At 60.6% G+C, this 55,905-nt stretch carries 60 protein-coding genes and 1 tRNA gene (2 of these 61 cut by a window edge); 26 read left to right on the plus strand and 35 right to left on the minus strand.

The window, feature by feature from the left end; all coding sequences use genetic code 11:
- From AC1DV6_RS03980 to AC1DV6_RS04035, 12 genes are all read right to left on the minus strand, one after another.
- On the minus strand, positions 1-339 hold the 5' portion of the coding sequence (locus AC1DV6_RS03980) for a cytochrome c-type biogenesis protein (protein WP_477975346.1). 129 nt of this gene lie to the left of the window's left edge; 339 of the gene's 468 nt are visible here — the first part of the coding sequence; its start codon is at positions 337-339; the stop codon falls past the left edge of the window.
- A complete protein-coding gene (locus AC1DV6_RS03985; RefSeq protein ID WP_477975348.1) occupies positions 336-860 on the minus strand; it encodes a DsbE family thiol:disulfide interchange protein in 525 nt (174 codons plus the stop codon). The genes AC1DV6_RS03980 and AC1DV6_RS03985 overlap by 4 nt, the downstream gene beginning before the upstream one ends.
- Positions 857-2,821, minus strand: a complete 1,965-nt coding sequence (locus AC1DV6_RS03990; protein WP_477975350.1) for a heme lyase CcmF/NrfE family subunit — start codon at positions 2,819-2,821, stop codon at positions 857-859. The genes AC1DV6_RS03985 and AC1DV6_RS03990 overlap by 4 nt, the downstream gene beginning before the upstream one ends.
- Positions 2,822-2,831: 10 nt before the next feature.
- On the minus strand, positions 2,832-3,269 hold the full coding sequence (ccmE, locus tag AC1DV6_RS03995) for a cytochrome c maturation protein CcmE (RefSeq protein WP_477975352.1): 438 nt from the start codon (positions 3,267-3,269) through the stop codon (positions 2,832-2,834).
- Positions 3,266-3,445 carry a heme exporter protein CcmD gene (gene ccmD, locus AC1DV6_RS04000; protein ID WP_477975354.1) on the minus strand — a complete coding sequence of 60 codons (180 nt, stop codon included), beginning with the start codon at positions 3,443-3,445 and terminating at the stop codon, positions 3,266-3,268. The genes ccmE and ccmD overlap by 4 nt, the downstream gene beginning before the upstream one ends.
- Entirely contained in the window at positions 3,432-4,163 is a 732-nt protein-coding gene (ccmC, locus tag AC1DV6_RS04005) for a heme ABC transporter permease CcmC (RefSeq protein WP_477975356.1), read from the minus strand. The genes ccmD and ccmC overlap by 14 nt, the downstream gene beginning before the upstream one ends.
- Positions 4,160-4,843 (minus strand): heme exporter protein CcmB, encoded by a 684-nt coding sequence (ccmB, locus tag AC1DV6_RS04010; RefSeq protein WP_477975358.1) that lies wholly within the window; start codon positions 4,841-4,843, stop codon positions 4,160-4,162. The genes ccmC and ccmB overlap by 4 nt, the downstream gene beginning before the upstream one ends.
- The gene (gene ccmA, locus AC1DV6_RS04015; protein WP_477975360.1) at positions 4,840-5,460 is read right to left on the minus strand and encodes a cytochrome c biogenesis heme-transporting ATPase CcmA; all 621 of its coding nucleotides are present in this window, start codon (positions 5,458-5,460) and stop codon (positions 4,840-4,842) included. Before ccmA ends, ccmB begins: the two co-directional genes overlap by 4 nt.
- A gap of 82 nt (positions 5,461-5,542) precedes the next feature.
- On the minus strand, positions 5,543-6,337 hold the full coding sequence (locus AC1DV6_RS04020) for an SDR family oxidoreductase (RefSeq protein ID WP_477975361.1): 795 nt from the start codon (positions 6,335-6,337) through the stop codon (positions 5,543-5,545).
- A 45-nt stretch (positions 6,338-6,382) separates the two neighbouring features.
- Positions 6,383-7,654: an alanine racemase gene (locus AC1DV6_RS04025; protein WP_477975362.1), complete on the minus strand. Its 1,272-nt coding sequence runs from the start codon at positions 7,652-7,654 to the stop codon at positions 6,383-6,385.
- Positions 7,655-7,659: 5 nt separating this feature from the next.
- Positions 7,660-9,090 (minus strand): D-arabinono-1,4-lactone oxidase, encoded by a 1,431-nt coding sequence (locus tag AC1DV6_RS04030; protein WP_477975363.1) that lies wholly within the window; start codon positions 9,088-9,090, stop codon positions 7,660-7,662.
- Positions 9,087-9,428, minus strand: a complete 342-nt coding sequence (locus AC1DV6_RS04035; protein WP_477975364.1) for a c-type cytochrome — start codon at positions 9,426-9,428, stop codon at positions 9,087-9,089. Before AC1DV6_RS04035 ends, AC1DV6_RS04030 begins: the two co-directional genes overlap by 4 nt.
- 100 nt (positions 9,429-9,528) lie before the next feature.
- Between AC1DV6_RS04035 and AC1DV6_RS04040 the strand changes: the two genes are divergently transcribed.
- Positions 9,529-10,554 (plus strand): AraC family transcriptional regulator, encoded by a 1,026-nt coding sequence (locus AC1DV6_RS04040; protein ID WP_477975366.1) that lies wholly within the window; start codon positions 9,529-9,531, stop codon positions 10,552-10,554.
- Positions 10,555-10,805: 251 nt separating this feature from the next.
- Here the strand turns inward: AC1DV6_RS04040 and AC1DV6_RS04045 are convergent, their stop codons facing one another.
- Both AC1DV6_RS04045 and AC1DV6_RS04050 read right to left on the minus strand, forming a co-directional pair.
- Positions 10,806-11,726, minus strand: a complete 921-nt coding sequence (locus tag AC1DV6_RS04045; RefSeq protein ID WP_477975368.1) for a DMT family transporter — start codon at positions 11,724-11,726, stop codon at positions 10,806-10,808.
- Between the two features lie 6 nt (positions 11,727-11,732).
- The gene (locus AC1DV6_RS04050) at positions 11,733-12,635 is read right to left on the minus strand and encodes a DUF808 domain-containing protein (RefSeq protein ID WP_477975370.1); all 903 of its coding nucleotides are present in this window, start codon (positions 12,633-12,635) and stop codon (positions 11,733-11,735) included.
- 123 nt (positions 12,636-12,758) lie between these two features.
- Here AC1DV6_RS04050 and AC1DV6_RS04055 point away from each other — a divergent pair, with 123 nt between their 5' ends.
- Positions 12,759-13,322 carry a 3'-5' exonuclease gene (locus AC1DV6_RS04055; protein ID WP_477975372.1) on the plus strand — a complete coding sequence of 188 codons (564 nt, stop codon included), beginning with the start codon at positions 12,759-12,761 and terminating at the stop codon, positions 13,320-13,322.
- Positions 13,319-13,789 carry an SRPBCC family protein gene (locus AC1DV6_RS04060; protein ID WP_477975373.1) on the plus strand — a complete coding sequence of 157 codons (471 nt, stop codon included), beginning with the start codon at positions 13,319-13,321 and terminating at the stop codon, positions 13,787-13,789. Before AC1DV6_RS04055 ends, AC1DV6_RS04060 begins: the two co-directional genes overlap by 4 nt.
- Positions 13,790-13,831: 42 nt before the next feature.
- Here the strand turns inward: AC1DV6_RS04060 and AC1DV6_RS04065 are convergent, their stop codons facing one another.
- Positions 13,832-14,797: a glutaminase gene (locus AC1DV6_RS04065; RefSeq protein WP_477975375.1), complete on the minus strand. Its 966-nt coding sequence runs from the start codon at positions 14,795-14,797 to the stop codon at positions 13,832-13,834.
- A 63-nt stretch (positions 14,798-14,860) separates the two neighbouring features.
- Positions 14,861-15,877: an NADPH-dependent aldehyde reductase Ahr gene (gene ahr, locus AC1DV6_RS04070; RefSeq protein WP_477975377.1), complete on the minus strand. Its 1,017-nt coding sequence runs from the start codon at positions 15,875-15,877 to the stop codon at positions 14,861-14,863.
- A 169-nt stretch (positions 15,878-16,046) separates the two neighbouring features.
- Between ahr and AC1DV6_RS04075 the strand changes: the two genes are divergently transcribed.
- The 4 genes from AC1DV6_RS04075 (at position 16,047) to AC1DV6_RS04090 (ending at position 19,501) form a co-directional block, all read left to right on the plus strand.
- Positions 16,047-17,165: a beta-ketoacyl-ACP synthase III gene (locus tag AC1DV6_RS04075; protein WP_477975379.1), complete on the plus strand. Its 1,119-nt coding sequence runs from the start codon at positions 16,047-16,049 to the stop codon at positions 17,163-17,165.
- Positions 17,162-18,235, plus strand: coding sequence for a selenide, water dikinase SelD (gene selD, locus AC1DV6_RS04080; protein WP_477975381.1), 1,074 nt, complete (start codon positions 17,162-17,164; stop codon positions 18,233-18,235). The genes AC1DV6_RS04075 and selD overlap by 4 nt, the downstream gene beginning before the upstream one ends.
- Positions 18,232-19,278 carry a tRNA 2-selenouridine(34) synthase MnmH gene (gene mnmH / locus AC1DV6_RS04085; RefSeq protein ID WP_477975383.1) on the plus strand — a complete coding sequence of 349 codons (1,047 nt, stop codon included), beginning with the start codon at positions 18,232-18,234 and terminating at the stop codon, positions 19,276-19,278. The genes selD and mnmH overlap by 4 nt, the downstream gene beginning before the upstream one ends.
- A gap of 61 nt (positions 19,279-19,339) precedes the next feature.
- Positions 19,340-19,501, plus strand: coding sequence for a hypothetical protein (locus AC1DV6_RS04090; RefSeq protein ID WP_477975385.1), 162 nt, complete (start codon positions 19,340-19,342; stop codon positions 19,499-19,501).
- 333 nt (positions 19,502-19,834) lie between these two features.
- Here AC1DV6_RS04090 and AC1DV6_RS04095 read toward each other — a convergent pair whose 3' ends face one another.
- Entirely contained in the window at positions 19,835-20,032 is a 198-nt protein-coding gene (locus AC1DV6_RS04095) for a hypothetical protein (RefSeq protein WP_477975387.1), read from the minus strand.
- Between the two features lie 480 nt (positions 20,033-20,512).
- Between AC1DV6_RS04095 and rsgA the strand changes: the two genes are divergently transcribed.
- A complete protein-coding gene (rsgA, locus tag AC1DV6_RS04100) occupies positions 20,513-21,619 on the plus strand; it encodes a ribosome small subunit-dependent GTPase A (RefSeq protein WP_477975389.1) in 1,107 nt (368 codons plus the stop codon).
- Positions 21,620-21,636: 17 nt separating this feature from the next.
- On the opposite strand, the gene AC1DV6_RS04105 is transcribed toward rsgA, so the two are convergent.
- From AC1DV6_RS04105 to AC1DV6_RS04120, 4 genes are all read right to left on the minus strand, one after another.
- A complete protein-coding gene (locus tag AC1DV6_RS04105) occupies positions 21,637-22,656 on the minus strand; it encodes a pirin family protein (RefSeq protein WP_477975390.1) in 1,020 nt (339 codons plus the stop codon).
- 67 nt (positions 22,657-22,723) lie between these two features.
- Complete coding sequence (locus AC1DV6_RS04110) at positions 22,724-25,279, minus strand: PAS domain-containing hybrid sensor histidine kinase/response regulator (protein WP_477975392.1); 2,556 nt, start codon at positions 25,277-25,279, stop codon at positions 22,724-22,726.
- Positions 25,280-25,416: 137 nt separating this feature from the next.
- Positions 25,417-26,271 (minus strand): NAD-dependent protein deacetylase, encoded by an 855-nt coding sequence (locus tag AC1DV6_RS04115; RefSeq protein WP_477975394.1) that lies wholly within the window; start codon positions 26,269-26,271, stop codon positions 25,417-25,419.
- A gap of 68 nt (positions 26,272-26,339) precedes the next feature.
- The gene (locus tag AC1DV6_RS04120; RefSeq protein ID WP_477975396.1) at positions 26,340-26,663 is read right to left on the minus strand and encodes a histone protein; all 324 of its coding nucleotides are present in this window, start codon (positions 26,661-26,663) and stop codon (positions 26,340-26,342) included.
- A gap of 137 nt (positions 26,664-26,800) precedes the next feature.
- Here AC1DV6_RS04120 and AC1DV6_RS04125 point away from each other — a divergent pair, with 137 nt between their 5' ends.
- A complete protein-coding gene (locus AC1DV6_RS04125) occupies positions 26,801-27,046 on the plus strand; it encodes a hypothetical protein (RefSeq protein ID WP_477975398.1) in 246 nt (81 codons plus the stop codon).
- Here AC1DV6_RS04125 and AC1DV6_RS04130 read toward each other — a convergent pair.
- Positions 27,043-27,267: a DUF3820 family protein gene (locus tag AC1DV6_RS04130; protein WP_477975400.1), complete on the minus strand. Its 225-nt coding sequence runs from the start codon at positions 27,265-27,267 to the stop codon at positions 27,043-27,045. The two genes, AC1DV6_RS04125 and AC1DV6_RS04130, sit on opposite strands and share 4 nt — an antisense overlap.
- Before the next feature lie 114 nt (positions 27,268-27,381).
- On the opposite strand from AC1DV6_RS04130, the gene AC1DV6_RS04135 reads away from it, so the two are divergent.
- The gene (locus AC1DV6_RS04135; protein ID WP_477975402.1) at positions 27,382-28,035 is read left to right on the plus strand and encodes a peroxiredoxin; all 654 of its coding nucleotides are present in this window, start codon (positions 27,382-27,384) and stop codon (positions 28,033-28,035) included.
- A 43-nt stretch (positions 28,036-28,078) separates the two neighbouring features.
- Here the strand turns inward: AC1DV6_RS04135 and AC1DV6_RS04140 are convergent, their stop codons facing one another.
- From AC1DV6_RS04140 to AC1DV6_RS04160, 5 genes are all read right to left on the minus strand, one after another.
- Positions 28,079-28,798, minus strand: coding sequence for a helix-turn-helix transcriptional regulator (locus AC1DV6_RS04140; protein WP_477975404.1), 720 nt, complete (start codon positions 28,796-28,798; stop codon positions 28,079-28,081).
- A gap of 64 nt (positions 28,799-28,862) precedes the next feature.
- Positions 28,863-29,333 (minus strand): EVE domain-containing protein, encoded by a 471-nt coding sequence (locus AC1DV6_RS04145; RefSeq protein WP_477975406.1) that lies wholly within the window; start codon positions 29,331-29,333, stop codon positions 28,863-28,865.
- A complete protein-coding gene (locus AC1DV6_RS04150) occupies positions 29,320-29,697 on the minus strand; it encodes a VOC family protein (protein WP_477975408.1) in 378 nt (125 codons plus the stop codon). The genes AC1DV6_RS04145 and AC1DV6_RS04150 overlap by 14 nt, the downstream gene beginning before the upstream one ends.
- 79 nt (positions 29,698-29,776) lie before the next feature.
- Positions 29,777-31,270: a glycoside hydrolase family 13 protein gene (locus tag AC1DV6_RS04155; protein ID WP_477975410.1), complete on the minus strand. Its 1,494-nt coding sequence runs from the start codon at positions 31,268-31,270 to the stop codon at positions 29,777-29,779.
- 106 nt (positions 31,271-31,376) lie between these two features.
- Positions 31,377-31,904 (minus strand): N-acetyltransferase family protein, encoded by a 528-nt coding sequence (locus AC1DV6_RS04160; RefSeq protein ID WP_477975412.1) that lies wholly within the window; start codon positions 31,902-31,904, stop codon positions 31,377-31,379.
- 137 nt (positions 31,905-32,041) lie between these two features.
- Between AC1DV6_RS04160 and AC1DV6_RS04165 the strand changes: the two genes are divergently transcribed.
- The 11 genes from AC1DV6_RS04165 to AC1DV6_RS04215 all read left to right on the plus strand — a co-directional run bounded on the left by AC1DV6_RS04165 (position 32,042) and on the right by AC1DV6_RS04215 (position 44,836).
- Entirely contained in the window at positions 32,042-33,730 is a 1,689-nt protein-coding gene (locus AC1DV6_RS04165) for an AMP-binding protein (RefSeq protein ID WP_477975413.1), read from the plus strand.
- Entirely contained in the window at positions 33,648-35,606 is a 1,959-nt protein-coding gene (locus AC1DV6_RS04170; RefSeq protein WP_477975415.1) for a c-type cytochrome, read from the plus strand. Before AC1DV6_RS04165 ends, AC1DV6_RS04170 begins: the two co-directional genes overlap by 83 nt.
- A gap of 174 nt (positions 35,607-35,780) precedes the next feature.
- A complete protein-coding gene (locus AC1DV6_RS04175; protein ID WP_477975970.1) occupies positions 35,781-37,871 on the plus strand; it encodes an ATP-binding protein in 2,091 nt (696 codons plus the stop codon).
- Entirely contained in the window at positions 37,849-38,523 is a 675-nt protein-coding gene (locus tag AC1DV6_RS04180; protein ID WP_477975417.1) for an RluA family pseudouridine synthase, read from the plus strand. Before AC1DV6_RS04175 ends, AC1DV6_RS04180 begins: the two co-directional genes overlap by 23 nt.
- A 23-nt stretch (positions 38,524-38,546) precedes the next feature.
- Positions 38,547-39,401: a 3',5'-nucleoside bisphosphate phosphatase gene (locus AC1DV6_RS04185; RefSeq protein WP_477975419.1), complete on the plus strand. Its 855-nt coding sequence runs from the start codon at positions 38,547-38,549 to the stop codon at positions 39,399-39,401.
- Positions 39,402-39,403: 2 nt separating this feature from the next.
- Entirely contained in the window at positions 39,404-40,027 is a 624-nt protein-coding gene (locus AC1DV6_RS04190; protein WP_477975421.1) for an L-threonylcarbamoyladenylate synthase, read from the plus strand.
- A gap of 31 nt (positions 40,028-40,058) precedes the next feature.
- Positions 40,059-40,733, plus strand: a complete 675-nt coding sequence (locus tag AC1DV6_RS04195) for a site-2 protease family protein (protein WP_477975423.1) — start codon at positions 40,059-40,061, stop codon at positions 40,731-40,733.
- Between the two features lie 11 nt (positions 40,734-40,744).
- Positions 40,745-42,037 carry a tryptophan--tRNA ligase gene (locus AC1DV6_RS04200; RefSeq protein WP_477975424.1) on the plus strand — a complete coding sequence of 431 codons (1,293 nt, stop codon included), beginning with the start codon at positions 40,745-40,747 and terminating at the stop codon, positions 42,035-42,037.
- A gap of 113 nt (positions 42,038-42,150) precedes the next feature.
- Entirely contained in the window at positions 42,151-42,624 is a 474-nt protein-coding gene (locus tag AC1DV6_RS04205) for a cache domain-containing protein (RefSeq protein ID WP_477975426.1), read from the plus strand.
- Between the two features lie 29 nt (positions 42,625-42,653).
- On the plus strand, positions 42,654-44,207 hold the full coding sequence (locus tag AC1DV6_RS04210; RefSeq protein WP_477975428.1) for a methyl-accepting chemotaxis protein: 1,554 nt from the start codon (positions 42,654-42,656) through the stop codon (positions 44,205-44,207).
- Complete coding sequence (locus AC1DV6_RS04215; RefSeq protein WP_477975430.1) at positions 44,204-44,836, plus strand: FABP family protein; 633 nt, start codon at positions 44,204-44,206, stop codon at positions 44,834-44,836. Before AC1DV6_RS04210 ends, AC1DV6_RS04215 begins: the two co-directional genes overlap by 4 nt.
- Positions 44,837-44,848: 12 nt before the next feature.
- On the opposite strand, the gene AC1DV6_RS04220 is transcribed toward AC1DV6_RS04215, so the two are convergent.
- From AC1DV6_RS04220 to AC1DV6_RS04245, 6 genes are all read right to left on the minus strand, one after another.
- Positions 44,849-45,535 (minus strand): glycine zipper 2TM domain-containing protein, encoded by a 687-nt coding sequence (locus AC1DV6_RS04220; RefSeq protein WP_477975432.1) that lies wholly within the window; start codon positions 45,533-45,535, stop codon positions 44,849-44,851.
- Between the two features lie 165 nt (positions 45,536-45,700).
- Positions 45,701-46,981 (minus strand): amino acid deaminase, encoded by a 1,281-nt coding sequence (locus tag AC1DV6_RS04225; protein ID WP_477975434.1) that lies wholly within the window; start codon positions 46,979-46,981, stop codon positions 45,701-45,703.
- 67 nt (positions 46,982-47,048) lie between these two features.
- Positions 47,049-47,136: transfer RNA gene (locus AC1DV6_RS04230), tRNA-Ser, on the minus strand.
- Between the two features lie 36 nt (positions 47,137-47,172).
- The gene (serS, locus tag AC1DV6_RS04235) at positions 47,173-48,489 is read right to left on the minus strand and encodes a serine--tRNA ligase (protein ID WP_477975436.1); all 1,317 of its coding nucleotides are present in this window, start codon (positions 48,487-48,489) and stop codon (positions 47,173-47,175) included.
- Between the two features lie 65 nt (positions 48,490-48,554).
- Positions 48,555-49,505, minus strand: coding sequence for a 4-hydroxy-3-methylbut-2-enyl diphosphate reductase (ispH, locus tag AC1DV6_RS04240; RefSeq protein ID WP_477975438.1), 951 nt, complete (start codon positions 49,503-49,505; stop codon positions 48,555-48,557).
- A 2-nt stretch (positions 49,506-49,507) separates the two neighbouring features.
- Positions 49,508-49,975: an FKBP-type peptidyl-prolyl cis-trans isomerase gene (locus AC1DV6_RS04245; protein WP_477975439.1), complete on the minus strand. Its 468-nt coding sequence runs from the start codon at positions 49,973-49,975 to the stop codon at positions 49,508-49,510.
- 65 nt (positions 49,976-50,040) lie between these two features.
- On the opposite strand from AC1DV6_RS04245, the gene radC reads away from it, so the two are divergent.
- The 5 genes from radC (at position 50,041) to modC (ending at position 54,925) form a co-directional block, all read left to right on the plus strand.
- On the plus strand, positions 50,041-50,748 hold the full coding sequence (gene radC, locus AC1DV6_RS04250) for a RadC family protein (RefSeq protein ID WP_477975440.1): 708 nt from the start codon (positions 50,041-50,043) through the stop codon (positions 50,746-50,748).
- Complete coding sequence (locus tag AC1DV6_RS04255; protein ID WP_477975441.1) at positions 50,745-51,413, plus strand: Smr/MutS family protein; 669 nt, start codon at positions 50,745-50,747, stop codon at positions 51,411-51,413. The genes radC and AC1DV6_RS04255 overlap by 4 nt, the downstream gene beginning before the upstream one ends.
- Before the next feature lie 123 nt (positions 51,414-51,536).
- A complete protein-coding gene (locus tag AC1DV6_RS04260) occupies positions 51,537-53,129 on the plus strand; it encodes a sensor histidine kinase (protein WP_477975443.1) in 1,593 nt (530 codons plus the stop codon).
- A gap of 33 nt (positions 53,130-53,162) precedes the next feature.
- On the plus strand, positions 53,163-53,840 hold the full coding sequence (modB, locus tag AC1DV6_RS04265) for a molybdate ABC transporter permease subunit (RefSeq protein WP_477975444.1): 678 nt from the start codon (positions 53,163-53,165) through the stop codon (positions 53,838-53,840).
- A complete protein-coding gene (modC, locus tag AC1DV6_RS04270) occupies positions 53,837-54,925 on the plus strand; it encodes a molybdenum ABC transporter ATP-binding protein (RefSeq protein ID WP_477975446.1) in 1,089 nt (362 codons plus the stop codon). The genes modB and modC overlap by 4 nt, the downstream gene beginning before the upstream one ends.
- A gap of 6 nt (positions 54,926-54,931) precedes the next feature.
- Here the strand turns inward: modC and AC1DV6_RS04275 are convergent, their stop codons facing one another.
- Both AC1DV6_RS04275 and AC1DV6_RS04280 read right to left on the minus strand, forming a co-directional pair.
- A complete protein-coding gene (locus AC1DV6_RS04275; protein WP_477975448.1) occupies positions 54,932-55,333 on the minus strand; it encodes a group II truncated hemoglobin in 402 nt (133 codons plus the stop codon).
- A gap of 70 nt (positions 55,334-55,403) precedes the next feature.
- A protein-coding gene (locus AC1DV6_RS04280; RefSeq protein WP_477975450.1) for an ABC transporter permease crosses the window boundary here: on the minus strand, positions 55,404-55,905 show its 3' end. The gene runs 2,102 nt beyond the window's last position; only the last 502 of its 2,604 coding nucleotides appear in the window; its start codon lies off the right edge, out of view; it ends in the stop codon at positions 55,404-55,406.

Below are 55,905 nucleotides of genomic sequence, written 5' to 3' on the forward strand. Positions count from 1 at the left end.
CAACAGCAGGAAGGGGCCAAACCACAGCAGCCAGGTCACAGGCTTGACCGGCGGACGGTAGCGCACGAAGTCGCCATAGCGGTTGACCATGAACTCCATGATCTCGGCGTCAGATTTGTTCTCGCGAATCAGCGTGCGGATTTCGCGGCGCAAGTCCATCGCCAGATCGGCGCGCGAACCGGCCAGCGATTCGTTCTGGCACACCAAACAGCGCAGCTCTTCGGAAATCGCGATCAAGCGCTTTTCCACCACTGGGTCTTCGGCGAGCGGAGCCGCTTCGTTGGCGAATGCAGACACCGACGTCAACATCGCGAACAGGCAAGCAATCCAGAGTTTCATTTCTGCAGCTCCCGCACCAGCGGCGCTATCTTCTCGTTCCAGGCCTGCTCGGTGATCGGGCCGATCTGCTTGTAGCGGATCACACCCGCCTTGTCGATCACAAAGGTCTCGGGCACGCCGTAGACACCGAACTCGATACCGATGCGGCCATCGCGGTCCACGATGGTCAGGTCATAGGGATTGCCAAAACGGCTCAGCCAGCGCTGACCCTCATCGTCCTTGTCCTTGTAATCCAGCCCAACGATAGGCACCAACTTGGCTTTGGCATATTCCATCAGCAAGGGATGCTCTACACGACAGGCCACGCACCACGACGCCCAGGTGTTGAGCAGCCACACCTTGCCCAGCATGTCCTTGCTGGAAAACTTCTGGTCGGGCGCATCGAGCCGCACCGTCTGAAACTGCGGCGCGGGTTTGTTGATCAGCGGCGACGGGATTTCGCGCGGATCGCGCATCAGGCCAATGCCCAAAAACACCGCCAACACGATAAATAGCGCCAGTGGAATCAGTGTCTTCTTCATGCCGACACGCTCCCTACAGGCAGTACCGCCGCTGCAGCTTTCTTCCTGCGGTAGCGTTTGTCCAGCGCCGCCATCGCGCCGCCCAATGCCATCAGCAAACAACCGCCCCAAATCCATGTCACAAATGGCTTGTAGTACACGCGCACAGCCCAGGCCGGACTGTCCCCGCCCTCTAGTTTCTCGCCCAGAGAAACGTAGACATCACGTAGCGGATTGCTATCAATTGCGGCTTCAGTCATCGGCATGGTCGACGAGAAATACGTGCGCTTCTCGGGATGCAAAGTTTTCAGAACCTTACCGTCCTTGATCAGCTCCACATCGCCCACATCGGCTTTGTAGTTGGGGCCGGGCGCCGTGCGAATGCCGGTCAACTTGAAGGTGTAGCCACCCACAGCGACGGTATCGCCCAGTGCCATGCGCACGTCTTTCTCCGTCTCATAACCCTTGACCATCGTGATACCCAGCACCGACACCGCAATACCGATGTGCGCCGCGTGCATGCCCCAGAACGAGACAGGAGTGGAGCGGAAGTTTGCTGTGTCACGCAGTTGCCGCCAGATCTGTACGGCAGACGACAACACAATCCAGAACACCAGCGACAACCCGATAGACACCCACAGCGACCAATCACCCATCAACAACGGCAGGCTGCAACCCAGCAGCACGGAAATGATGGCGATGGGGCGCAATTTCTTCATCAGGTCCTGCGCGGAATCACCCTTCCAGCGCGACCACGAACCCAACACCATGAACACCAGCACCGGCACCATGATGGGTCCGAACACCGCGTTGAAATACGGTGGACCTACCGACAGCTTGCCCATATTCAGCGCGTCGATGATCAACGGATACAAAGTACCCAATAGCACTGCGGCTGCAGCCACGGTCAGCAGCACGTTGTTGACCAGCAGAAAGGTCTCGCGCGACACCAGCGTGAACGCGCCACCGGCGCGCACCTTGCTGGCCCGCAGTGCGAACAACGTCAGAGAGCCGCCCACCACCACGCACAGGAACACCAGAATGAACACGCCACGGCGCGGATCGGCCGCGAATGCGTGAACGGAGGTCAGCACACCGGAGCGCACCAGGAACGTCCCCAACAAACTCAGCGAAAACGCCGTGATCGCCAGCACGATGGTCCAGTTGCGGAACAGGCCGCGCTTCTCGGTGACCGCCAACGAATGGATCAGCGCGGTGCCCACCAGCCAAGGCAGGAAGGATGCATTTTCGACCGGGTCCCAAAACCACCAACCGCCCCAGCCCAGCTCGTAATAGGCCCACCAGGAACCCAGCGCAATGCCCAACGTCAAAAAGATCCAGGCCGCTGTGGCCCAAGGCCGCGACCAGCGCGCCCACGCGGCGTCGAGCCGGCCATTGAGCAATGCTGCAATCGCAAACGCAAACGGCACTGCAAAGCCGACATAGCCCATGTACAACATCGGCGGATGGATCACCAGCCCCGGGTCTTGCAGCAGCGGGTTCAGGTCCTGGCCATCGGCAGGAATGTCAGCGAGGCGGTCAAACGGATTGGACGTGGTCAGCATGAACAGCAAAAAGCCCGCAGCCACCAGCCCCAGAATGCCCAGCACGCGCGACACCATCGCATCCGGCAACTGGCGCGAGAACACCGATACCGCCAGCATCCAGCTCGCCAGCATCATTTGCCACAGCAACAATGAACCTTCGTGCCCACCCCAGACGCCGGAGATGCGGTAGATGCCGGGCAGCTTGGAATTGGAATGCGCAGCGACGTAGGCCACCGAGAAATCGCTGGTGTAGAACGCATAGGTCAGGCAGCCAAAGGCCAGTGCCGAAGTCAGCCACAGCGCCTGCGCACCGGGGCGGGCAATCGCCATCCAGTCGTTGCGGGCCAGCTGGCCGCCAACGACACTCAATACGCCCATCGCCAGCGAAATCGTCAGCGCCAGGATCAGTGAGAAATGGCCAAGTTCAGGAATCATGCGATCCGCCTTACTTCAAAGTCTTGATGGTTTTCTGCGCCTCATCGACCGCATGCTGCGCTTCCGGGGGCATGTAATTTTCGTCGTGCTTGGCCAGCACTTCACTGGCGACAAACAGGCCGTCATCGCCCAGCTTGCCCTGTGCGACCACGCCTTTGCCTTCGCGGAACAGGTCCGGCAGGATGCCGGTGTAGCGCACCGACACTTCCTTGGCGGTATCGGTCACGACGAACGCCACCGTCATGTTGTCCCGCTGCACGGTGCCGGTCTTGACCATGCCACCCACGCGAAAGGTGCGGCCCTTGGGCGCTTCGCCCGATGCGATCTGGCTGGGCGTAAAGAAGAACACCAGATTGCTCTGGAAGGCGTTGAGCACCAGCGCAGCGGCAATGCCCAATACGGCAATGCCGCCGACGATGATGGCGGCGCGTTTGTGGCGTGGCTTCATGATCCGCTACCTTCCTGTGCCCATTCGTTCTTCAGCATCTCCATGGTTTGCAAACGCTGGCGACGGATCATCCACATCTCACCCACGAGGGCGATAGCGGTGACACCAAAACTGCCCCACACATAGAAGCCGTAGCCGCCCATGTGGACGAACTCGGAAACACTATTCCACTGCATGTTTAACCCAATCTGCATGGCGCTCGCGCACCAGAATGATGGAACGCACCCGTGCCAGCGTGACGGCGATGGAATACATCCAGAACGCCAGCGCCATCAGCAGCATGCCCAAGAGCATGGTCGACGCCATGCTGGGCGAGCGGGTCAGCGATACCGAAGAACCTTGGTGCAGCGTGTTCCACCACTTCACCGAGAAATAAATGATGGGCACATTGATCACGCCTACCAGCGCAAGCACGGCTCCGGCTTTGTCAGCGCGGCGGGGCTCGTCAATCGCGGCCTGCAAAGCGATGAAGCCGATATACAGGAATAGCAAAATCAGCTCCGACGTCAGGCGCGCGTCCCACACCCAATAGGCGCCCCACATCGGCTTGCCCCATAGCGCGCCGGTCCACAGCGACAGCGCAGCGAACAGCGCGCCAGTGGGCGCCAGCGCCGTGGCCATCATGCCGGAGAGGCGGGTGTTGAAAATCAGACCCAGCCCGGCCCACGTCGCCATCACAACATAGATGAACATGGACATCCACGACACGGCCACGTGCACGAAGATGATGCGGTAGCCCTCGCCTTGTTGCGCATCGGTAGGCGCAACAAAGAAACCGATATACAGGCCCACCGCCGCCAGCACGGCGGCGAGCACAGCAAACACCGGCCACAGCTTGCCAGCCAACGGATAAAAGTTTTGCGGTGACGCAAACGCAAACAAATTATTTTTCATTCCATCGAAATCCTCAGCGCCGCAGCGATTGCCAAAGGGGCAAACACAGCAGACACCAACATCAAAGCACCCAGCAGCGACAGATGGGCCGCAATGCCCAACCCTGCGGCGTCAGCCTCTACAGCACCGGCGCCAAATATCAGCACCGGGATGAAGAGCGGCAAAACCAGCAAGGATAGCAACACCCCCGCCCCGCGCACCCCCAGCGTCAACGCCGCGCCCACACCGCCAATCAGGCTCAGCGTGGGCGTGCCCAGCAGCAAGCTCAGCATCAACACACCCAGTGCATGTGCATCCAGCCCGAACTGCAAGCCCAGCACTGGCGAAATCACCACCAGCGGCAGGCCGGTCAGCACAAAGTGCGCAAACACCTTGGCGGTTGCCAACAGCGACAGCGGCATCGGCGACAACGCAAGTTGCTCCAGCGTGCCATCGGCATAGTCCGCCGCAAACATGCGCGGCAACGACAGCATGGCGGCCAACAACGCACCGACCCACAACACGCCCGGCGCCATGCGCAACAGCAGCGCCGACTCGGGCCCCACACCCAGCGGGAACAGGCTGGCGACGATCACAAAAAACACCAGCGGCGTTAGCACTTCGCCCTTTTGGCGCATGCCCATCGCCAGCTCGCGCTGCACCACAGCACGCCATGCCGAAAACCAATTACCCTCGGTCATGCGCCGAGTTCCAGCACTTGCGGCTTCACTGCGCCCCCACCTGCCACAATTTCCACATCCTGGTGGCTGGTCAAAATCACCATGCCGCCGCTTTGCAGATGCTGGCCCACCACCGTGGTCAGCGACTGTATGGCCTGCTGGTCCAACGCCACAAAAGGCTCGTCCAGAATCCACAGACTAGCCGGGGTCATCAAAAGCCGGGACAAGGCCACACGGCGCTTCTGCCCCTGCGACAGATGCCGCACCAGGCGATGCTGGCAGGCGTGCACGCCCAGTTGACCCAATGCAGCCGTCGTCTTTTGCGCATCCGGCGTCTGGCCGGACAGCGCGGCATAAAACTGCAGGTTCTCGTCCACCGTCAGCGCTTCTTGCAGCGCGTTCTGGTGGCCGAGGTAAAACAGATTGCTGCGGTAGCTTTCGTCCACCTGGGCACCGTTCCAGCGAATATCGCCGCCGTCCTGGCTGGAGAGGCCGCACAGGATGCGCATGAGGCTGGTTTTACCGGCGCCATTGCCGCCTTTGAGGTGCAGCAAACCACCCGCAGCCACCTCAAATCCCACGCCGGAAAAGAGCTGACGGCCCCCGCGGACACAGGTCAGGTTGGAAACTTGGAGCATGGGGATGGAAATTCCGGGAAATTGCGCAGCAAAACCTCTATTGTGCCTGCCCTCCCGAAGCGGCCTCTCCCCTATGACACCGCTAGAAAGTCCCTGGGTAGGCCCCGCCGTCCACCAGCACGTTTTGCCCGGTGATGTAGTCCGCCTGCTGGCTGCACAAAAACGCACAAACCGCGCCAAACTCATCGGCGTTGCCAAAGCGCTGCGCTGGAATGCCTTTGCGGCGCGCTTCAGCGACCGCCTCCACGCTCTGCCCGCTCTTAGTCGCATTCGCCTGAAAGTTGCCACGCAGGCGATCCGTGTCGAAAGAGCCGGGCAACAGGTTGTTGATGGTCACGCCCTTGGCCGCAATGCTGCTGCGCGATACGCCTGCGACAAAGCCGGTCAGCCCAGTGCGCGCGCCGTTGGACAGGCCCAGGATGTCGATGGGCGACTTCACTGCGCTACTGGTGATGTTGACAATGCGGCCAAAGCCGCGCGCGGCCATGCCGTCTACCGTGGCCTTGATCAGTTCGATGGGGGTCAGCATGTTCGCGTCCAGCGCGGCCAACCAGGCGTTGCGGTCCCAGTCGCGGAAGTTGCCGGGTGGCGGGCCGCCGGCGTTGGTGACGACAATGTCAAAGTCGGCGCGCTTCGCAAACACGGCGGCGCGGCCGGCTTCGGTGGTGATGTCTTGTGCACAAAAATCGACGGTAGCGCCCGTGGAATGTGCGTAAGCAGCTATTAATTCAGTAGCAGATTTTTGCAGAGCTTCGGCACCACGGGCGACGATCAGCACGTTGACGCCCTCCTGCACCAGCGCCTTGGCGCAGCCCAGGCCCAGCCCCTTGCTTGCGCCACACACCAGCGCCCATTTGCCTTTGAGTCCCAAATCCATGCGAATGCTCCCGTCGTATGCACAAAGCCGAGAGACTACACCGCCTTAGATACCCACAGGCAATACCGGCCAACGCGCTTCGATCTTGTCGCCGCGCACAGCAACCAGATCGCCAAACTGCAGCAACACTGCCTCGCTTTGCTTGGGACGCAGGAAGATGAAGTCGTCCACCTTCAAACTCACGGACCGGGGGGCGGTGTAGCCCTGCTGGTTGGTGCTGGTGTAGGCAAAGTGGGGGGCCACTCCCGGGGGGGCTTCGCAGTCGGCCAGCCAGTGACCGCCATAGCCGAAGTAAATGTCCTCCAGATTCGGATTCCAGCCGCTCATCAGGGTACTCAGCCAATCGAGCGCGGGAATCCGGTTCTTCTGGTGCTTGAGCACCGGTGACGCAATGAAGGCGCTGGCTTCAAACGCGTCCAGGTCTGGTATATCGAATTGGCTTGGCTTCATCAGGACAGAACCTGCCGTCAGGTCGTTCACCGACGCGTCGCCCTCGTAGCTTCGGAATGTCGGACTGCCCGCGGCGTTCAACGTGAGCTTCCCCGCAGCCAAGGGGGCAAAGCGGGTTTTGACCAGGTCCACACAGGCCGCATAGCGGGCGCGGACTTTGGCCTTTTCCCCTTCAATCAAAGGCCCGGGCAGCGCCGGGACATGGGCGTCATAGCCCATGAAGCCGGCAAACTCCAGGTGTTGAGGGTTGTCGGAAATCGTCTGTAGTGCCGAGGCCAGCGCCGCCGGATCACCGAAGCCACCGCGGCGCAGTCCGACGTCGATTTCGCAGTTGATCCGCATCTTGAGATTTTTGGCTTTCGCAAGCGCAAGGTACTGCGCCAGCCGGGCATCGGTATCGATCAGCCATTGCAACTGCTTTGAGGGATCGAACGCGCCTTTGTGCCCTTCATAAAACGTATTCACCGCATCCACCGGCATGGGCTTGCCCAACAGAATGTCGGAATCCGGGCGCAGCGTGGCCATGGCCTGCACAAACGGCCGGTGAAAGTTCATCAGCGATTGGGTGCCGGCGCGCCGGGCCACATAGTCCACCAGTGCCGGGCTGGGAATGGATTTGACCGCGATGCGGTAGGCCCGTCCCGGTACGGTGGCCACCGACTTTGCAACGCGGTCAATGTTGCGGTCCAGCCGGTCCATATCAATGACCAGCACCGGGCGGTCAATGCCGTGTTTGCGCAGCGTCTGGTTCAGCCGCGCAAAGTATTCGGGGTACGGCCCGCCTTTGTCGCCGGGTTTGCCAACGCCCGCGGCAACCGCGGCGGCAGCGCCACCGATCAACAAATTTCTGCGTGTGGTTTTTTGCATGGGGATCAAGCGCCAAAGAGTGTGTGGAGATGGGTGTTGAGCATGCGGCCCTGCGGGTCCAGCGTGCGGCGCAGTTCCTGGAAATCTTTCCAGTGGCGCGGGTACAGCGCGGCAAGGCGCTTGGCATCCAGCGTGTGGATTTTTCCCCAATGCGGTCGGCCTTCGTATTTCCAGAAGATCGGTTCGATCTCGGCGAAATACGGGCGGTAGTCGGTGTCACCGTATTGGTGAACCGAGATCGAGCAACCATCGCGCCCTTCGAACATCGAGAGCCAAATGTCATCGCCCTTGACGTAGCGGTACTCCAGCGGAAAGCAGATCGGAATCTTGCGGTCGCGAATCGTTTTCAGAATCTCGCGCACGCACGCCGGGCCTGCTTCGGCCGGCACGGTGTATTCCATTTCGCGAAAGCGCACGGTGCGCACATGCGGAAATACCTCGTACGACTTGCCGGTCTTGATGGTGCTGCCCGCGTCGCCCATCGCCAATTGCAAAATCTTGTCGTAGGCCACCTGCCCGCCCGGTATCCACGATGTGGCGTTGAACACCTGGCGCAGCGTCAGGACTGCCTGCGTATCGTCTTCACCGGCATCCTTGTCGCCCGGCTTCGAAGGATTGGTAGCGACTGTGACGCACAGGTCCGAATTGGTCAGTGGCATGAATTCAAAGTGCAGATGCTTAGCGCACAGCGCGTCGATATCCGCCAGCACGTCTTCGGTCTTCGCCACCTCGTTCACTTCGGTCAATGCAAACGACGGTTGGTTCTGCAAACGCAAGCGGGTCACGATGCCCAAGGCGCCGATGCTGGTGCGCGCCGCGTGGAACACTTCCGCGTTCTTTGTCGCGCTGCACTCCAGCAGTTCGCCCGACGGCGTGGCCAGTGTCAGCCCCGTGACATACGAGGACATCGAGCCAAAGCTCTTGCCCGTCGCGTGTACCGAGTTGGCAATCGCGCCACCCATAGCCGGGTAATCCATGTCTGGCATGTTCGGCAGCGCTTGGCCCACGCTGTCCAGCAGCGGGCCGACCTGGTGCATGCGCGTGCCGGCCCAGATTTCGGCCTGTTGCGTCGCGGGGTCGTGGCTGATCAGGCCGCTCAGCAGATCGGTCGCGATCAGGGTGTCGTTGGTAGGCACGACTGCGCTGAACGAGTGGCTGGCGCCGACGGCGCGCACCACGCCTTGTGCGTTCTTCAAAGCGTCGGCCAGTTCCGCTTCGGTTTGTGGCGCTAGACGCACCTTGGGCGTGCAGGTCTGGTTGCCAGCCCAATTGATCCACGGCAGCGGCTGGCCCGGCACAAAGGCAACGGGAGACTGCGGCTCGGTATTCCAGGGGCTGCAACCGGCCAGCGCGCCAACAGCGCCCGCAGTGGCGGCTTGCAACAGGCTGCGGCGCCCGGGCTGCACCAACTTTTTGTTCGTCAATGCTTTTTTCATTTGGCCGCCTTCTCTGGCAGACCCGCCACCATGCGTGTCAGCACGCGCAAATCCTCTTCGGTGCAGGCGCTGCAATAGCCCAGCGGCGGCATGCCGCGCAGGCCCTGCACGACGTTCTTCAGCAGCTCGTCTTCGCCCTTCTTGACGCGGTCTTTCCAGTCTTCGGCCTTGCCCATCAGCGGCACGTCGATGTTGGGACGCGCGTGGCATTGCAGGCAGTTGTTGGCCAGCAGATTGGTCTGGCGCGTGGTGACGCTATTGAGTTGGGCGATGGTAGCCAGCGGCACCAGCGCGAGCGCCCACAGCAAACCCACGGCGGTGCGGGAAGACAGAGCCATGCGAGAAGTCTCCAAATTGTTGTTTGGTGTCAGTGTGCGGCCAGTCGCCCCCAATCGCCAAGGTTCAAAGCGGTAAATTGGGGGACAATTCCGGAAACCCATGAATTCCCAACGCACCCTCCCCTCCACCGTTTGGCCCGTTCCGATTCAGCTCATCTGGCTGATCGTCGAAGAGTTGCAATCGCAGGGGATTGGCGCTGACAAGCTGCTGCACGGAAGCAGCCTGACCGCCGCCACACTGGGCGACGCCGAGCGTGTATTGCCCTATGACGAAACCGTGGCCCTGATAGCCCGTGCGCAAACGCTCAGCCGCGTGCCCGATCTGGGCATCCGTGTCGGCAGGCGCCAAACACCTTCCGGCTGGGGCATTCTGGGCTACGCGATCAACTGCTGCGCCACGGCAGGCGATGCGCTTCAAATGGGCGTGAAATACCACCGCGTATCGCCCAGCCTGAACCGGCTGACGCTGCAACACACCGGCGATCTGGCCTACTGGACTTTGCATCCGCCGATCAATCTGGGCGAAGCCCTTCCATTCGCCGTAGAGCAGGAATTCGTCGCCTTCTGCCGTGCAGGCCCGCTCTTGACCGGGCGCCCGGTGCCGCTCAAAGAGGCGCACTTCAGCTACCCGGCGCCCGCGTATCTCGATGCCTACAAGCAAGCCTTCAAATGCAAACTGATGTTCAACGCGCCGCTAAACCAACTCGTGCTGGATGCCGAGTGTCTGGACTACCCCATCCTGCAAGCCAACCCCTTGAGCGTGGCGACGGCCACCCGCCTGTGCGAGCAATTTCTGGCGGCGCACCCGGCCACCAATCCGCTCACCATGCAAATCCGCAAGCGCTTGCTGGAACAGCCTGATCGCTATCCGAGTGCCGAAGAGTTGGCCGCAGAGCTGCACATCACTTCGCGCACTCTGCGCAACCGCCTGCGCCAATCCGGCCAGTCGTATCAGCAGATTCTTGACGGTGTGCGCGAACAACTGGCGCGCGGCTATCTGCAGGAAGCACCGCTAAAAGTGGACGACATCGCCGCACGACTGAAGTTCAGCGATGCACGCAGCTTTCGTAGAGCGTTCAAGAAGTGGACGGGGCAGACACCAGACGCTTTTAGGGCGAACGGCTGATTCGAGGCTTGGTTTCCTGCCGAAGCGGGGAATGCCTGGGGGCCTCATGGTGTGCCTAAGGCCACACAAATCGGCTCCCATGCACTCCCCACCCCGGCGAGTAGAAACGTAGTGGCGCGGGCAGCGAATAGCTAAATCTCAACCGGAGAAGGGGAACTGTGCGGAGCCGATTTGTGTGGCCTTAGGCACACCATGAGGCCCCGCACAGTTTCCCTTTTCCGGTGGCGCAAACCAAGGTTGTTAAATATGCATCACCGCTGCCGTGTACAGACAAACACACCAGCAAGCACGAACACCGTTCCCGCCACAACCCACGGCGTAAACGGCTCACCCAATATCACCACACCCATCGTGATCGTGGACATAGGCCCCACCATGCCAACCTGCGCAGCCAGCCCCGAGCCCAGCCGCTCAATCGCCATCATCACCAGCAGCACAGGCACAACCGTGCAGGCCGTCGCATTGAGCAGCGAGAGCCACAAGACTTCCGGCGCCACAGCGAACGCGGCATTCAGAGGCCGCAACACCGCGAACTGGGCGATGCACAAAATGCAGGCCACCGTTGTCGCTAGCCCCACCAATCGGAGTGAACCCAGCCGCTGCACCAGCTCACCGCTGTAGCTCAGGTAGACCGCGTAGCTCACCGCGCTGCCAAACACTAAGAGCGTGCCCAAAGCCACATCGCTGCCATCCAGATGCACCTCGTGGCCAAACACCAGCAGCACGCCGGCATAGCTCACTGCCATGCCCAGCCATTGCCGCGGGCCAACCTTGCGGCCGTACAGCACCATGCCCATCAGCAGCACCAGCGTGGGGTTCAGATACAGCACCAGCCGCTCCAACGAGGCGCTGACATATTGCAGGCCGGCGAAGTCCAGAAAGCTGGCCAGGTAATAGCCGGTAAAGCCCAGTCCCAAAACGCCCAGCCAGTCCTTGCGCGTGAGTTTCGGCGCGGCTGGTCCGCCAGAGCGGTTGGTCCACCAGACGATGGCCATAAAGAACGGCAGCGCGAACAGCATGCGCAGCATCAACAGTGTCACTGCGTCCACGCCATAGCGGTAGCCCAGCTTGACGATGATGGCTTTGCCGCTGAATGCAATGGCGCCGACCATCGCCAGCGCCAAACCGACTGCTATGGATTTGGGAGCTGCTTGCGCCTGTATTGCGGGCATCGCAGCCTATTTCTTCTTGAATTTCGCCCAGATCTTCTGGGCCAACGTGACAAGTACAAGCGACAAACCACCCGCCACCACACCCACGATCAGGTCGGGCAACAGTGGCACTGGGATCGCTTCCACCGCATGGTGCAGCACGGGCAGACCGTGGATCAAGATGCCGCCGCCGACCAGAAACATCGCCGCAGTTCCCACAATGGTCAGCAGCTTCATCAACACGGGCGCGGCACGCAGCAGCATGCGGCCAAAGGCGCGTACGCTGTCGCCCAGCGAACCCGCGCGCTGCGTGCGGCTCAGGTACAGGCCGGCGTCGTCGATTTTCACAATGCCGGCCACAAAGCCATAGACGCCCACGGTCATCACGAAGGCAATGCCCGACAGCACGTAGAGCTGCGTGGTCCACGGGCTGGTCTGCACGGTACCCAGCGTGATCGCGATGATTTCGGCCGACAGCACAAAATCGGTGCGGATCGCGCCCTTGATCTTGTCTTTCTCCAGCGCCACCAGATCCACCTCCGGGTGCGTCAGCGCGTGCATCAGCTCGGCCTCGTGGGCCGCGGCGTCTTCGCCGCGGTGCAGGTATTTATGGGCAATCTTCTCAAAGCCCTCCAGGCACAGGTAAGCACCGCCCAACATCAGCAGCGGTGTCACCATCCAGGGCAGGAACACGCTCAGCAGCAATGCCAGCGGCACCAGAATCAACTTGTTGATAAACGAGCCTTTGCAGACCGCCCAGACTACTGGCAGCTCCCGCTCAGCGCGCACGCCAGCCACCTGCTGGGCGTTTAACGCCAGATCGTCGCCTAGCACCCCGGCGGTCTTCTTGGCGGCGACTTTGGTCAGGACGGCCACATCGTCGAGCACGGTGGCAATGTCATCAAGGAGAACGAGCAGACTGGAGGCCATGGACTTTGGAATAAATCGTTAATTGAAGGGCACATTGTCGCAGCGCATGCGTAGATACCCTTGGGTGCAATTTTGAAACCCCATCGCACAATGGTGGCCCAGCTATTGCTAAGCCTTCAGTCCATGCAATCCCACCCCACCCCGCTCACCGCCGCGCCCACGGTCATGGACATCGAAGCCTCCGGCTTTGGTCGCGACAGCTACCCCATCGAAATCGGCTTTGTGCTGCCCGACGGACACTCTTACTGCACGCTGATACGTCCCGAGCCGCAGTGGAAGCACTGGGACGAAGGAGCGGAGTCGCTGCACCACATTCCCCGCGCCATCATCGTCGAGCGCGGTCTGGCTGCCGAGATCGTCGCGCGCCAGCTCAACGCCAAGCTGGAGGGCCAAACTGTCTACTCCGATGGCTGGGCCAATGACTACACCTGGCTGAGCACCCTGTTTGACGCCGCCAACATGACCCCTTCGTTCAAACTGGACAATCTGCGCGCCCTGCTGGACGAAGACGAGGCCGACCAGTGGCATATGGTCAAGCAGCAGGTCAGCAGCGAGCGCGGCTCGCAGCGCCACCGCGCCAGCTCCGACGCCCGCCTGCTGCAGCTCACACTGTTGCGCCTGCGCAAGCTGGCACACCTTGCGCCTGCCGAGCCCCCGATTCCCGCTGCGCGCCAAGAAGCCAAGTGAGCACTACCGTCGCGGTCGAGATCGGCTACGAATTTGAGGTCAAGGCCCCGGCCAAAGACGTATTCACCGTCCTGTCCGACGTACCCACCTCCGCGAGCCATTACCCGCAGGTCGACAAGCTGGTGGACCTGGGCAGTGGCGTGTACCGCTGGGAAATGCAAAAGTTTGGCGCTGGCCAGTTCACGCTGCAAGCGGTCTATGCGTCCAAATATGTAGCCAACAAAGCCAAGGGCACCGTGGTGTGGACGCCAGTCAAGGGCGAAGGCAACGCGCAAGTGGCGGGCAGCTGGAAGATCACCAACAACAAAACCTCCACACATATCGTGTTGCAGGTGCAGGTATCCGTAGATCTGCCGATTCCGCCGGTAATGAAGATGGTGGTGCAGCCGCTTTTGGAGGCCGAATTTGAGCGGCTGACCGAGATCTATATCGACAACCTGATTGCGCGGTTTGGTGGTGAGGTTTGACGTGCTGTGTCTTGTGCCTACGCCAATAGGCTGGGCTTTGCGCTAGCAGGGGTTGGCGGCTGTAAACACGGACCAACCGGTTGCATCGACCAGTCGCTCCAGAGCGATAGTTCCCAACTCAGAGTTGCCGCGCTTGTTCAGCCCGGGGGACCACACCGCGATGGATGCCTTGCCGGGAACGATGGCGAGAATGCCTCCGCCGACACCGGATTTTCCGGGGATGCCGACGCGAAACGCGATTTCGCCCGACGCGTCGTAGTGGCCGCAGGTCAGCATCAGCGCGTTGATGCGGCGGGCCAGCATTGCGCCAATGATCGGCTCGGCAGAGTCGGGCGAGCGGCCATCGAACATCAGGTAGCGCCCCGCCAGCGCCAATTGGCGACAGGTCAGGGCCAGCGCACATTGGTGGAAATACAGCGTGAGCGCATCGTTCACCCGCGCAGACATGTTGCCAAAGCTCTTCATGTAGTTGGCCAAGGCAATGTTTCGGAACCCGGTGACGGCTTCGGACTGGGCGACTTCGAGATCGATGTGAATGCGATCGTCATGGGCCAGGCCGCGCACAAAACCCAACAAGCCACCAATCGCAGACTGCAGCTCGGCGTCGCCCAGAACCAGGTCGGAGACGACGATGGCGCCGGCGTTGATGAAAGGGTTACGGGGAATGCCCTGTTCGCTTTCGAGCTGGACGATGGAATTGAAAGAGGAGCCTGACGGTTCGCGGCCCACGCGCTGCCACAGCTCATCGCCATGCTTCTGCAGCGCCATCGTCAGCGTGAAAACCTTGGAGACGCTTTGAATCGAAAACGGCATCTCGGCGTCGCCGGCGCTGTGCACCGTTCCATCTGCCAGCACCACAGCCATGCCGAATCGGCTCAAGGGCACGTTCGCAAGCCCGGGAATATAGGTCGCGACGGCTCCGCGCTCGGTGCGTTGCGCCATCTCATCGACGATGGAGCCAAGAATGGCAGCGATATCGGGCGAGTGGATGGACGGGGTGGTAGGCATGGCTGGCTCCGCTACTGAATTAATAGCTGCTTACGCACATTTTATGCGGCTTACAGCCACTTTTCATTGGAAATCTGCATCCAGCACGACGCGATAGCGCGCTTTGCCAGCGCGCAGGTGATCCAGCGCATCGTTGACCTTTGACATCGGAAATCGCTCCACCTGCGGCGCGATCCCATGACGCGCCGAGAACTCCAGCATCTGCGCCAGCACATGCGGCGACGGCGTCGGCGAACCCGACAGGCTGCGCTGCCATGACAGCAGGCCGCCACTGCGCAGCTTCATCGCCTCGGTCACCACCCCCACGATATGCAGCCGCCCCTTGGGCGACAGCGTGTTGATCAGCGCGTCCCATTCCAGGCTGGCGCCCACCGTCACCAGCAAAAAGTCCAGCGAGCCCGCGTTGGCTTTGAGCTCTTTGACATCGACGCTGGAAATCGTTTTGTGCGCGCCCAGCAAGAGCGCCTCTTCGCGCTTGGACGCGGTGGACGTGAACGCCGTCACCTCGCAGCCCCAAGCCCGCGCGAACTTCACGGCCAGATGGCCCAGGCCGCCAATGCCCACGACGCCCACACGATCCGTCGGCTTGATGCCGTGCAACACAAACGGCAAAAAGACCGTGCCACCACCGCACATCAGCGGACCTGCGCTGGCCGGATCGAGCGCGTCCGGCAACGGGATCGCCCAGCTCCAGTGCGTGCGCAGCTTGTCGGCAAAGCCACCGTGGCGGCCGACGATGGTGGGCTGGCGTTTGCCACACAGATTAGGCTCGCCCGCGACGCAGAAGTTGCAATGCAGGCAGCTCTTGCTGTGCCAGCCTATGCCCACGCGCTGGCCGACCGTACGGCCTTTGGCGTTGGCGCCCACTGCGGTGATGCGCCCCACTACCTCATGGCCGGGTACGACGGGGTAGCTCGCGGGGAACCACTCGCTGTCGATCATCGCGAGGTCCGAGTGACAAACGCCGCAGTGTTCGATTTCAATTTCTACGTCTTCGGCGTCCATCGCTCCGGGGTCAAAGTCCAGTCTTTCCATCGGTCCGCCGCTCTTGGTGGCGGCCCAGGCGCGAAATGCGGTCATATCAGTTTTCCTTTTAAAGGCAATCGGGATGTATGGGCCGCAGGTTAGCGGGTTTTCAGGCGTCCGCCGCCCTAGGGTGTAACCGGAGTGACGCCCGTCCAAGACGGCGGATAATCGCTCCAATCGGGCCAACGCTGCCCCTTCAAGCCAGACATTTGAGACAAACACCATGCATCGCGTCGCCATCAGCAGCACCGGACTGTTCATTCCCCCGGAAACCATTACCAATGCCGAATTGATCGCGTCCTACAACGCTTACGCCGATCAGCAAAACGCCAAGCACGCGGCCGAGATTGCCGATGGCTCTTTCAACGCGCTGACGCACTCCAGCGTCGAGTTCGTCGAAAAGGCATCCGGCATCAAGCAACGCTATGTGATGGAAAAGTTCGGCGTGCTGGATCCGGCGCGCATGCGCCCGATTTTCAAAGCCCGGCCCGATGAGGATCTGTCGCTGATGGCAGAAATCGGCGTCAAGGCCGCACAAGCCGCGTTGGACGCTGCGGGCAAGACCGCAGCCGACGTCGACGCGCTGTACTGCGCCGCTGCCAATATGCAGCGCCCCTACCCCGCGATGGGCGTGGAAATCCAGACGGCTCTTGGCATCAACGGCTATGCATTCGACATGAACGTGGCCTGCTCCTCCGCCACGTTTGCGATCGAGCTGGCCTACAACGCGATCCGCACCGGACAGAGCCGCGCGGTGCTGGTGGTCAACCCCGAAATCACCTCCGGCCACCAGGCCTGGATCGACCGCGACTGCCATTTCATTTTTGGCGACGTGTGTACCGCTGTGCTGCTGGAGCGACTGGAAGATGCACCTGCCGGTTCGTTTGAAATCTTGGGTACCAAGCTGCTGTCCACCTTCTCCAACAACATCCGCAACAACGCAGGCTTCATGTCCCGCGCCGAAGACCGCGACCCCGAAGACCGCGACCAGTTGTTCCGACAGGAAGGCCGTAAAGTATTCAAGGAAGTCTGCCCGCTGGCAGCCGAACACATTGCCAACCATCTCGAGTCATTGGGCTACACGCCCACGCAAATGCGCCGCTACTGGTTGCACCAGGCCAATATGGGCATGAACCAGCTGATCGCCCGCAAGCTGCTGGGCCGCGACGCAACGGCCGACGACGCACCGGTCATCCTCGATGAATTCGCCAACACCGCATCCGCCGGTTCCATCATCGCGTTCCACCGCAACAAGGCGGACATCAAGGCCGGAGAAGTTGGCGTGATCTGCTCGTTTGGTGCGGGCTACTCGATTGGCAGCGTGGTGGTGAAGCGGCTTTGAACACTCCCCCAAATCCTCCGGCTGCAACTGCCCCCCTGCGGTTGACCGAGTTCTCTCACGGCGGCGGCTGTGGGTGCAAGATTGCGCCGGGGGTGCTATCCGCGATCCTGCGCAGCAGCGGTGGTGGCATATTGCCCAAGGAGTTGCTGGTAGGCATTGAAACTGCCGACGACGCGGCGGTGTATCGGCTGAACGACGAACAGGCACTGATCGCCACCACAGACTTCTTCATGCCCATCGTGGACGATCCCTTCGACTTTGGGCGCATTGCAGCGACCAACGCGATCAGTGATGTGTACGCGATGGGTGGGCGCCCCATCATGGCGCTCGCCATTGTGGCCATGCCCGTCAACCAGTTGCCCATCGAGGTGATTGGCCGCGTGTTGGAGGGCGGCCAAGCGGTGTGCCGCGCCGCCGGGATTCCCATCGCGGGCGGCCACACCATCGATTCGGTCGAACCCATCTACGGCCTGGTCGTGATGGGGCTTGTGCATCCAGACCGCATCCAGCGAAACCGCAGCGCCCGGGAAGGTGACGTTTTGGTACTGGGCAAAGCGCTGGGTGTGGGGGTTCTGTCGGCCGCGCTCAAGAAAGGGCAGCTGGGCGATGCAGGCTATGTCCGACTGATAGACACCACGACCCGCCTGAATACGCCCGGCATCGCACTGGCGCAAATGGACGGGGTGCATGCGCTGACGGATGTAACAGGATTCGGAATTGCGGGCCACACGCTGGAGATGGCGCGCGGAGCAGGTCTGCGCGCCGTGTTGGATTGGCATCGCTTGCCGCTGCTGGAAGGCGTTGCGGATTTTGCCGGGCAAGGCGTGGTGACCGGAGCATCCCGGCGCAACTGGGATGGCTATGGCGCAGACGTGGTGCTTAACGCGGGTTTGCCTGTGCAGGCACAGGCGCTGTTGACAGATCCACAAACCAGCGGCGGCCTGTTGGTGAGCTGCGCTCCCGGCGCTGTGGACGCCGTGTTGCGCGTTTTCAGGGATCAGGGGTTTGGCGAAGCGGCCGTTGTCGGTCGCATGGAGTCTGGCGCGCCAGGGCTGACGGTAGCGCCATGAAGGCACCCACCCGCGTGCAAGACCGGCACGGCTTCGACACCTTGATCGACGCGCGTACGCCTGCCGAATTTGCAATCGACCATATTCCTGGGGCGGTGAATTACCCGGTGCTGGACGACGAAGAGCGGCGCATCGTCGGTACGCTGTACAAGCAGGTCGGCGCTTTCGAAGCCCGACGTGTAGGTGGCGCGATGGTTGCAGCCAACCTGGCGCGCCATCTGCGAGGCCCATTGGCAGATCGCCCCGAGGGTTGGAAACCCTTGGTGTACTGCTGGCGGGGCGGACTGCGCAGCGGCTCCATGACACACTGGTTACGGCTGGTGGGATGGGATGCGCAGCAGCTGGCTGGCGGATACAAGGCATGGCGGCGCCACGTGATAGACACCATCGCACAGCAGGCGCCGCAGTTGCAATTGTTCGTCGTGTGCGGCGCCACAGGTACCGCCAAAACCCGGTTGTTGCATGTGCTGGCGTCACAGGGCGAACAGACACTGGATCTGGAAGGTCTCGCGCGTCACAAAGGGTCTTTGCTCGGCGCCTTGCCCGATGTACCCCAGCCCTCGCAGACGGCTTTCGAAACCGCCATTGCCAGTGTGCTGGAAGGCCTGGATTCCACGCGCCCCCTGTATATCGAAGGAGAAGGGCGGCGCATTGGCCGGTTGACCGTGCCCATTGCGCTGGTTGAACGCATGCGCAACAGTCCTTGCATTGAAGTGCGCGCCTCGGTCGCTGCACGGGTAGAGTTTTTGCTGCGGGACTACGCTTATCTGGGCGAGCAACCACAGTGGCTCGCCGATCAACTCAATCCTCTGAAGCCCCTGCATGGCAACGAGACGATAGCCGCCTGGCAGGCCATGGCCCAAACACACCAATTGCCACAGCTATTTGAAGCCCTGGCCACGCAGCATTACGACCCCTCCTATGCACGCTCCAATCGGTCGTACTTTCGCGCGTGGGACGCTCGCCAAGTAGTGGACGCCCCGGATCTGTCTCCACATGGCATTGAGGCTGTCGCGCGCGCGTTGATGGCATCGAAGCACTGAGCGGCGCCATCGCGCGGGCTGATGCAGGCTTCAGTTAGACTGAACCAAAGGAATTACCACTATGGCAGGCGTATTCGGCAAAGACCCCAACATGAAGAAGAGCAACCATGCGGAGCTTGAAAGGCTCAACTTGGAACGCAAGCGCAAGTTGGCGGAGGCGGCTGCCAGGTTCAATCTAAAGAAACCCGCCGCTCCTACCAGCAAAACGCCTGTAAAGGAATAGCGCACGGCTTTGGGTTGACAGCCTTTACCCGACCTTTACCGCTATCGGCGGTATTCGTGTCGGCGACACACGGCGGCGCGCGTTGAACACCTAGGCGGATTCTCTTCGCCCAAGGAGTGTTCTTGTGAATTCAATTAAGCGTCTAGTTTCGATAGCTGCAGTAGCTGTCCTTGCGGTATCGATCAGCGGCTGTGTGGTTCGCCCATTGGGATGGGGCCACCATGGCTACTACGGCAGAGATCGGTCCGATGGCTATTCCGACAGAGATCGCGGCGACCGGGATCATGGGGACCGGGGAGACCGTGGCGGACGCGGCGACGGCCCTCCTCGCCGCTAAGCAAAGCGCATGCGGGAATGGAACTTGGCCCAGCAGACACCGCAATGCCATTTCCCCGGTGAAAGCTCAACGCCGCCACCTACCGGTTTTTCGGCCTGGCATTTGCCATCACAAAACCGGTAGTAGTGCGGCGAGCGCGCGGCATTGATGGAGCTGCGTTGCAGTGAGCCATTGAGTAGTGGGGGTGCAGACATAGAGGTGACACATCTCGAAATGAGCGTTAACTCGATGAATCGCAGTATTTGCTGTGGCCGTTGGTTTGTATGTTCGTTGCCGCACCTTTTTTCACTGCATGTCCGCACGCGCTGTTGCATTGCTGCACGCCATCAGCGTAAAAGCGTTCCCATCCGTTGACAGTTCACGCGCCGATTTAGCACAATCGGGGGGCCAGATGGATGCCCCATTTGGAAACCACTCTCAACGCACTTGAAGGAGTACCGCCATGATTGATCGCACATTTACTCCCTCTACGCTGGCCGCCTGAGAGCTGAGTTACCTGATTTTTCGCTAGTTTTTAAATAGCCGATTGATCTTTGCCCTGTTACACAGGGTTTTGTTTTCTCTGTCTTTGTCGGGTCGCTAGTCGGTCCTTCTCCCATTTGTTCGTTGACTTGCGTCATGGCGTATTGCATTGGCACGCCATGCCGCAAGTCTTGATAAAGACATAGCAAGACATGATTTATTTTTCGTTTGAAACACTGCGTCCTCTGGGCCTCACATCGCCCATGGCGCAAATATTAAGTACCACCTCTGCAACCGTTGAAAGCATCTCTGGTGCATCTGAATTCCAGTGGATGCGAACCACGGGCGTGCACCGTGAAACGGTGGATGTGCACGATGGCGCTGCACAACTCCAGGCACGTTGCACGGCACGCCTTCTGCGGACGCTGCAAGAACAAGGTTGCGCGATAGCCGTTGGAGACTGGGTTCTGTGCCAGCACGACGCGCATCAGCAGTTGTGGGTGGTGATGCGCGCGCCACCCCTCAACCAGATCGTGCGCCGCGATGCGGATGGCAGCCGCCACACGGTGGTCAGCAACGTGGACACGGCGCTACTCGTGATGGGCCTGGACCTGGACTTCAACCTGCAGAGGCTGGAGCGCTATCTGGCCCTGACAGGAAGCAGCGGGGTATTGCCCGTCGTCGTACTGACCAAAGCCGATGTATTGGCCGACACTTCGTCGGAACGGTTGGAAGAGCGCATTGCGTCGGTAGGTGATCGCATAGGCAAGCACATCGATGTGATCGCTGTCGATGCCCGCAGCTCAGCGGCACGCGATGCCTTGAAACCCTACATCTATGCGGGGCAAACGCTGGTGTTGCTCGGCTCGTCGGGGGCCGGCAAGAGCACGCTCACCAATGGCCTGCTGGGCAGCGATACGCAGGACACGGGTGCTGTGCGAGAACACGATAGCCGGGGGAAACACACCACGACCGCGCGTTCATTGCATCTGTTGCCTTCTGGCGCATGCGTGATAGACACGCCCGGTGTGCGCACGCTGCGCCCGGATGTGGATGCGCAAACGTTGGAATCCTTGTTTGAAGATATCAGCGCGCTGGCCGCGCAGTGCCGCTTCAGAGACTGTTGCCACCAAGATGAGCCTGGCTGCGCTGTGCGCGAACAGACCAACCCGGAGCGCCTGAAGAATTACCACAAGATGCTCCGCGAAAGCCGCCGCGACACCATGAATGCACTGGAGCGCCAGCAACAACTCGCGCAGTGGAAGGCCAGAGGCCGGGAGGGCCGGCAGAGACTGGAGATGAAACGCGAAGGTCGCTGATGGCCCGCGTTGATACCCTAACGCTCTTCGACGCGTCCATCCGTATGCAAGGCAAACCGGCCCTTGTCCCGCGGATGGACGGGGTCGCTGGCGCCCCACTTCCAACCGCCAAACTCTGTCCTGCGGTAGTCCGCGAAGGCTTGGTGGATTTCTGCCTCGGTGTTCATCACAAACGGTCCGTATTGCGCAACCGGCTCGCCTATCGGACGGCCCTGCAATAGCAGCAGCTCCGCCTCTTGTGGCCCGTTCACCAGCTCTATCGCCTGGTCGGCTGCCACTTCAATCGCGGAAGCGGGATTTACGCTTTGCCCGGCGATGGTGAGTTGCGCGCCCAGGAAGAAATACAACTGTCGCTTGGTTGCGGCACTCTGCGCGGCGGGCAAGGTCCATCGCGCGCCAGGCGCCATCTTGATCGTCAGGATGGCGAGGTCCGCGTCGGGTGCAGATGCCCAGGAGTCTGGCGGTGGCGCAAGGCTTTTGTCAGCGGTCAACACGCCTGCGATGGTGGTGATCTGTGTGACGTTTCCATCAGCGTCCTTCGCATCGTGTCTCGGAATGTCTTCATTCCAGAACATCGTGAAGTGCGGCTCCGCCATCTTGCTCTTGGCGGGCAGGTTGAGCCAGATCTGGAACAACTCTGTGTGGTTGGGCTTGTCCCGGTGGCGCAGCGGGAACATCTCGCAATGCACGATGCCTTTGCCGGCGGTGAGCCACTGCACATCGCCGTCGCCAAAACGCGCTGTCGCACCCGCGGAGTCGGAATGGTCAATGCGCCCTTTGCGCACAATCGTGATGGTCTCAAACCCACGGTGGGGATGCGCCGGAAAGCCGGGCACGGTTTGGCCGTGGTACATGCTCCAGCCCTCTTTGCCAGAGAAGTCTTGCCCCATGCTGCGGCCCGCCAGAGAGGCTTGCGGCCCCATGGCTTCATTGCCCGGCGGGTACGCATCGTTGTGATGCACACAGAACAGGAATGGGTCAATGGTCTGCCACGGGAATGACAGGGGCTGGACTTTGATGATGGGAGAGTTGGGCATGGGCGATCTCGAATTGCAGCGCTATGCCCAATTGTCACCGCGCTGCTTCAAGTGTGCCCAGGCAGGGCTATTTCTTCACAGACGCAAACGCTGACTGCGTTTTCGCAAACTCCAGCGCAGCGTCCAGCTTGTCCATGAACAAATTGATACGGATGGGTTTTGTCAGGTAGCCGAAAAATCCTGCTTCAAGGCTTTTCTCGATATCACTGGGAACCGCATTGGCGCTCAAAGCAATGATCGGGATGGAAGCTGTAGCAGGGTCGGCTCGCAGGGTTTGCATGGCCTCCAGGCCGCTGATACCGGGCAGGTTGATGTCCATCAAAATTACTTCGGGCTGATGGATGCGCGCAATCTCAATGCCATCCAGGCCATTCATGGCGCTGAGCATATGAAGGTCTGGGCGGCGCTTCAGAATTTGCTCCACCAGTTCCAGGTTGGCCGGGTTGTCTTCGACGTACAGCAGGGTGCGCGGCTGCAGGCCATGGGGCAGTTGCAGCGGTGCCGCAGACGTATGCTCTGCGTCCCCCGGGATATACAGCGGCGCAGCGGTAAGCGCCATTTCAAACCAGAAAGTGCTGCCAACGCCCACGGTGCTCTCCACGCCAATGGAGCCGCCCATCAGCTCGACCAGCCGCTTGGTCACGACCAAACCGATACCGGTGCCCTCTTCCTTGCTGGATTCCTTGCCGAGGCGGTTGAATGACTGAAAAAGCTGCGCGATCTGCTCCGGCGAGAGCCCCTCGCCCGTATCTCTAACGCTGATCCGAATGGAGTTCGTTGGAGTCAGGGTGTACTCCACGGTGACCATGCCATCGGACTTGTTGTACTTGATGGCATTGAACAGCAAGTTGATCAGGACTTGCTGCACCCGCGTCCGGTCTGCCTGGATGAAGTAAGGCACGTCAAAGTGCGGAAACCGCATACGGATGCCGCGCTTCATCGACTGCGGCTCGATCATGGTCTGGCAGGCATGCATCACGTCGCCCAGCGAGACGGGTTCAAGCGACAGCGTGGCGTTGCCGGACTCGATCAACGCGAGATCGAGAATTTCATTGATCAGTTCCAGCAAATACCAACCTGCCTTCAAAATTTGGTCCAGGTTGCGTTGCTGGGACGGTGAAGGGGCCGGTGGACCGGAATCTATGACCTGCGCGAAGCCAAGAATGGCATTCAGCGGGGTGCGCAGCTCGTGGCTCATGCTGGAAAGAAAGTCGCTCTTGGCACGGTTGGCTTTTTCTGCGACGAATTTAGCGCTCTCCAACTCTTCGTTCTTGTGCCGCAGCACCTGGTCCAGCCGTTCCCGCTCTGCTTCAACCTGTTTGCGGGCGGTGTTGTCGGTACCAATCAGGAGGTAGCCAATGATGCTGTTCCATTCATCCCGCAGAGCGGTGACCGAGACGACCGCGGGGAAGCGGCTGCCATCCTTGCGGATGTAGGTCAGCTCATAGATGTCTTCGATGCCACGTGAGGCCTTGAACACCAAGGCCTCAAAGCCGGGCGCAATCGAGGTTCCAAGTTCTATCGTCAATGCCTCGGCGCGCACAATCACCTCCTGCGGATCGGAGATGTCGGCCGGCGTGATCTTGTTCATCACATCTGCCGCCGCGTAGCCCAACATGCGCTCTGCACCGACGTTGAAAATCTGGATCACGCCCTTGGCATCGGTCGCGATGCTGGAAAAATTGGCGCTGTTGAAAATCGCGCTCTGCAAGGCACCGGCCTTGAGCAGCGCTTCTTCCGCCTGCTTGCGCGCGGTGTTGTCGGTGCCAATTAGCAGATAACCAATGATGCTGTTCTGCTCATCGCGCAAAGCGGTGACCGAGACGATTGCAGGAAAGCGGCTACCGTCCTTGCGGAAATAGGTCAGCTCGTAAATGTCTTCGATGCCGCGTGACGCCTTGAACACCAAGGCCTCAAAGCCCGGCGCAATCGAGGTTCCCAGTTCAATCGTCAATGCCTCGGCGCGTGCAATCACCTCCTGCGGGTCCGAGATATCGGCTGGTGTGATCTTGTTCATCACATCTGCCGCCGCATAGCCCAGCATGCGCTCTGCACCGACGTTGAAAATCTGGATCACGCCCTTGGCATCAGTCGCAATACTGGAAAAGTTGGCGCTGTTGAAAATCGCGCTCTGCAAGGCTCCAGCCCGGACCAAGGCTTCTTTAGCGTGCTTGCGCGCCGTGTTGTCCGTACCAATCAGCAAATAGCCAATGATGCTGTTCTGCTCATCACGCAGGGCGGTAACCGATACAACAGCGGGGAAGCGGCTGCCATCCTTGCGAATGTAAGTCAGCTCATAGATGTCTTCAATGCCGCGAGAGGCCTTGAACACCAGCGCTTCAAACCCGGGCGCAATAGGTGTTTCGAGCTCGACGCTCAACGCCTTGGCTCTGGCGATAACTTCCTGCGGATCAGAAATCTCGGCCGGCGTGATCTTGTTCATCACTTCCGCCGCCTTGTAGCCCAGCATGCGCTCTGCGCCTACATTGAAAATCTGGATGACGCCCTTGGCATCGGTCGCGATGCTGGAAAAATTGGCGCTGTTGAAAATCGCGCTTTGCAGGGCGCTTGCGATTCGGGCAATGTCGCTGACAGATTGGAGTTCGGTGGTGTCAGTTAGCACTGAGATTCCAATGCGAAGTGCCAACAGATGGGCACGGTGACGTACGTCGAGTCATTGGATTGCCTTGTATAAAGGTGATTCTTAATTGCCTGCAATCACCGATCACAGTAGAACACTGATTGCTCTATCCCTGTGTGCTATCGCACTTTGGACCCAATTAACTGTGCAAATTGGGGGCTGGATGCCGCCAAAGCTTCCAGCGCCGCGCCCACCTCGTGCTCCACTTTGAGGGTTAACACCGCGTCAGCGCGCGTGAGGCCCCGGTTCACGGCGGCGACGGGTTTGCCGGCGGATACCGCGTCTTCGACAAACCGAAAGCCCGAATACACCATCAGCGACGACCCCACGACCAGCATCGCATCGGCTTTGGCAAGCGCCTCACGCACTGCGGCCACACGTTCGCGCGGCACGCTTTCGCCAAAGAACACCACATCGGGCTTGAGCATGCCACCGCAATGCGGGCATGGCGGCACATCGAACTGCGCAAAGTCCTGCGACTCCAGATCGGCATCGCCATCCGGGGCGCTCTGCGCATCCAGCGCGGCCCAATGCGGATTTCGCCGCATCAACTCCGCTTGCAGCGCCAGCCGCTGCGTGCGCGCACCACAAGCCAGGCAGCACACCGTATCAATGCGGCCATGCAAGTCGACCACGTTGCCGCTACCCGCGGCGTTGTGCAGCCCATCCACGTTCTGCGTCACCAGTAACTCAATGCGACCCGCATTCTCCAATCGTGCCAGCGCGTGGTGTGCGGCTGTGGGGCGGGCGCTGGCCATCATGCGCCAGCCGAGCATGCTGCGCGCCCAGTAGCGCTTGCGCGCGAGTGCATCGGCAACGAACAGCTGAAACCGCATGGGTTCGTTGCGTTTCCAGGCGCCATTGGCATCGCGGTAGTCCGGGATACCGGCCTCGGTGCTGCAGCCCGCGCCGGTCAGCACCAGTAGGCGCGGATGGCGTCGAATGAAATCTGCCAGGGAAGCGAGCGGGTCCATCACGCCATTATCGGAAGAACAAAATAAAAAAGGCCCCGAAGGGCCTTTTTCAAAAGTCAGCGAGTTGCTTACTTCTTGGCTACGGCCTTCTTGGCTTTAGCCTTTGGCTTGGCCGCAGCCTTGGCCTTCGGAGCAGCAGGTGCAGCCGCAGGAGCGACAACCTTCAGTGCAGTGCGCTTGTCGCGCAGTGCATTGATTTCAGCAGCGAGCTTGTTCTTGCGCTCAGTCAGCTTGGCGATAGCTGCAGTGATCTTTGCAGTGGCCTTGGCTACTTTGGACACAGGCGCCTTCTTGGGGGCTGCCTTTGCAACAGGCTTTGTAGCCTTCGCAGGTGCAGTAGTCTTCTTGGTTGTCGTTGCGGCTTTAGGGGCCGATTTTTTCGCAGTTGCCATTTTTCAAATTTCCATTTAGTTATATCTGACGAAGATTTTCGCCAGGTGCATATTGTCGCTTCTCTTTTGATGTTTTTTTCAGCGGTGTTGTGAACAGGATAATCGCGTAAATTTCTCGTTCACTACGGACTCACAAAATGCCAGCTACCGAACTCAAAGTCACATCGGCCGGTACGGTCGCCGGCAAGGAGTTGCTGATCCCCACCGGCGAGCAAGGCACCACGATGCCGCACGTGCAGGACTGGGTCACCAGCAGGCTCAAAGCCAAATCACCAGTGAAGGATGTGAGTGCATCGGTGCTTGTCAAAGGCATCAAGCAATGGGCGGCGTACGAGGAAAAAGTAGGTGCAAAGAAAGTGCGCACCATTTTTAAAATCACCTAGCCGCGCTTTTGATTCGCTCGCAACGGCCTCAACAAGTCGCTCAAACCGTTGTGGTCGATCTCCAACATCAGCGCCAAAAGACGGCCAATTTCGCCTTTCGGAAATCCTTCTCTCGCAAACCAGGCCAGGTAATTGCCGGGCAGATCGGCAAGCAACGTGCCCTTGTGTTTGCCAAAGGGCATGGCGATGGTGACAAGCTTTTGCAGGTCTTCAGGGTTCATGGCCCGAGTGTATGCACTGGACGGTCACGTCCATTTTCTGAATATGCTTATGCCTGACGAATGCAGTAATTTCTGTCAAACTGGAATTCGATCTTCAACTTGGAGGAATTTCCCATGGCCTTGCGCATCAACGATCTCGTTCCCAACTTCACTGCCGAAACCGACCAAGGCAGCATTGCCTTTCACGACTGGATTGGCTCCGGTTGGGCCATTCTGTTTTCTCACCCCAAAGATTTCACGCCAGTTTGCACCACCGAATTCGGCGCGGTCGCGCAACTGGCAGACGAATGGGCCAAGCGCGGCACCAAAGTAATTGGTGTTTCGGTGGACGGCGTTGAGGCGCATAAGAAGTGGAAAAGCGACATCGAAAGCTTTGCAGGCGCCAAGGCCGGTTTCCCCATCATTGCGGACGAGGGCCTGGCCGTATCCAAGCTGTTTGACATGCTGCCTGCCGAAGCCTATTTGCCCGATGGCCGCACGGCCGCCGATACCGCCACCGTGCGCTCGGTGTTCATCATCGGTCCGGACAAAAAGCTCAAGCTCTCCATGACCTACCCCATGTCAGTGGGCCGCAACTTCGCTGAAGTTCTGCGCGCACTGGATGCCCTGCAACTGACCTTCAACGTGCCACTGGCCACTCCGGCCAACTGGACGGTGGGGCAGGATGTGATCGTTGCGCTGGCGCTCAACGACGACCAGGCCCGCGAGAAATACGGCAGCATTGACATCAAGCTGCCTTACTTGCGCACGGCCAAAGCGCCAAAGTAAAACTAAGGTATTTCACGGAGCGCACCGCCCTGCCCTAGAGACGTCAGGAAGTTCCGTTGAGCTTTTCCTGAATATGGGGCGGTGCGGCACTGCGCAGATAGTCCGCCAGCGTTTTTCCGGCTTCGTCTTTGAATTGACCGGTCTTGCTTTCCAGGCGCTGCACGCGCGCCATGCGGTCCAGACGAAAGCTGCGAAATCCACTCCGGGTTTCGCACCACGCAGCCAACGTCCAGACCTTGCCCCAGTAAAAGCAACCGAGGGGTCGCACCGTGCGGGTGGTCAGTTGGTCTGATGCATCCCGGTATTGCAGTTTGATTTTCTGATGCGCTTGCGCGGCCTCACGCAGGGTTTGCAGCGTGGCTTGAACTTCGGGTTCAAGCCCTATGGGAGGGGCATAGATGGCCATGCTCTGCGCAGCAACCCGCGCCGCCATCGGCAACACCGAAAGAATCTTTCCCAGCGCAACTTGCGAGGCCTGCGCCAGCGCCGGGTCTTGCCAGACCTGCGCCATGCGCACCGAGGCGACCAACGCGCGAGCCTCGTCCACAGTAAACATCAGCGGCGGCAAATCAAAACCCTGCCCCAACCGGTAACCTACCCCGGCCTCACCTTCGATGGGCACGCCCTGATGCTGAAGATCAGCTACATCGCGGTACACCGTGCGTTCTGAAACTTCGAGCCGTGTTGCCAACATCGCAGCCGTGGTCAGCCTGCGACCACGGATGATTTGAACGATTTGAAAAAGGCGATCGGCGCGGCGCATCGAGACAAATGGAGGGTTTGTGGAAGGACGGGTGAGGTTTGCATATTACGGGCGAACGCAGTGCCTAAAAGTCCAACATCAACATATCCGCCTGCATGGCATTGGCGATCAAGCGCATATCGACCTCACTCACCTGGAACAAGCCAAAACGGAATTTGTAACCCCAACGCGTTCGGTCTTCCACAAACTCCAAATCATCAAGCAATGGAGCTATGGGCGTTTCGTTCGCGGTGACATAGGCTATATCCCGGCGAAAAGGCACAAAGCCTCCGCCCATATCCAATGCATAGGGCACGCCAGGCAACACCAGCCCCAGCGACACAAAGCTTTGCAGACTGTCTTTACCACCCATGCGGACCGTGGGCGCGTAGTAGGCCACACGGTCTCCGGGCTGCACTCGTTTGAGAGGGGCGCACTTGCCGTGGCATACCTGCATATAGCCTTGCCCCGGTACTGCACAGCCCCGGCGTGCGTGCTCTGCGCAAGCCACGGCAATCCAGTTGTTGTGCATGGCAGGCTGGTCAATCCGGAGCATGCAGACCTACCCGGTTGCCGTCCAGATCGGTGATGTGTGCGAAGAAGCCCATACCTGGTGGCAGAGCCTGCCGTGACAAGGCAATCTGTCCGCCTGCCGCTACCGTGCGTTCCAGTGCGGCGTCCAGTGATGGTGAGGCATCCAGATAAATCAACGTGCCACCTGCCGATTTTGCTGGCGCAGTAGGTCCCATCATCAAGGCGCCACCCACACCGTCGGTGGCCATGTCGTAAGAAAACACGGCGCCTTGCGACGGTCCCATGTTCTCGCGGCGCATGGCGCTTCCTAAAACAGCCTCGTAAAAGGCCTGTGCCTGGTCGAGTTGGGTGGTCGGGATTTCGAACCAGCTGATCGCATTTTTCATGGGCTATTCCAATGGAGTTAAGGAAGCCCAGATGGTGCGACAGGGCTACTGACAGCGTGGTGTCAGTAGGCCGCATTCTCTAAAGTCGATTGCGCGGTTTGAAGTAGGTGTAATTTTTGTAGGGCTCACTTGCCTGGTAGACCGCACCAGAATTAGGCGCGATTTTCAGCCGCACGCTGGCCGCCTCTACCCGGGTAGCGGGCGCATGGCCCAGGGCATCGCGCAGCGGCACGCCGTCGTACCAGTGCGAGTACGGCAGCATTAACACGCAGTCCAGCGGCTTGTCGTCCAGGTTGACAATCACCAACGCTGCCTCGCCGGGTTGTTCGGTATGGCGCAGGAACACCAGCGCGTTACCCTTCAGCCGGTCGCCCAGCACGGTGATGTCACCGTATTTCAGCGCGGGATTGGACTGGCGCATGGCAATCAGTTGCTTCACCCAATTGCGCTGTGTGTGGTTCCACTGGGTTTCATCCCAGCGCATCGTGCGGCGGCAATCAGGGTCGTTGCCGCCTTCCATACCAATCTCTTCGCCGTAATACACCAGCGGCACGCCGGGTAGCGTGAACTGCATCAGCATTGCGAGTTGCGCTTTTTCGATACTGCCCACCGCCGTAATGAGGCGCGGCGTGTCGTGGCTGGACAGCATGTTCCAGGAGCACAGCAGGCCCTTCAAACCGTAGCCCTCACGCGCATCGCGGGCGGCGTGGTTCATCTGCACCGCATCGATATCGCCAGCCAGCCAGGCCAGCGTGGCCGTGCGGTACCAGTAATTCATCATGCCGTGAAAGCCCTCGCCAGACTGAAACCAGCTGCCTGAAAAACCATTGAGTTCACCCAGCAGATGGGCTTGCGGATACGCTGCACCGACGATGGCGCGCATTTCCTGCGCCACAGGAATACCTACATCTTGTGCGACGTCAAAACGCCAGTGGTCTACGCCTCGGGCCAGCCAATGCTGCACCAGGCTGTCGGGCTTGCGGTACAGCACATCGCGTACGTCGGGGTTGTCCAGGTTCAGCTCGGGCAGGCTGGCATTGTCCTGCCAGCACAGGTAGCTGCCGTCGGGCTTGAAAGTGAACCAATTGCGCTTCGCGACATCGCCTGCCTGTGCGGCCAGAAACCAGGGGTGCTTGCTGGAGACGTGGTTGAGCACCGCGTCCAGTGTCAAGCTCATGTGACGGGCATGCAAGGCATCGGACAGACGCGTCAGCGCCGCGTCACCGCCGAACATGGGGTCAACGCTGAAATAGTCCTGCGCGTCGTATTTGTGGTTGCTGGGTGAAGTGAACACCGGCGTGAGGTACACGCCGGTCACCCCCAGATCCGTGAGGTAGTCGAGCTTGTCGGTAATGCCATCGAGGTCGCCACCGAAGAACTGGTCTGCCCAGTTCTGGTTCAGTGTGCTGTCACCCCAGCCACGCTTGACGGCGTGCGGCAGGTTGTACGCGGGCTGCGCCAGCTTCTCGGCACTGGAAAGTCCACCACCGATGGCAAATCGCTCCGGGAAGATCTGGTAGACCACCTGACTTGCAGTAAGGCGGGTAACGGCGTCTATGTTGGGGGATGTCATGGCGGCCTGATTTGTTGTGGCGCTCACCTTACCAGCCAACATCGTTGGCCGATGCGCCTGAACGTTACCTACGGGTAACGAACATGCGCATCTGTTGCTTTGAGCCCTAGTTCAGCGGACGCTTGAGGCGGATTTCCTCAATCTTGATATTGCCCAGAGGAGCGGTGCGTGCGGTAGAGATTTCGCGCTTGAAACCAGCCAGCTCGTGGAAGCGCAGCACGCGCTCGTTGGCCAATGGCAGCCAGATGCTGACGTGGGTACAACCTTCTTCCATCAGACCTTCTCGGGCCGCATCCCACAGTGCCAGGCCGACGCCCTTGCCGTGGTGGGCGGCGGGCACATAGATGGCCCAGATTTCGCCCATCGTAGGTGGCGTGCCCTTGTCGCGGGAACGGTCAAAGCCGACAAAGCCGATGATCTTCTCGTCATCCAGCACAACCTGCACTTGCGGCTCGGCGTACTCAATCGCTTCGCGCCAGTAGGCCTGGCGCTTGTCAGTGGGAATGAAAGGCAGCGGAACATCGCCCAGCGTGACTTGCAGCGATTCGCGCTCGCTCTGGTTATGGACTTCGGTGATGGCCTTGGCATCGCGCAAGGTGGCGGGACGCACGGTATAGGTGGTCGTACTGGACATGTAAAAACGTAAACCTGAAACAAAAAAAGAGGCTAGATTGTCGCTGCAAATGGAAATGGCCTCCTCTGGCCACAAAAAGTACGTCACCTAGGGTCAACACCATTGCCCCACACGTGGGGTGCGTGAAGAATGGATTCATGACTTTACCCATCACTGTTTCCTCCTCCGATTTGCCCCTGCAATGCCTTTACCGCTGGGAGCGCGAGCGTGCCAATCAGGTCTACCTGACTCAGCCCATGGGTAGCGGCGTACTGCAGGAGATCACCTGGACGGAGGCCGCAGACCAAGTACGCCGCATGGCACATTGGCTGCAGCAGCAGGGCTGGCCCGCGGGCAGTCGGGTTGCGATTCTGGGCAAGAACAGCGCGCACTGGATTCTGTCCGACCTGGCCATTCTGATGGCGGGCTATGTGTCCGTTCCGATCTATCCGACCTTCAACGCTGATTCGCTGTCCTACATCCTGGAGCACAGCGAATCACGAGCACTGTTTGTCGGCAAGCTGGACGACACGGCCAATGTGAAGGGCGTGCGTACGCATATCCCGGTGATTACCTTGCCACTGGCACCTGAACTTCCGGGCCTGCGTTGGACGGATCTGCTGGAGAAGACGGCGCCGCTGACCGGCACACCTGCACCTGCGGCGGACGCCATAAGCACCATCATTTACACCTCCGGCACCACCGGCAAGCCCAAGGGTGTGGTCCACACCTTCCAGACCATGGCTTGGGGCGTGACCAGCGCCACGCGCCGGGTCACGATGAACAGCGAAGACCGCTATATCTCCTACCTGCCGTTAGCCCATGTGGCCGAACGCATGTTGATCGAGCAGGCCTCGCTGCGTTATGGCGGTCATGTATTTTTTGCCGAGGCGCTGGATACGTTTGTGCAGGATTTACAACGCGCGCGGCCTACGATTTTCTTTTCGGTACCGCGGCTATGGGTCAAGTTCCAGCAGGGCGTGCACTCCAAAATGCCTGCGCAAAAGCTGCAAAAGCTGCTGCGCATTCCACTCTTGGGCGGCATCGTGCGCCGCAAGATTCTGAAAGGCCTGGGCCTGGACCAATGTCGCATTGCAGCAGGTGGCGCCGCCCCCATGCCTGCTGATGTGTTGCAGTGGTATCGCAGCTTGGGACTGGATTTGATCGAGGTCTACGGCATGACGGAGAACAGCGGTGTGTCGCATTCCACGTTGCCCGGCGGGCGCCAGACTGGCTCAGTTGGTATGCCCTATGACGAAGTGGAAAGCCGCATCGACCCGGAGACAGGCGAAATCCAGATGCGCTGTGCCGCCATGATGTTGGGCTACTACCGCGAGCCCGAACAAACCACGGCGACGATGACGGCCGACGGCTGGTTGCGCACCGGTGACAAGGGGAGCATCGACAGCGCAGGCCAGTTGCGCATCACCGGGCGCGTGAAAGATATTTTCAAAACCAGCAAGGGCAAGTACGTAGCCCCCGCACCGATTGAAGACCTGCTGGTACTGCACCCCGATATAGAGGCCTGCGCCGTGACGGGCGCTAACCTGCCGCAACCGCTCGCGGTCGTGATGCTGTCACAGGAAGCCGTTTCGCGCTGCGCGGGCCCAGATGGGAAGACCGCATTGGTGGCGTCTTTGCAGGGGCATTTGGCGCAGATCAATACCAAGCTCGATCCGCATGAGAAACTCGATTGTCTGGCGGTGGTGACCATTGCCTGGACTCCCGAAAACGGATTCGTCACACCCACCCTGAAAGTCAAGCGTGCACGCATCGAAGAAGCCTATAGCGCGCAATACGAAAACTGGACCGCGCGACACCAGCCTGTGGTTTGGGCGGACGCTTAGCGCTCTATTGCAGCTGCTGCGCGCGCTGTGCGCGCTCGCCGTCGGTACACTGCTCTGCGCCACTGCGTCGGCCACACCGGCATTTGAAGACAGCATGGCGCAGCGCGCCAAAGCCTGCACCGCCTGCCACGGCGACCAGGGCAAAGCCGGGCCAGATGGCTACTACCCCCGCCTTGCCGGCAAACCCGCTGGCTATCTCTACAACCAGCTGCTGAATTTCCGCGAAGACCGGCGCCACTATGCGCTGATGCAGGGCCTGCTGGCCCCATTGAATGAGACCTACTTGTGGGAATTGGCGCAGTATTTCTCCAGTCTCGATTTGCCCTACCCGCCCCCGGTTTCACAAGTGGCTGACAAAGCCTTGTTGGAGCGTGGCAAAGCGCTGGCACAAAACGGTGACACCAAGCGTGGCCTGCCCGCCTGCACGCAGTGCCACGGCACTGCGTTGACCGGCATGCTGCCGCAAACGCCCGGGCTGCTGGGCCTGCCACGCGACTACATCAACGCGCAACTGGGCGGTTGGCAAACCGGGCAGCGCCAGGCGCATGCGCCCGACTGCATGGGCCAGATCGCGCGCAAGCTGCAAGGGCAGGACATCAGTGCATTGGCGGTGTGGCTGTCATCCCAGCCACCGCCTGCGGTCTATAAACCCGCCAACTCAACAACTCCCAAAACAACCGCGGCTGACTTTCAGTGCGGTAAGGAGCAGCGTCCGGCAGCCATAGACGCCCCCCTGCAACGCGGTGCCTATCTGGCCCGCATTGGCAACTGCGCGCTATGCCATACCGCACCGGGCGACGCCAGCTACGCAGGCGGCAAACCGATAGACACGCCGTTTGGCACGGTGTTCTCCAGCAACATCACTTCCGACAAGGCAACTGGCATTGGCAACTGGACCGCAGACGATTTCTGGCAGGCGCTGCACCACGGAAAGTCGCGCGACGGCCGCTTGCTATACCCGGCATTTCCGTACACCAGCTACACGCACGTCACACGGGAAGATTCCGATGCACTTTGGGCTTTTCTGCAGTCGCTGCCAGCCACAGCCCGCGCGAACACGCCCCATACGCTGCGTTACCCGTACAGCACGCAATGGGCGTTGCGCTTATGGCGTCTGGCCTTCTTTGAACCTGCGACACCCGTAGTGCCAGCGACCGCCGATGCGCAAATGCAACGTGGCGCTTACCTGGTACAGGGGCTGGGACATTGTGCCGAATGCCATGGCAAACGCAACCTGCTGGGCGCTATGGGCACCAGCAAATGGATGTCAGGAAATGCGTTGAGTGTGCAGGGCTGGTACGCGCCCGCGCTGGACGATGTTGCGGAAGCTGGCATAGGTGCCTGGACCAAGATCGAGGTACGCGATTTTCTTCAGAAGGGCAGCAACACGCGTGCGAACGCCAGCGGCCCGATGGCGGAAGTCGTAGCGCACAGCACCCAATATTTGAGCGATGCAGACGCGGATGCGATGGGGCGCTATCTGCAGACCAACATGCGTACGATTTCTGCAAAAACCAGTTCCACCGAACCCGCCACTGGCTTGACTTCACAAGGCACGGCACTGTATGAGCGCCATTGCGCGGAGTGTCATGGCAAGAGCGGCGAAGGCCGCGCAGGCGCTTACCCGGCACTGGCAGGCAACCGCGCCGTCACGATGACGCGCACGGAGAATCTGGTGCAAGCCGTTTTGCAAGGCGGCTATGCGCCGGCTACCCTCGGCAACCCACGCCCCTATGGCATGCCGCCGTTCCAGTTGCAGTTGAACGATGCGCAAACCGCCGCGGTGCTGACCTACATCCGCAACGCCTGGGGCAACCGCGCAGCGCCCGTCAGCGAGTTTGATATAAACCGGCAACGCAATCTGCAAGCCCGTTGACCCACCCATGCCACGCCTCTCCATGCCCCGGCCCCGCCTGACCGTGGAAGCACGCCCATGATCGGTCTGCCGCGCAGGAAAAAGTTCAAGGTCATCCCGCGACCCAAACAGTTCGCCGATTCGCGGATTGACGCCGAGCAGGACCTGATCATCGACGGCTACGCGCCGGCGCAGATGATCGAAGACCTGCGCAAATACCAGTCCGAACTGGAAATCCAGAATAAAGCCTTGCGTTACAGCCAGCAGGAGGCGGAAGGCGCTTCCGAGCGGTTTGCGACACTGTTTTCCAGCGTCCCGCTGGCGCTGATGGTGGTGGACGAGGTGGGCCAGGTGCTGGCCAGCAATGCAATGGCACAGCGCCTGTTTCAACCACTGGAGTCCGACGCACCACTGAACTTCCTGCTGCCCTTTGTGGCAACGACGCATGCCGACGAAGTAGCGGTGGCGTTTCTCAATGCGCGTACAGCGGGCACCAGCGAAGTCAGTGAAGTGGTGTTCATTGCCGGTTCGCGCGGCAACTTCACCGGCGACCTGCACATCGCGCGCATCGACAACCCGCAAGGCGACCTGGCGCATTTCACCTGTGCGGTGATCGACCAGGGGCCGCTGCTGACACAGCGCCAGGCCCTGCAGGAAAGCGCCACTATCCTGCGCCAGCGCAACGAAGACTTGCTGCTCAGCGAGAACCGCATGGCGGCCATCATCAACTCTTCGCTGGACGCGATCCTGTGCGTGGACGAGAGCCAGCACATCACGGTGTTCAACCCTGCGGCCACGGCGCTATTCGCCTGCCCGGCGGAGCAGGCGCTGGCAATGCCATTGGGGCGCTTTCTGCCGGAGGTTGAGCGCGCGCTGGCGAATGGTGAGGTTCCGGCGCAAGCCATGTTGGGCGAGTTCCAGGCAACCAACATGCAAGGCAAAACCATTTTTGTTGAAATCAGCGTGTCGCTGGAGCGCCGATTGCGCACCCGCGCAGTGATCCACAGCAGCGCCCCGCCGGACATCAAGCAACGGGGGCAGCACCTGCACCATGGCGCCATCACCACGCTGTTTGTACGGGACTTGAGTGCGCGCAAGCAGGCGGAGTCTCAGCGTATTGCACTGGAAACACAACTGCGCGAGTCGCAAAAGATGCAGGCCATGGGCACGATGGCTGGCGGCATTGCGCACGATTTCAACAATATCCTGAGCGCAATTCTGGGCAACGTGGAGCTGGCCCGGCAGGACACCGCGGATGGCGCTCCAGCACAAACCAGTCTGCTGGAAATTGACAAAGCCGGACGGCGCGCGCGCGATCTGGTGCGACAGATTCTGACTTTCAGCCGCAATGAGGTGCCACAGCGTATTGCGTTGCAAATGGCCGAAGTGGTGCACGAAACCGCACGCCTGGTCAAGGTGACTTTGCCGCCGTCGGTGCGCCTGAGCGTCACCGTCGAGGCCAATAACCCAACGGTGCTGGCCGATGCCACACAGGTCGAGCAGGCGGTGCTGAACCTGTGTACCAATGCAATCCTGGCGATTGGCAAGAACAAGGGCTCCGTCGCCATCGAGCTGGGCAGCACACAACTGAGCCCGCCCGAATGCGAACGCATGGGTCTGCCCGCAGGCGACTATGTGGCTTTGAGAGTTCGTGATACCGGCAACGGCATGACGCAGGCCACGATAGAGCGCATCTTCGAGCCGTTCTTCACCACGCGCGAAGTCGGCCAGGGAACGGGCCTTGGCCTGTCCGTGGTGCACGGCATCATGCAAACCCATGGGGGCGCGGTACAAGTGGACAGCACTCCGGGCCAGGGCAGTGTGTTTTCACTGTATTTCCCGGTCACCCATGAGCAGGTGGCCCCTGCCAGCGCCGTAGCAGCTCCCGCACCTGAAGTGCGCGGCGGTGGGCGCCGCGTCATGTATGTAGACGATGACCAGGCCTTGGTGTTTTTGGTGGCACGGGTGTTGCAACGCAAAGGCTTTGCGGTGACTACCTTCACCGATCCGCGCGATGCCCTGGCCGCCTTGCACGCGTCGCCGCAGGGCTTTGATCTGCTGGTGACCGACTACAACATGCCGGGCTTCAGCGGTGTCGATCTATTACGCGCAGTGCGCAACCAGTGGCCTGGATTGCCGGTGGCGCTGGCGTCAGGCTACATCACACCCGACATCGAGCGCACCGCCTTGGCAGAAGGTGCCAGCGCATTGATCTACAAGCCCAATGATGTCAATGAGCTGTGCGAGACCGTGCAACGCCTGATTGCCGAACGTGAAGGCGGCTGACAAGTACCAGCCCCCAGCGGGGTTGGACGTTGTTTTTTCTGATGAATCATTGATCGTGCTGAACAAGCCCAGTGGCTTGCTGTCGGTACCGGGACGCGGCGAAGGCATGGAAGATTGCCTGAGCGCCCGCGTCCAACAACAGTTTCAAGACGCATTGGTGGTTCACCGACTGGACATGGCCACCTCTGGCCTGATCGCGATGGCCCGCGGCATTGAAATGCAGCGCGCACTCAACGCCGCCTTTGCAGCGCGGCAGGTTCACAAACGCTATGAGGCGGTAGTGCACGGCCAGATCGATGCGCCGATGGACGCCTGGCGCACGATTGACATGCCCATCCGGGTGGACTGGCCGCGCCGCCCGTTACGGATGATCGACCCCACGGGACAAGCCAGCATCAGCCGCGTTCGACTGATAGCCCGGGATGCCAACCAAGGCACTAGCCGCGTCGCACTGGAGCCGGAAACCGGGCGCTCACACCAGCTGCGCGTGCACCTGCTGGCGATTGGCCATCCTATTCTGGGTGATGCCTTGTATGCGCCTACGGATATCGCTGCAGCCACACCCCGACTTCTGCTGCACGCATGTGCGCTGCAATTCTTGCATCCGCGCTCCCAAAGCAAGGTCGAATTCCACAGCCCGGCGCCCTTCTGACGTCCAGAGCCTAAAATGGCTCTGTGACCTCCATTCTCAACGCCGACCTGCATTGCCACTCTGTCGTCTCCGACGGTACCCTCACGCCGGAAGCACTGGCTGAGCGTGCACACAAAAACGGCGTAGAACTCTGGTCTCTGACCGACCACGACGAGATTGGCGGCCAGGTGCGCGCTGCTGCAGCGGCCCGTGCGCAAGGCATGAAATACCTGACCGGCGTCGAAATCTCAGTGACCTTTGTAGGCAAGACGGTACACATCGTCGGTCTGGGTTTTGATGCAGACAACGAAGCGCTGCGCCAAGGCCTGCAGCAAACACGCGGTGGACGCAAAGAGCGTGCGATGGAAATGTCGGATGGCCTGGCGCAAGTCGGCATCAAGGGCGCATACGAAGGCGCACTCAAATTTGTCGGTAATCCCGAGCTAATTTCCCGTACGCACTTCGCGCGCTTTCTGGTCGAGAGCGGCGTCTGCAGGGAAACCAACGAGGTGTTTCGCAAATACCTGACCGAAGGCAAGCCGGGGTTTGTGCCGCACCGCTGGGCCGCACTCAAAGACGCGGTGACCTGGATCACACAGGCCGGAGGCGTGGCTGTCATCGCCCACCCCGCGCGTTACCACTTCAGCGCGAACGAAGAGTTCGCGCTGTTCACCGAATTCAAGGCCCATGGCGGCAAGGGCGTGGAGGTGGTAACCGGCAGCCACTCTGTCCCTGAGTACGCGATTTATGCGGCAACGGCGCAGGAATACGGGCTGGCCGCCTCACGTGGTAGCGATTTCCACAGCCCGGATGAAAGCCATACCGAGCTGGGCACCCTGCCCTTTTTGCCAGGCCACCTGACGCCGGTGTGGGAGCTTCTGGCTTCGCGCATTCAATAGCCATGGCCCAGTATTTCGAAGTACACCCTGACAACCCCCAACCCCGACTGCTGAAACAAACCGTCGCCTTGTTGGAAAAGGGTCAGATCATCGCGGTGCCTACCGATTCCAGTTACGCGCTGGTCTGCCACCTGGACGACAAGGCTGCAGCAGATACGCTGCGCCGCATCCGTGGCGTCGATGACAAGCACCACCTGACGTTGCTGTGCCGTGATCTCAGTGAGCTGGCCAACTACGCGCGCGTGGACAACAAGCAATACCGTTTGCTGAAGTCCGCCACACCCGGCCCGTTCACCTTCATCCTGGAAGCCAGCAAGGAAGTGCCACGGCGCGTGAGCCACCCTTCGCGCAAGACCATTGGCCTGCGGGTTCCCGAACATAAAGTGCTCCAGGACCTGCTGGCGCTGCATGGATCAGCGCTCTTGGCAACTACTTTGATAGCAACCGGCGATACCGAACCCTTGAACGATGCGCAGGACATTCGCGAGCGCTTTGAGCACCAGATTGCCGTTGTCATTGATGCGGGCGCCTGTGCGCAAGAGCCAACGACGGTGATTGATCTGACCGGCGATGCGCCTGAGGTGATTCGCCAAGGCCGGGGCGACATCGCGCGCCTGGGCTTGTAAACGCCAACTACCACTTTGAGACAATAGCGCCGTGGACTTTGCAAACCTGATTCAAACCGTTGCCATTTACGCCTTGCCCGTGCTCTTCGCGATCACGGTGCATGAGGCGGCACACGGCTACGCAGCACGTTACTTCGGCGACAACACGGCCTGGATGATGGGACGCGTGACGTTGAACCCAACCAGCCACATCGACCCGATAGGCACCGTACTGATGCCTCTGTTGCTGTATTTCGCAACATCCGGTGCGTTCTTGTTTGGTTACGCCAAGCCAGTGCCGGTGCGTTTTGACAAACTGCGCAACCCCAAACGCGACATGGTGTGGGTGGCACTGGCGGGCCCAGCGGCGAATTTTGCCCAGGCAATCCTCTGGGGTGCAGGCCTGTATACCTTGCAAGCGGCTGGCGTGATGGAACCGTTTTTCATGAAGGTTTGCCAAGCCGGCCTGTTGGTCAACGTGGTGATGTTTGCTTTCAATTTGTTCCCTCTACCTCCCCTGGATGGTGGGCGCATCCTGGTGGGTTTGCTTCCATACCGGCAGGCTGCGATGGTGTCGCGGATTGAGCCGTACGGATTTTTCATCGTGATGGCGCTCGTCATCACGGGTATTGTCAGCAGCCTCTGGATGCAGCCGGTCATGGCGTTGTCTTACGGCCTTTTGAGTCTGATTCTTTCCCCATTGGCCATGCTTTTGGGCTTCTCCTGAAAATTCACGTTATGAGTACCGTTCGCTTCCTCACCGGCATCACCACCTCCGGCACTCCGCATTTGGGCAACTATGTGGGGTCCATTCGCCCTGCAGTGCGCGCCAGTCTCACCCCGGGCGTCGAGAGCTTTTATTTTTTGGCCGATTACCACGCGCTGATCAAGGTCGACGAACCCGCGCGCATCCAACGCTCAACGCTGGAAATCGCGGCGAGCTGGCTGGCAGCAGGTCTGGACCCGGCGCGCGTCACCTTCTACCGCCAATCCGATGTTCCAGAAATCCCCGAACTGACATGGTTTCTGACCTGCGTCACCGGCAAGGGCATCCTGAACCGTGCGCATGCCTACAAGGCCGCGGTGGACAAGAACACCGCCAGCGGACAAGAACCGGACATGGATGTCACCGCTGGCCTGTTCATGTACCCGGTGCTGATGGGTGCGGACATTCTGATGTTCAACGCGCACAAGGTTCCTGTGGGGCGCGATCAGGTGCAGCACATCGAAATGGCGCGCGACATGGCCAACAGCTTCAACCACCGCTACGGCGAGCACTTTGTGCCACCGCAGGCCGTGATTGAAGAAAGCGTTGCGACGCTACCTGGCCTGGATGGCCGCAAAATGAGCAAGAGCTACGACAACACCATTCCGCTCTTTGCACCGCGTGACCAACTGCGCAAACTGATCGCCGGCATCAAGACCGACTCGCGCCTGCCCGGCGAGGCGAAGGACACCGAAGGTTCGGCGCTCTTCCAGATTTACCAGGCCTTTGCCAGTGAAGAAGAGACAGAGGGCTTGCGCAAAGCCTATGCGGATGGCATCGCCTGGGGTGATGCCAAAGACATGCTGTTCGAGCGCATTGACCGCGAAGTGGCGCCCATGCGTGCGACCTACGAAGCGTTGATGAACGATCCCGCAAAAATTGAAGCCGCCTTGCTGGCCGGCGCCATCAAAGCCCGCGCAATTGCCACGCCTTTCATGGCAACGCTGCGCAGCGCGGTCGGCCTACGCGGTCTGGCAACCTCCGCTGGAGCGACGACAGCAAAAGCGGCCAAAGTAGCGACCGCCAGCTTCAAGCAGTACCGCGAGAAAGACGGTAAGTTTTATTTCAAGCTGGTGGATGCCAGTGGCAGCATCGTGTTGCAAAGCCTGGGATTTGAGTCGCCCAAGGTGGCAGGACAAGCCATAAGCCAGTTGCAGCAGCAAGGCCTTGCCGCATTGGCAACGTTGGCCAACCAACTGGAACCCGCGCCTGACACAGATGCGTTGGCGCATACGCTGGCGTCATTGGCACAAACAGCGGAGTAAGCCTGTTTCTCGCAGGCTTTTTGCCAGCGAGGTGCTCACGAAGTCCCTCTTGTGGGGGTGGTAGGCCTGCGGTATAACAGACGCAAACATCCACAACCCTCGAAGGAGACAACATGAACTACTTTTCCCGTACCTTTGCATTGGCCCTGACTCTCGCAGCAGCTGGCTTGGGGTTGCAAGCCCAAGCCGCGGACTCCAAGGCCACGGCAGCAGAAGCAACGGCCATGGTCAAAAAGGGCGTCACCGCCATCAAGGGCGCCGGCAAGGACAAGAGCAAACTGTTCACCGAAGTCACCGCCAAGGATGCGAAGTGGGCCGACAGGGATTTGTACCTGGTGATCTACGGCATGGATGGCGTGGTGCAAGCCCATGGCGCGAATGCCAAGCTGGTGGGTGCCTCGATGATCGACATGCTGGATATCGACGGCAAGCCGTATATCAAGGAGCGCATTGATCTGGCCAAGTCCAAGGGCACCTTCTGGCAGGACTACAAGTTCACCAACCCCACCACCAAGAAAATCGAACCCAAGAGCATGTATTGCGAAAAGGTGGAAGAACTGGTCGCCTGCGCTGGCATCTACAAATAGGCTGATCGGCCGGCCTACCGGGAGACCCCATGAAACTGGGAATGAAACTGCTGGCCGCACCACTGCTGACGGCAGCCGTCGTGATACTGACCGGCCAGATCAGCACCTGGATGCTCAACGCGCAGGCTGAAAACGGCTTGATGGCCTCGCGCAGCAGCCTGGATGACTTCAAGACCATGGCCAGCGCCAATCAGCAGCTGGCCGAGGTGCATGCCAACGTCTACCGCACCGTAGCTATCGTCGCATCGCTGGACGATGCCAAAGTCAAGAGCACACGGGCAGATCTGGGCAAGCAACTCGATGGTGTCAAACGCGTGGTCAGCACGCTGGCCGACAGCGCGGCCGACGCGCAGTTGCAAGGCGACATCAAGAACATGCTGACCTTGGTGGACACCTACGCCAAGCAGGCCGACGCTGCCATTAACTTCGCCTCCATCGACCCCAACACCGGCATCTCGGCGATGCAGCGTGCAGACGCCAGTTTCAAGGACCTTATCAAGGTGTCTTCGGCGGCAACCTCCCACATTGAAGCCACATCGGAGGCGGCCATTACCCTCTCGCAGTCCAAAGGCAAAACCATCTCGCTGGCACTGGCCGCCGTGGCAATCGCGGCAGGCGTGATTGCGGTGTGGCTGTCGTGGCTGATGCAGGAGAAGATCGTCAAGGAGCTGGCGCGCGCCAGTCGCGTCGCCAGCGAGGTCGCAGACGGCAATCTGACGGTGGATGCCCGCACCGACCGCTCCGACGAAGTGGGTGATCTGATGAAGGCGCTGGGGGCCATGACCGACCAGCTCAACCGCTCCATCAGCACCGTGCGTGACTCGTCCGAATCCATACGGCTGTCCAGCTCCGAAATCGCCACCGGCAATCAGGATTTGAGCGAACGTACCGAACAGACCGCCAGCAATCTACAGCGTGCATCTGCGTCCACCGAACAACTCACGGGTACGGTGGCGCAGTCCGCCCAGTCGGCGCAGCAAGCCAACAAGCTCGCTTCCAGTGCTGCAACAGTGGCCGCACGCGGCGGTGTCGTGGTGTCCCAAGTAGTCACCACCATGGAGGACATCAACACCAGCGCACGCAAGATTGCCGACATCATCAGCGTGATTGATGGCATTGCGTTTCAGACCAATATCCTGGCGCTGAATGCTGCGGTAGAGGCGGCGCGTGCGGGTGAACAGGGGCGCGGTTTTGCGGTGGTTGCCAGCGAAGTGCGCAGCCTGGCTGGTCGCTCGGCAGAAGCTGCCAAGGAAATCAAAAACCTGATCAACGCCTCGGTGGAAAAAGTGGATTCCGGCTCGCGGCTGGTGGCCCATGCGGGCGAAACCATGACGGAGATCGTGGGCTCGGTACAGAGCGTCTCCAACATCATCAGCGAGATCTCGGCCGCAGCCAATGAACAGAGTCTGGGCATTGGTGAAGTCAACACCGCAGTCGCGCAGCTCGATCAAATGACGCAGCAAAATGCAGCGCTGGTGGAAGAATCCGCCGCTGCAGCCGAAAGCCTGCGTGAGCAGGCGCAGCGCCTGGCTGACGTAGTATCGACATTCAAATTAAGTGGATCTTCCTTGCGATTGAAATGAGTGATTTTCCCAGCGACATTTACACCGAACCAGCGCCGCTGGATCTCAATACCCTGAACAACCTAGGCCCGCTGCGCGGCATGGCGGGCGTCTGGCAAGGCGCCCAAGGGCTGGACGTCAAGCCCAAGGCCGACGGCCCGCGCAAACAGGCGTATGTAGAACGCATCGAGCTGCAGCCCATAGACCCGGTTACCAACGGCCCGCAACTGTTGTACGGCCTGCGTTACTACGCCCGCATGACCAAGCCGGAGCAGGTCAAGACCTACCATGAGCAGGTGGGCTACTGGTTATGGGAACCTGCGACGCGCACGATCATCCATACGTTGACCATTCCGCGTGGCATGGTGGCAATGGCCAGTGGGACTGCCGCACCCGATGCCACGCAATTCAGCCTGGTGGCAACTGAGGGGCATCAAAACTTCGGGATTTGCTCCGTGCCTTTTCTGGAGCACGCGTTTCGCACGATCGAGTTCCGGATTGATGTCAGCATCCACCCGGATGGAAGCTGGTCTTACGAGGAAGATACGGTCATGATGATCCGGGGCCAGGCCGAGCCCTTCCACCACATCGATCGCAACGATCTGGTCAAGATCGAAGAGCCTACACCCAACCCGCTTGCGCGGGCTTAACCAGGGCGGCGCTCAGTCCCAGCGGCGGTGGCCGCCACGGCCGTACCAGCCGCCTGAGCCAAACTGCAGATCAACGCGAATCGGCGACACGTAGGGCCGCACATAGTAGGGCTGTGGGTAGTACACCGGATACACCGGCTGCGTGACAACCACCGGGCCGGGGGCGTACACCACCTGGGGCGACGATTGCACGGTGCTGTAATTTTGCGGAGCTGGATTGGTGGCACCTACTGGCGCGACCTGCAAAGCAATTGTGGGACCTGGGTCTTGCGGCATCTGCACGGAATATTGTTTGCCGCCGAATTCGTAGACCACGTTGTAGGCCACCGCGCGATTCTCGTAGCTGGTCTGCGTACCGCAGCGCTGTACATCGCGCACCTGCGTATCGCCACTACCTTCAATGTGGTCACCCAGAATGGCTCCACCGATTGCACCAACGGCCGAAGCTGCGGCTCGGTCAGAACGGCGGCCACCGGACGCATTGCCCAGCGCAGCGCCTGCAATCGCGCCAATCAGCGCGCCCGCGCCGCTGGTGGAGCGCTGGACCTCGACTTGCTGGGTGGAGCAAACCTGGCGCGGCACGGCGACTTGCTGCATCACCGGGGTGGAGGAAATGACCCGCCCGACGTCCTGCGCCATCGCGACCGTAGTGGCAGCCAGGCTACCCAAGACCATTACCAATGTATTCAGTTTGCGCATGATATTTCTCCAACAAGCGGGCAGCCACCAGCAAAAGCCAATGTGCCCACGTCCTTAACGACATGCTGGGCTACCCGGATGACAATTTAGCGCCGCTTTCGCTGGAGAAACCGAAACTTTACACGTTACATGTGTAAAGGAAAAAGCACATTTCGCAGGGTGAGATCAGAAGCGCGTGCTGATAGCGCCCGAGATGCGCCCATCGTCTTCGATCACTGCCATCCAGCGCCAACGATCAAACGTGGTGCAGGGGTGCGAAACGCCCAGTGCAACGCGATCTCCGATCCGGGGAGACGACCGCGACGCATCGAACCGCAAATAGGCATGCTGGTCATTCAAGGCAGTGACCTGCCACTCCGAAGGCGCGCTGTGTACCGCATCGCCCGCGCGCAGGCCGGCAGGCGCCCACCACACCGGGGTAGGCATTTGCTGGTCAAACGAAATATCCCGCCGCCCGCAGGTCAGCAATGCCAGACCGGGCTCCGGCACCGACTGCACCAGCGTCCACACCTCCAGCGCAGGTTTCAAGGATTCGCTGAGCCCTTCACGCTGCTCCAGCAGCTTGAGAAACTGCGCGTAGCGGCCATGGTCGTGCGTCACATAACAGCCAGAGCGCAACACCCCATGCATGGGCAGACGCAATGCCCGCTGCGCCAGCATAGGCACGACCAAATCGAACACCGCCGAACCGCCGGCCGAAATCAACACCTGCGTGCCAGCCCACAGCGCCAAGTCGTCGATACGCCGCACTGTCTCGTTCACGCGGTCCACCAACGCAGACACAGCCCGGCTATCTTCGTCGCTGACGCAATGCGCCAAACCGCCCTCGTAGCATTCCACGCCGCCAAGCAGCGCACAAGGGCTGTCGTGGATGGCCTGCGCCAATTCCAGCGCCTGCTCCACACTGCGACAGCCGGTCCGTTGCCCGTCCATGCCTATTTCCAGCAGCAGGTTCCACCGCCGTGGGCTTTGCCTGCGTTCACTCCAGGCATGCAAAATTTCCAGATGCGCCTTGTCATCCATCAAAAACCATATGTGCACATCAGGGTGTGCAACAAGTAACGCTTCCAGACCGTCCAGATCCGCTTGCGCCACCACCTGATTGGCAATGATGATGTTCTTGGCACCGGCCTCAATACCCACTTGCACCTGGTGGGCGTTGGCCAACGTCAATCCCCATGCTCCGCCTGCCAATTGCATGCGCATCAGCTCCGGGGACAGTGTGGTTTTGCCATGTGGGGCCAACAGCGCGCCTTTGCGGTTGGCAAAGGCCTGCATCCAGGCGATGTTGTGTTCCAGTGCCGTGCGACGCAAAACCGCTAACGGGAAACTCCGCATGCCATCCAGCACATGCCAGCCTTTACCGCCAAGTTCAGTCAGTTCACACGGCTCAGCCCACATCGGGTAACCCTTGAGGCTGGCGTTCAAAGTCAGTTCATCGCGCATCAATCCAGTCTACTACTGGACCTTCAAACAAAAAAAGGGCCTCTGTGGAACAGAGGCCCTTTGCATTTGGCGGAGAGGGTGGGATTCGAACCCACGGTACCTTGCGGTACGCCTGATTTCGAGTCAGGTACATTCGACCACTCTGCCACCTCTCCTGAAATCGCGTCGGTCGAAACGAAGGCGTGATTCTATCAGGCCTTCAGGGTCGTCAATCCGCCCATGTACGGGCGCAGTGCTTCAGGCACGGTAATCGAGCCATCGGCGTTCTGGTGGTTCTCCAAAACCGCCACCAGCGTGCGGCCCACAGCCAGGCCGGAACCATTCAGCGTGTGCACCAGTTCGTTCTTGCCCTGGGCGTTCTTGAAACGGGCCTGCAGGCGGCGCGCCTGGAAGGCCTCGCAGTTGGACACCGAGCTGATTTCGCGGAAGGTGTTTTGCGCAGGCAGCCAGACTTCCAGGTCATAGGTCTTGGCCGCGCCAAAGCCCATGTCGCCGGTGCACAAGCTCATCACGCGGTACGGCAAATTCAGCTTTTGCAGGATCGCCTCGGCATGGGTAACCATGGCCTCCAATGCTTCGTAGCTGTGGTCCGGGTGGGTGATTTGCACCATCTCCACCTTGTCGAACTGGTGCTGGCGAATCAGACCGCGCGTATCGCGGCCAGCACTGCCCGCCTCAGAACGGAAACAAGGCGTGTGGGCGGTCAGCTTGATCGGCAGATCGGTCTCGGCAGACACCACATCGCGCACAAAGTTGGTCAGCGACACTTCGCTTGTAGGAATCAGGTACAGCGCAGTATGGTCCGGTTGCGCCTCACCCTCCTGCCCGCCCTTCTTGGCGGCGAACAGGTCTTCTTCAAACTTGGGCAACTGGCCCGTGCCACGCAGCGTGTCGCCATTGACAATATAGGGCGTGTAGCACTCGGTGTAGCCGTGCTCGCTGGTTTGCACGTCCAGCATGAACTGGGCGAGCGCACGGTGCAGACGAGCGATCTGGCCCTTCATGACCGTGAAGCGTGCGCCAGTCAGCTTGACGCCCATTTCGAAGTCCAGACCCAACGGGTTGCCCAGATCGACATGGTCCTTGACTTCAAAGTCGTAGGTCTTGGGTTTGCCCCAGCTGCGCACCATCACGTTGCCATGCTCATCGGCACCGACAGGCACGCTTTCGTGCGGCAGGTTGGGCACGGCCAGCAACAGCGTCTGCATCTCGGCTTGGATAGCGTCCAGACGCGCGGCAGACGTTTCCAGTTCAGACTTCAGGCTGCCCACTTCGGCCATGGCGGCATCGGCCTCGGCGTGCTGACCCTTGCCCTTGAGCATGCCGATTTGCTTGGACAGTGTGTTGCGCTTGCTTTGCAGCTCTTCGGTACGCATCTGAATCGTCTTGCGTTCGGACTCCAGTGTGCGGAATGCGTCCACATCGAGGAAAGCCTGGGGTTTCTTGCGGGTTTCCAGACGGGCGATGACCGAATCGAGGTCTTTGCGTAGCAGCGTGATATCAAGCATGGGTAAATTTCTTCAGAGACAAAAAGGCCAGTAGCGCCCTATTTTATTGCGTAAGCAGCTATGAATTAGATAGCGTCGTCGAGGCGCAAACCCTTGGGCAGCGGGAACTTGATGGTTTCTTCCAGACCGTCCATCTTGCGCACGGAAACCGCGCCGAGTGCCCGCAGCCGGTCGATGACTGCTTGCACCAAAATATCCGGGGCCGACGCGCCGGCGGTCAGACCCACGCGCTGCTTGCCCTCAAACCAGCTGGCTTGCAGCTCATCCGCGTGGTCCACCATGTAGCTGGTCGTGCCCAGCTTCTGCGCCACTTCGCGCAAGCGGTTGCTGTTGGAGCTGGTCGGGCTGCCGACGACGATCACCACATCCACCTGCGGGCTCAATATCTTGACCGCGTCTTGCCGGTTTTGTGTGGCGTAGCAAATGTCCTGCTGCTTAGGCTCGCGCACCTGCGGGAAACGCGCCTTCACTGCCGCCGAAATCTCGGCCGCGTCGTCCATACTGAGCGTGGTTTGCGTCACCACGGCAAGCTTGGCGGTCTGGCTGGGCTGCACGCGTGCCACATCAGCCACGTCTTCCACCAAATGGATGCCGCTGTCCAGCTGGCCCATCGTGCCTTCCACTTCAGGGTGCCCCTTGTGGCCGATCATGATGAACTCGTAGCCTTCCTTGTGCAGCTTGGCCACTTCCACGTGCACCTTGGTGACCAGCGGGCAGGTGGCGTCAAAAATACGGAAGCCGCGTGCGGCAGCTTCTCTCTGGATCGCCTGGCTCACACCATGGGCGGAGAACACCAGCGTGGCGCCGGGTGGCACTTCGTCCAGGTCTTCGATGAAAACGGCGCCGCGGTTCTTCAGGTCATTGACCACATAGGTGTTGTGCACGATCTCGTGGCGCACATAGATCGGACGGCCAAACTTCTGCAGCGCACGGTCCACGATCTCGATGGCACGGTCTACGCCCGCGCAAAAGCCGCGCGGCTCCGCGAGGATGATGTCTTGAATGGATTCGATCACGGTTACAGCACCCCTATCACATGGACTTCAAACGTTACTGGCTGGCCAGCCAGCGGATGGTTGAAGTCGAATAGCACAGCGCCATCGTCCCTTACCTGCAGCACCACGCCAGCAAACTGGCCTTGCCCATCGGGCGTAGGGAATTGCACCACGTCGCCCGCGCGGTAGGTTTCATTCGGGTCGCCCATTTGCGTGAGCACCTTGCGCGCCAGCCATTGCTGCATTTCGGGGTTGCGCTCGCCAAAAGCGGCGCCTGCGGGCAGCTCAAAGGTCTGGCGCTCGCCCTCGGGCATGCCGATCAGGCACTCCTCAACGGCCGGGGACAGTTCGCCCGTGCCCAGGCTCAGCGTGGCGGGCTTGCCATCAAAGGTATTGATGACGTCACCGGCCGGGCCGCTCAGGCGGTAATGCAATGTCAAAAAGGAGCCGGCCTGGACATGGGCTGTTGGGGCGGCGGTCAATGTGGTCATGGAAGTCCTGATAATCTTCCCTCTATTGTAGAAAGTCGGGCTCACGGGCCTGCTACCCCTCCTCCATGCCCCTCAAAGACCTGCCGCCCGACGCCCGCCCCCGCGAAAAGCTGCTGGCGCGCGGCGCGGGTGCGCTCAGCGATGTGGAGCTGCTGGCGCTGCTGTTGCGCACCGGTATTGCAGGCAAAGGCGTGCTGCAACTGGCGCACGAACTGCTGCAATTACCCAAGGCTACGGACAAGGACGGCAGCGCCGGGTTTGGCGGCATTGCCGGGCTGCTGAATGCCACGGCCGACGACCTCAAGCGCGTCAAAGGATTGGGCCCTGCCAAGCGCGCAGAGATCGTGGCGGTGCTGGAACTGGCGCGCCGCGCGATGGCGCAGCAGTTGCAGGAACGCACAGTGCTGGACTCGCCCGGCGCCGTCAAACATTACCTGCAACTGCATCTCAGCACGCGGCCCCATGAGGTGTTTGCCGTGCTGTTTCTGGACGCGCAAAACCGGCTGATCGCGCTGGAAGAGCTATTCCGCGGCACGCTGACGCAAACCAGCGTCTATCCCCGTGAGGTCGTGCTTCGCGCGCTGCATCACCAGGCAAGCGCCGTGGTGCTGTCGCACAACCACCCCAGTGGCACCGTCCAACCTTCGCGTGCCGATGAGGCGCTGACGCAAACGCTGAAAGCCGCACTGGCATTGGTCGATGTGCGCGTGCTGGACCACATCATCGTGGGCCCCGGTGACGCGCTGTCGATGGCCGAGAAGGGTTTGATGTGACTTCTCCCAAACGCGGCGCAGTCAAAATCAGTTCACTGGCCGACCTTAAGGGCGTTAAAGCGGCGATTGAAGACCAGGCGCGCAAAGCGGCAGAGGCTGCCGCACGGAAGGTGCTGGAAGACAAACAGCGCGCGGCCCAACGCAATCTGTTTCAGGCGGCCGTGGGACGCGTGAACGTGCTGCCAGACACGGGCCGTATCTCGCTGAAAGCCGCACCGCCGGCCCCGATCCCTCGGCAACAGCTTCTGGATGACGCAGCAGCCCTCAAGGAATCGCTGAGCGACGAGGTCGATGTCGGCAGCCTGCTCGATACCGATGAGCGCCTGAGTTTTCTGCGGCCCGGCATTGGCCCCGATGTCGCGCAAAAGCTGCGTCGCGGCAAATGGACGATTCAGGGGCAGGTCGATTTGCATGGCCTGCGCAGCGACGAGGCCCGCGAAGCACTGTCAGCCTTTATCCGCGATGCCCACCGCGCGGGGTGGCGTTGTGTGCGCGTGGTGCACGGCAAGGGCCTGGGTTCGCCCGGCAAAACCCCGGTGCTCAAAGACAAGGTGCACCGCTGGTTGGTGCAAAAAAGTGAAGTGGCGGCCTTTGTGCAGGCCCAGCCTGCGCAGGGTGGCGCGGGCGCGCTGGTCGTGCTGCTGCAGCCCGCCGCTAAAACTTAACAACCGAAGCACTGAAAAACCTGTTCACGAAGCCCATTGCACCGGCTTTTTATTGGTAAGCTGTGAGTGCCCGCTTACGCTCACTTGGGTCGCATGTCCATGCAATGGCTTTCAATTAGAAATTTGTCGCTGCGTTATGTACTGCTCCTGGCCCTGCTGGCCGGGCTGATGGTGCCGTCGTGGCTGGCGTTTGTGTACGAAAAGCAGGAAGTCCAGGAACGCCTGTCCACAGAACTTGCCAGTGACCGTGACCGCTACGCCGATCTGTTGGCCGTTAGCCTACGTGAGCCGCTGTGGCAGCTGGCACAAGGATTTGCAGAGCCCCTGGTCGACAAGATCATGGAAGACCCCAAGGTGTCGGCCATTGTGGTGCGGCGCCTGCCAGAGGGACAAGTCTTCATGCGCCGCGGTGAGGTGCGGCGAACCAATACCGACTCTGCCGAGCGTGAAATCAAGATGCAAGGCAACACACTGGGAACCGTAACGGTGTATGTCAATGAAGATGGCGTGATAGCTGCGACGTCGGCAGCACAACAGCGCTTCTTCTGGCGCACGTCCTTTATCAGCCTGGCCGCCATCCTGTTGATTTTTGCCACGCTGCACTGGCGGCTCACCCGCGCCATCGACACGCTGGTCCAACAATCCGAAGCCCTGGCCGATGGTCGGCTGGACGAACCAGCGGTCTGGCTGCGCGACGACGAAGTGGGCCGCGTGGGCCGCAGCTTGGAAAACACGCGCCGCGCGCTGGCCAAGCTGGTCGGCGAATTGCGTGATGTCAACAACAGCCTGCGCTCCGAGAATGAACAGCGCAAAAAAGCCGAAGCAGAAATTGCGCTGCATGCCGAAGCGCTGGAATCGCGCGTGGGCGAACGCACCAGGGAACTGTCCGACGCCAACGCCACGCTGTCCGTCACGCTGGACAACCTGCGCCAGACGCAGAACGACCTGATCGAAAGCCGCAAACTGGCGTCGCTGGGGCGCATGGTGGCGGGCGTGGCCCACGAACTCAACACCCCCATTGGCAACGCGCTGACCGTAGGCTCCACGTTGGGTTCGCGCGTGCGCGACGTGCAGGAGCTTGCGAATACGGGGCAGCTCAAAAAATCGACCCTCACCGAATTTCTGGAAGCGACCCTGGAAGGCAGCGAAGTGCTCGAGCGCTCCCTGGCGCGCGCCGCCTCGCTGGTCACCCGGTTCAAAACGCTGGCGGAGAGCGACGCCACCGAAAAACTCAGTACCTTCGATTTGTTGGAAGTCGCCACGGTGGCCTGCGCCAGCGTTCAGAACAGCCTCAAGGGCAGCTACATCAACTTGGTCAACGACGTTCCCAGCGGCATTGCCATGACCAGTTACCCGGATTTGTTGACCCAGGTGCTGATCAATATGCTGGGCAATGCACAGGTGCACGCCTTTGAAGGCCGACAGGCGGGTGAAATCCGGCTGCACGCCGTCTACAGCGCTAACTCCGTGGAGATAACCGTCAGCGACAACGGCGTGGGCATTGCAGCGGATATGGAGAGTCGTATTTTTGACCCCATGTTCACCACCCGACTGGGGCGCGGCGGCATGGGCCTGGGCCTCTCCGTCGTGCACAACATCGTGACCCGCCAGATGGGCGGCAGAGTGCAGTTGCAGCATGTATTGCCCCACGGCGCCTGCTTTGTGCTGAGCCTGCCCCTGATTGCGCCCGCTCCCTGCAGCGACGCGCATGCGTAACCATGGCAAGCTGCACCGCACGGATATCTTCTCTTGGACCGATCTGATCTCGCTGCGATTGCGCTGACCGTTGAGTTGGCCGCGCTGACTACGCTGACCTTGCTGGTATTGGCCACGCCGCTGGCCTGGTGGCTGGCGCGTACTGGCTCACGTTGGCGTGCACCCATTGGCGCTGTGGTCGCGCTGCCGCTGGTGTTGCCACCATCTGTTTTGGGCTTCTATTTGCTGGTGTCTTTTGGCCCCAACGGGCCGATTGGCCAGTTCACCCACGCATTGGGCTGGGGCACGCTGGCGTTCACGTTCACCGGTCTGTGGATAGGCTCGGTCGTGTACTCGCTGCCCTTTGCCGTACAACCGCTGCAGCACGCGTTTGAAGCCATAGGCCCACGCCCGATGGAGGTCGCCGCCACGCTGCGGGCCTCACCGCTCAATGCCTTCTTCACGGTCGCCTTGCCACTGGCGCGGCCCGGCTTTGTGACCGCTGCCATCCTGACGTTTGCGCACACCGTCGGTGAGTTTGGCGTGGTGCTGATGATTGGCGGCAATATCCCCGGCCAGACGCGCGTGGTCTCCACGCAGATTTACGGCCATGTCGAAGCGCTGGAATACGCGCAAGCCCACGCGCTGTCGCTGGCCATGTTGCTGTTTTCGTTTGTCGTGCTGCTGGCCTTAAGCTGGTTCAACCGGCGCAACACAAAGGTGTTGCCATGACCGCGCCCGCCAACACCGTGCGCCTGGCGCTGCAGCGCAACGCCTTTGCGGTCAACGTGGATTTGCAATTACCGTCCACCGGCATCACCGTGCTGTGGGGCCCGTCGGGCTCGGGCAAGACATCCATCCTGCGCTGCGTCGCTGGTTTGGAGCGGGCTGACCGGGCGCTGGTGCACATTGCTGGCGAGACCTGGCAGGACGATGCGCGCGGGCTGTTTGTGCCGCCATGGAAGCGTGCGATCGGCTATGTGTTTCAAGAAGCCAGCTTGCTGGAACATCTGAACGTGCAGGGCAATTTGCACTACGGCCAGCAACGCGCCAGCGACCCGCAAGCTGCGGCCCAGGCGCTCAAGGATGCGATTGCGCTGCTGGACATCGGCGCGCTGCTGTCGCGCCGTGTGCAGGAGTTATCGGGCGGCGAACGCCAGCGCGTGGCGATAGCGCGCGCACTGGCCACCGCGCCGCGCGTGCTGCTTCTGGACGAGCCACTGGCCTCGCTGGACCCGGCGCGTCGCAAAGAGGTGTTGCCGTGGTTGGAGCGGCTGCGCGATGAATTGAAAATCCCGATGCTTTACGTCACCCACGCAGCCGACGAAGTCGCCAAGCTGGCCGACACACTGGTCACGCTGTCGCTGGGCCGCGTGACCGCTTGCGGCCCGGTGGCCGAAGTAATGGGCGGGCAGCACGGGCCCGCGATAACCGCCGATGAGGTCGGTGCATTGCTGCATGCGCACATTGGTGAAATCGATACGCGCTGGAGTCTTGCGCGCGCAGACTTTGAGGGCGGTGGCCTGTGGCTGCGTGACAGCGGCCTGGCACCGGGGCGCGCCGTGCGGCTGCGCGTACTGGCGCGCGATGTCAGCATTGCAATGCTTGCTCCCGAGCAAAGCAGTATCCAGAATGTGCTGCCATGCGTCGTGCAATCGGTGACGCCCGATGCGCATCCTTCACAGGTGTTGGTAGCTTTGCAGTGTGGCCCGACCCGCCTGCTGGCGCGCATCACCGCGCGTGCCGCGGATGCGCTGGCGTTGCAGCCAGGGCTCTCGGTCTGGGCGCAGGTTAAGTCTGTTGCACTGGTTGAGTAGCTGGCTTTAGACGCCTACGTTGCGCATCCAATCCGCGGTCTGGAAAAACGACGTCTGCAGGCGCGTGCGCAACTCGGCATCCACACCGACATCGCCCATAGACTGGTCCATACAAGCGAGCCATTGGTCGCGCTCCAGAATGCCGATCTTGAACGGCATGTGACGCGCTCGCAGCATCGGGTGGCCGAAACGCTCCACAAAGTAGTTCGGTCCGCCCAGCCAGCCGCACAAAAACCAGAACAGGTGATCGCGCGCCTTGTCCAGCGAGCTGCCGTGTGCAGCACGCAGGGCCGCATAGTTAGGCTCCAGGTCCATCAGGTCGTAGAAACGATCCACCATGGAACGCACCACTGTTTCGCCACCTATCCTTTCGTACGGAGTAAGGGCATTGGGTTCTTCAATTTGCATTGGAATTTAGAGTAAAAAGTGCCTATAAGGCGCATAGAACGTGCGTAAGCAGCTATTAAAAACAGAGCGGCTAGGTGGTAGCCCGGCGTAAAGTCTCAACCACCGGGCGCTGCAAAATCTCCCGCAAGCCCCACCAGCCAGCGGAGAGCGCAAGCACTGCGCCGGCCAGCGCACCGGCCAGCGGCACCCACCATTGCACGGTCCACGCAAACTCGAACACATAGCGCGCCAGTGCCCAGCCCACCGCCGCGGCAACGACAGAAGCGAGGAAGCCCGCCAGCAGACCGACGCCCGCCAACTCGGCTCGCTGCACTTGTCGCAACAACTTGCTTTGCGCACCGACGGCGCGCATCACCGCGAACTCCTTGGCGCGGTCTTCGCGCGTGGCTGTCACTGCCGCAAACAGCACGACCAGACCTGCGGCCAGCGTGAAGCCAAACAGGAACTCCACCGCGCGTATCACCTGGTCCAGCACACGCTGCACCTGGTTGATGGTGCTGGTCATGTCCACATTGGTGACATTGGGGAACTGGCGCACCAGCGCGTTGTCAAAGCCCGCGCTTCCACCGCCG

The sequence above is a fragment of the Rhodoferax sp. P2_H8_2 genome, assembly GCF_056403235.1.

Bases quoted from the DNA above. Each gene is read 5' to 3' on its own strand.
- AC1DV6_RS03985 (WP_477975348.1), bottom strand. From the start codon at position 860: ATGAAGAAGACACTGATTCCACTGGCGCTATTTATCGTGTTGGCGGTG.
- AC1DV6_RS03990 (WP_477975350.1), bottom strand. From the start codon at position 2,821: ATGATTCCTGAACTTGGCCATTTCTCACTGATCCTGGCGCTGACGATT.
- ccmE (WP_477975352.1), bottom strand. From the start codon at position 3,269: ATGAAGCCACGCCACAAACGCGCCGCCATCATCGTCGGCGGCATTGCC.
- ccmD (WP_477975354.1), bottom strand. From the start codon at position 3,445: ATGCAGTGGAATAGTGTTTCCGAGTTCGTCCACATGGGCGGCTACGGC.
- ccmC (WP_477975356.1), bottom strand. From the start codon at position 4,163: ATGAAAAATAATTTGTTTGCGTTTGCGTCACCGCAAAACTTTTATCCG.
- ccmB (WP_477975358.1), bottom strand. From the start codon at position 4,843: ATGACCGAGGGTAATTGGTTTTCGGCATGGCGTGCTGTGGTGCAGCGC.
- ccmA (WP_477975360.1), bottom strand. From the start codon at position 5,460: ATGCTCCAAGTTTCCAACCTGACCTGTGTCCGCGGGGGCCGTCAGCTC.
- AC1DV6_RS04020 (WP_477975361.1), bottom strand. From the start codon at position 6,337: ATGGATTTGGGACTCAAAGGCAAATGGGCGCTGGTGTGTGGCGCAAGC.
- AC1DV6_RS04025 (WP_477975362.1), bottom strand. From the start codon at position 7,654: ATGCAAAAAACCACACGCAGAAATTTGTTGATCGGTGGCGCTGCCGCC.
- AC1DV6_RS04030 (WP_477975363.1), bottom strand. From the start codon at position 9,090: ATGAAAAAAGCATTGACGAACAAAAAGTTGGTGCAGCCCGGGCGCCGC.
- AC1DV6_RS04035 (WP_477975364.1), bottom strand. From the start codon at position 9,428: ATGGCTCTGTCTTCCCGCACCGCCGTGGGTTTGCTGTGGGCGCTCGCG.
- AC1DV6_RS04040 (WP_477975366.1), top strand. From the start codon at position 9,529: ATGAATTCCCAACGCACCCTCCCCTCCACCGTTTGGCCCGTTCCGATT.
- AC1DV6_RS04045 (WP_477975368.1), bottom strand. From the start codon at position 11,726: ATGCCCGCAATACAGGCGCAAGCAGCTCCCAAATCCATAGCAGTCGGT.
- AC1DV6_RS04050 (WP_477975370.1), bottom strand. From the start codon at position 12,635: ATGGCCTCCAGTCTGCTCGTTCTCCTTGATGACATTGCCACCGTGCTC.
- AC1DV6_RS04055 (WP_477975372.1), top strand. From the start codon at position 12,759: ATGCAATCCCACCCCACCCCGCTCACCGCCGCGCCCACGGTCATGGAC.
- AC1DV6_RS04065 (WP_477975375.1), bottom strand. From the start codon at position 14,797: ATGCCTACCACCCCGTCCATCCACTCGCCCGATATCGCTGCCATTCTT.
- ahr (WP_477975377.1), bottom strand. From the start codon at position 15,877: ATGACCGCATTTCGCGCCTGGGCCGCCACCAAGAGCGGCGGACCGATG.
- AC1DV6_RS04075 (WP_477975379.1), top strand. From the start codon at position 16,047: ATGCATCGCGTCGCCATCAGCAGCACCGGACTGTTCATTCCCCCGGAA.
- mnmH (WP_477975383.1), top strand. From the start codon at position 18,232: ATGAAGGCACCCACCCGCGTGCAAGACCGGCACGGCTTCGACACCTTG.
- AC1DV6_RS04090 (WP_477975385.1), top strand. From the start codon at position 19,340: ATGGCAGGCGTATTCGGCAAAGACCCCAACATGAAGAAGAGCAACCAT.
- AC1DV6_RS04095 (WP_477975387.1), bottom strand. From the start codon at position 20,032: ATGTCTGCACCCCCACTACTCAATGGCTCACTGCAACGCAGCTCCATC.
- rsgA (WP_477975389.1), top strand. From the start codon at position 20,513: ATGATTTATTTTTCGTTTGAAACACTGCGTCCTCTGGGCCTCACATCG.
- AC1DV6_RS04105 (WP_477975390.1), bottom strand. From the start codon at position 22,656: ATGCCCAACTCTCCCATCATCAAAGTCCAGCCCCTGTCATTCCCGTGG.
- AC1DV6_RS04115 (WP_477975394.1), bottom strand. From the start codon at position 26,271: ATGGACCCGCTCGCTTCCCTGGCAGATTTCATTCGACGCCATCCGCGC.
- AC1DV6_RS04120 (WP_477975396.1), bottom strand. From the start codon at position 26,663: ATGGCAACTGCGAAAAAATCGGCCCCTAAAGCCGCAACGACAACCAAG.
- AC1DV6_RS04125 (WP_477975398.1), top strand. From the start codon at position 26,801: ATGCCAGCTACCGAACTCAAAGTCACATCGGCCGGTACGGTCGCCGGC.
- AC1DV6_RS04130 (WP_477975400.1), bottom strand. From the start codon at position 27,267: ATGAACCCTGAAGACCTGCAAAAGCTTGTCACCATCGCCATGCCCTTT.
- AC1DV6_RS04135 (WP_477975402.1), top strand. From the start codon at position 27,382: ATGGCCTTGCGCATCAACGATCTCGTTCCCAACTTCACTGCCGAAACC.
- AC1DV6_RS04140 (WP_477975404.1), bottom strand. From the start codon at position 28,798: ATGCGCCGCGCCGATCGCCTTTTTCAAATCGTTCAAATCATCCGTGGT.
- AC1DV6_RS04145 (WP_477975406.1), bottom strand. From the start codon at position 29,333: ATGCTCCGGATTGACCAGCCTGCCATGCACAACAACTGGATTGCCGTG.
- AC1DV6_RS04150 (WP_477975408.1), bottom strand. From the start codon at position 29,697: ATGAAAAATGCGATCAGCTGGTTCGAAATCCCGACCACCCAACTCGAC.
- AC1DV6_RS04155 (WP_477975410.1), bottom strand. From the start codon at position 31,270: ATGACATCCCCCAACATAGACGCCGTTACCCGCCTTACTGCAAGTCAG.
- AC1DV6_RS04160 (WP_477975412.1), bottom strand. From the start codon at position 31,904: ATGTCCAGTACGACCACCTATACCGTGCGTCCCGCCACCTTGCGCGAT.
- AC1DV6_RS04165 (WP_477975413.1), top strand. From the start codon at position 32,042: ATGACTTTACCCATCACTGTTTCCTCCTCCGATTTGCCCCTGCAATGC.
- AC1DV6_RS04175 (WP_477975970.1), top strand. From the start codon at position 35,781: ATGATCGAAGACCTGCGCAAATACCAGTCCGAACTGGAAATCCAGAAT.
- AC1DV6_RS04190 (WP_477975421.1), top strand. From the start codon at position 39,404: ATGGCCCAGTATTTCGAAGTACACCCTGACAACCCCCAACCCCGACTG.
- AC1DV6_RS04200 (WP_477975424.1), top strand. From the start codon at position 40,745: ATGAGTACCGTTCGCTTCCTCACCGGCATCACCACCTCCGGCACTCCG.
- AC1DV6_RS04205 (WP_477975426.1), top strand. From the start codon at position 42,151: ATGAACTACTTTTCCCGTACCTTTGCATTGGCCCTGACTCTCGCAGCA.
- AC1DV6_RS04210 (WP_477975428.1), top strand. From the start codon at position 42,654: ATGAAACTGGGAATGAAACTGCTGGCCGCACCACTGCTGACGGCAGCC.
- AC1DV6_RS04215 (WP_477975430.1), top strand. From the start codon at position 44,204: ATGAGTGATTTTCCCAGCGACATTTACACCGAACCAGCGCCGCTGGAT.
- AC1DV6_RS04220 (WP_477975432.1), bottom strand. From the start codon at position 45,535: ATGCGCAAACTGAATACATTGGTAATGGTCTTGGGTAGCCTGGCTGCC.
- AC1DV6_RS04225 (WP_477975434.1), bottom strand. From the start codon at position 46,981: ATGCGCGATGAACTGACTTTGAACGCCAGCCTCAAGGGTTACCCGATG.
- serS (WP_477975436.1), bottom strand. From the start codon at position 48,489: ATGCTTGATATCACGCTGCTACGCAAAGACCTCGATTCGGTCATCGCC.
- AC1DV6_RS04245 (WP_477975439.1), bottom strand. From the start codon at position 49,975: ATGACCACATTGACCGCCGCCCCAACAGCCCATGTCCAGGCCGGCTCC.
- radC (WP_477975440.1), top strand. From the start codon at position 50,041: ATGCCCCTCAAAGACCTGCCGCCCGACGCCCGCCCCCGCGAAAAGCTG.
- modC (WP_477975446.1), top strand. From the start codon at position 53,837: ATGACCGCGCCCGCCAACACCGTGCGCCTGGCGCTGCAGCGCAACGCC.
- AC1DV6_RS04275 (WP_477975448.1), bottom strand. From the start codon at position 55,333: ATGCAAATTGAAGAACCCAATGCCCTTACTCCGTACGAAAGGATAGGT.